Consider the following 57,671-nt stretch of genomic DNA (forward strand, 5'->3'; position numbering starts at 1 on the left):
AAAGCCATTCACCCAGAGCGCGATTACCCAACTGTTGCAATTCTGAATGGGCAGCTAATAAAGTGTTAGGTATCAGAGTTCTAGCAAAAATCAGTGGCTGTGTATCACTATTTAATAAAACTTCGCGACACCAAAATTGCTTATGGGTTCGAACAAAAAAATCCTGTTCATTTTGACTAACGCTATTAACCCAATATTCAGTGAGAACTTGTATATTAATAGTAGGGAAGGAGGATCTCAATTGTGCAGTGAGTGATGTAGATAAACTCAACCAGTTTTCAATATGTAGTGGGACATTCATATCCTCAGGTGATAACCAATTCGCTTGCTGAATAAATTGAGAATAATCACACATTCGTATAAATCTCCCGTTGGTTGAGCCAACGTTGAGTAAGTTTTGCTGCAATATCAGGTTGTTCAACAATTAAACGACGAGCATAATATTGCACTGTTGGTATCATTTTTCGATCACGTAGCAAATTTGCCACTTTAAACTCTGCAATCCCTGTTTGCTTTGTGCCTAACACTTCACCCGGTCCCCGAATTTCCAAATCTTTTTCTGAAATAACAAAACCATCTTGTGTTTCTCTTAGCACTTGTAAGCGTTTTTGTGAAATTTTACCCAATGGTGGCTTATACATTAATACACAAAATGATGCAGTTGTTCCCCGTCCTACACGCCCACGTAACTGGTGTAATTGCGACAAACCAAGACGCTCCGCATTTTCAATAATCATTAAACTCGCATTCGGAACATCAACGCCAACCTCAATTACGGTTGTTGCGACTAATAAATCAATTTCTGCGCTCTTAAATGCAGTCATAATTTCTTGTTTTTCTGCTGGCTTCATTCTTCCATGTACTAAGCCTATACGTAAGTGCGGTAAAATTTTTCGAAGATCTTCCGCAATTGCTGCTGCAGCTTGTGCTTCCAACACTTCTGACTCATCAATCAAAGTACATACCCAATAGGCTTGACGTTTCTCATTTACGCAAGCATTATTGACTCGAGCGATCACCTCTGCTCTTCTATCCTCTGAAATTGCCACTGTCGTAATTGGTGTTCGGCCAGGAGGTAATTCATCAATAATCGAAGTATCTAAATCAGCATAAACTGTCATCGCTAGAGTTCTCGGGATTGGTGTTGCTGTCATAATTAATTGATGTGGATACATATCAGCTTTTTTACCCTTTTCCCTAAGCATTAAACGTTGGTGTACACCAAAGCGATGCTGTTCGTCCACAATTACTAACGCAAGATCAGAAAACTCTACATTTTCTTGGAACAGGGCATGTGTTCCCACCACCATTTGGACTTTCCCTGTACGAATGTCTTCTAATTCAGTCTGACGAGCTTTACCTTTGACTTTTCCTGCTAACCAGCCAACCTCAATACCCAATGGTTCTAACCAACGACGAAAACTTGCAGTATGTTGCTCTGCTAGAATCTCAGTTGGTGCCATCAAAGCTACCTGCTTACCATTATCAATCGCTAAAATTGCGGCAAGTGCAGCAACTAAAGTTTTACCAGAACCAACATCGCCTTGCACTAATCGCATCATAGGGAAAGGATTAGCTAGATCTCGCTCAATATCTTGTGTTACACGAGCTTGTGCATTTGTTGGCTTAAATGGTAACTGAGCCAAAAAACGCTGCTTTAAATCACTACGATAATGCAATGGATAAGCAGAAAATTGCTGCGTCCCTAACCGCACTTTTTGCATCGCTAAATTATGCGCTAACAACTCTTCAAAAATCAGGCGTTGTTGTGCGGGATGCTTACCGTTTTCCAATGCTTCAAGGGATGTATCTGGCGGAGGACGATGTAAAAAACGAATAGCCTCTTTTAAGCTAAACGGATGAGGATTAAATTCATTAGGCAGAATTTCTGCAATTTGAATTTTATCTAATACAGCTAAGGCTTGATCAGTCAGCTTACGTAATGAATTTTGTTTTAGACCTTCTGTTGTAGAATAAATAGGCGTTAGTGTTTCTTCTAAAACCGACGGTACATTATCACGAAGAATCTGATAGTCAGGATGATGAATCTCTGCCATAAAACGACCACGTTTAATTTCACCAAAAGCCTTAACTCTCGCACCAGGTTGCAAACTTGATTTCATACCTGCATTAAAATTAAAAAAGCGTAACGAGATTTTTGATGTGCCATCAGATAAAGAAACACTTAAAATCGGGCGTTTGCCAAACTGCACTTCACAAGTTTGTACAATTCCTTCAATGGTAGCGTAAGATTCTGGACGAAGATCTTTAATTGGGGTTATTCTTGTACGATCTTCATAACGGATAGGTAGATGGAATAACAAATCTTGGAGATTATGGATGCCAATCCGACTAAGTTTTTCTGAAACGGCTGGTCCAACACCTGAAAGCGTGGTTATCGGGACAGCATCAAGAAATTGGATGCTCATTGATTGATATTACGTTCAATATTCACAAAACCTGGTATTGTTTTAATTTTACGAATGATATTCGCAAGATGTTTTGTATCAGTTACTGTTAATAATACGATAATCTGATACATACGCCCTTCTTGTTCTTCAGTCCAAATACTTTGAATGTTGCTACCTAAAGAAGAAATCGCTGTTGTGAGGTTTGGTAAAGCACCATGCTGATTAATCATCTCGATTCGTAGTTCAGCCTCAAAATCAATTATATTATCGCTTTGTTCCCATTCAACAGGTATATAATGTTCTGGACTATCTTTATGGTTTTTTAAGTTAGCACAAAATTCATGGTGAATTACCAATCCTTTACCAGAGCTAGTATACGCCACAATTGGATCGCCCGGGATAGGATGACAACATTGTGCAAATGTAGTGAGTAAACCACCTGTATTTTTAATTTCAAGTGGGTGTTTATTATTACTCGTATCGCCATCTGTATCAATTTCTATCAACTCACCTAAAAGGCGATATGCAATTACTGCACTCATTTGATTGCCAAGACCAATTTCGATTAATAAATTATCAAAACTTTCTAATTTAAGTTCTGTTAATAATGTTTGAACCTTTTCTGGAGCAAGATCTTCAACTTTTGTTGGCGCCAATGCTCGGCTCAATTGACGCTTTCCAAGTGCCAATGCCTCACCACCACGAAGATTTTTTAGGAAGTTACGAATATTAGTGCGAGCTTTAGCAGTTACCACGAAATTCAACCAACCTGCACTAGGTTGTGAATTTGGCAAGGTAATAATATCGACAGTTTGCCCTGATGTTAATGCTTGTGATAGCGGATAAGATTTACGATCCACATTCGCTGCGATACAACTATGTCCAATATCAGTATGCACTGCGTAAGCGAAATCCACAGGAGTAGCCCCCACTGGCAGTTCAACAATGCGACCTTTGGGCGTAAAAACATAAATTTCTTTCGGGAAAAATTCTGATTTAACGCTTTCAATAAACTCAAACGAGTTACCCACACTTTGTTGTAATTCAATTAAGCTTTGTAGCCAGCGTTGTGCGCGAATTTGCACCGTCGTACTGTCATTTTTACCACCTTCTTTATACGCCCAATGCGCAGCAACACCCATCTCTGCCATTTGATCCATTTCTTCAGTACGTATCTGCACTTCTACTGGTACACCATGTGGACCAATCATCGAGGTGTGTAATGACTGATAGCCATTGGCTTTGGGTACAGCAATATAATCTTTTACACGACCTGGACGCGGTTTATATAAACCGTGCATTTGACCTAACACACGGTAGCAAGTGTCAATATCTTTCACCACTGCTCGGAAGGCATAAATGTCCATAATCGAATGAAACTGCTGATCTTTAAGTTTCATTTTTTGATAAATTGCGTACAGGTGCTTCTCACGACCAAATACACGAGCATTAATCCCCACATCTTCCAATCTACCTTTAATTTCATTTGTGATACGTTGGATCATATCTTTACGGTTACCACGAGCTACTTGTACCACTTTTTGCAATACAGCATAGCGTTGCGGATGCATCGCCTCAAAGCCAAGATCTTCAAGCTCATTTTTAATATGCTCAATCCCTAATCGATGAGCAAGTGGACTGTAAATTTCAAGAGTTTCTTTGGCAATACGGCGGCGTTTATCAGGACGTAAAGCACCCAGCGTGCGCATATTGTGAGTTCTATCGGCGAGTTTAATCAAAACGACTCGAATGTCTCGTGTCATTGCTAAAATCATTTTTCGGAAGTTTTCTGCAGCCGCTTCTTTGCGAGTGCGGAACTTCAATTTATCAAGTTTTGATACGCCTTCCACAATTTCTGCCACACTTTTACCAAATTCAGTTTCAAGCTGTTCTTCGGTATAGGGAGTGTCTTCAATTACATCATGCAACAACGCTGCCATCACTGCTTCGTGATCTAAACGCATTTCAGCAATAATTGATGCGACGGCAACTGGGTGTGTAATATAAGGTTCACCGCTAGAACGCGACTGTCCCTCGTGTGCATCACGAGCAATAACGTACGCACGTTTTACTAGTTCAATCTGTTCTGCCGGCAAATATGCCTCAATAATTCGATTTAAACTTTCAAAAAGATACAAGGGACACCTGACTTATTTCAATGTTAATAAAGGAAAACTTGGCAAAAAATGACCGCACTTTTATTGATTGTTAGATAACAAAGAAACAGCGTGTAATTCAGAGTTTTCTTTTTCTAACGCATCATAACGCTCTTGTGCATTCATAATGTCGTTATTGATCAAACCTTTTTCAATTTCACGTAATGCTATAACGGTTGGTTTGTCATTATCTTCTGGCACTAAAGGTTCACGAATATGTAACTGTAATTGTCTTGCACGACGCGCTGCGGTCAAAATTAAATCAAAACGGTTACCAATTTTCTCTACCGCATCTTGTACTGTTACACGAGCCATATATTACTCCATCTCTTATTAGTCAAAAAATGTTAAAAAAGGGTTCCTATGATACTAAAGTGCAGCCTATTTTGCTAGTAATTGTTCAATTAAAGCCTGATTTTGTTTGTCTTGATGTACTAAAGTTAAACGCTCTGCGCGTAAAATTGCTTGTAAATCTGCTAATGCTTGTTCAAACACATCATTAACAATCACATAATCATATTCATTGTAATGTGAAATTTCTTCAATCGCTTTAGACATACGATTTGCGATCACTTCTTCACTATCTTGCCCACGACCAATCAAACGACGCTCTAGCTCAACTAACGATGGTGGTAAAATAAAAATGCTTTTTACGTTAGGCACTTTTTGGCGTATTTGCTGCGCACCTTGCCAATCAATATCTAAAAATACATCGATCCCTTTCGCAAGATTTTCCTCAATCGCCGGCAATGAGGTACCGTAATAATTACCACCAAAGACTCTTGCATACTCGAGGAATAAATCCTGCTCGATCAATGCTTCAAATTCCTCAACTGACACAAAATAATAATGTACACCGTGGCTCTCACCAGGGCGTGGTAGTCTTGTAGTATGCGAAACAGATACCATCATTTTATTATTATCTTGCTGATTTAATAATGCCGAAATTAATGAAGATTTACCTGCTCCACTGGGTGCAGAAAGAATATATAAATTACCTTGAGCCATAATACGTTCCTTTATAATAAATTATGTGCCTTATTATGCCGAGAATTCCAAGCAAAATCAGCTAAAAATCCGAAAGTGCGGTGGATTTTTTGGAAACTTATCCTTCGATAATCTCTCCTGTTTCTAAATCTTCAAATGCCATAGAAACTGAATTCACACAGTAACGTAAACCTGTTGGTTCAGGACCATCTTCAAACACGTGTCCCAAATGTGAATCACATTTACCACAACGAATTTCCACTCGAGGACGTGATAACTTATAATCATCCAAATAACGAATAGCTTCTGGTGATATAGCTTCAAAAAAGCTTGGCCAACCACAACCCGCATCAAATTTTGTATCAGAAACAAAAAGTGGCGAATGGCACACGACACAGCGATATAGTCCTTTTTTATGTTGATTTAATAATTTTCCAGTAAATGGATGTTCTGTGCCCTGATTTAAACAGATATGTACTTGCATATCCGTCATTTCTTCCCTTTTTTTCATTTTCTTCCTCAATAAAAATTATCTAATAATTTGTTTTAAAAAATAGAATAAAGTTCTACAAGTTACTTTTTTTATTATTTTGACATAGATCACAAAAAGTTTATCTGTTATGGTTTTCCCCATGGTCTAGTTTCACAACTAAAAAAAAACCATGCTATAATCCACAGTGACAAAAAACAAAAGTGAAACATTCCATTTTTGTTCTATGTAACAGTTTTGTTTAACTTTAAATATAGGTGAAAATCTTATGGCAATTAAAATTGGTATCAACGGCTTTGGCCGTATCGGTCGTATCGTATTCCGTGCTGCACAACATCGTGATGACATCGAAGTTGTAGGTATCAACGACTTAATCGATGTTGAATATATGGCTTATATGCTTAAATACGATTCAACTCACGGTCGTTTCGATGGTACTGTTGAAGTAAAAGATGGCAACTTAGTTGTTAACGGTAAATCAATCCGTGTAACTGCTGAGCGTGATCCAGCGAACTTAAAATGGGACGAAATCGGTGTAGATATCGCAGTTGAAGCAACTGGTTTATTCTTAGATGATGCAACAGCACGTAAACACATCACTGCGGGTGCGAAAAAAGTTGTTTTAACTGGTCCATCTAAAGATGCAACTCCAATGTTCGTAAGAGGTGTAAACTTCGATAAATATGAAGGTCAAGATATCGTTTCTAACGCATCTTGTACAACTAACTGCTTAGCACCATTAGCAAAAGTAATTCACGAGAAATTTGGTATTAAAGATGGTTTAATGACAACTGTTCACGCAACAACAGCAACACAAAAAACAGTTGACGGTCCATCAGCAAAAGACTGGCGTGGTGGTCGTGGTGCTTCACAAAATATTATTCCTTCATCAACTGGTGCAGCTAAAGCAGTAGGTAAAGTATTACCAGCATTAAACGGAAAATTAACAGGTATGGCTTTCCGTGTTCCTACTACAAACGTATCTGTTGTTGATTTAACCGTTAACTTAGAAAAACCAGCAACTTACGCTGAAATCTGTGCAGAAATCAAACGTGCTTCTGAAAACGAAATGAAAGGCGTTTTAGGTTATACTGAAGATGCTGTAGTTTCTACAGACTTCAACGGCTGTACATTAACCTCTGTATTTGATGCAGCAGCAGGTATCGCATTAACAGATACATTCGTGAAATTAGTTTCTTGGTATGACAACGAAGCAGGTTATTCTAACAAAGTGTTAGACTTAGTGGCATTAGTTCACAACTATAAAGCTTAATCTTAAGATTTTATTCACCAAGCCTCTTGCATAAACAAGGGGCTTTTTTATCACCTATAAAAATAAAAGCCGAATTTACAGATTATCTATTCGGCTTTTGATTAAATATTATATTCGGGTAAAAGCAAATTACTTACTTGCTGCGTTCTCGATTTTAGAACCCACTTTTTGAATATCTTTCCCCATACCTTTAGTAGTTTCACAAGCAGTTAAACTTAATGCAAATGTTGCAGATAATAAAACAGCAATTAATTTTTTCATCACAAGCTCCCGTGTATTTTTTGACAATAAAATTAAGTTCTAAGATAAGAACTTGATTTCATCCTATACTATTTTTTAGCAAAAAACAAAATATTCAGTATGAATACTTCATGTTTAAGATTTAGATGAGTTCTCGTAAAAAATCGTGATTCTACTCAAAATTCCGTATGCTTTCTGTAAAAATAACTAGTGTATTTTAGCGAACAAGTGTAAGCTAATATGGTTAAATCATACTAAAATAGACAAAGGACACAATGAGTAATTTGAATTTACATTTTGTTAACCGTATTCGTGAACAATCTAAGCGTTTATCAAATGATACTGCCCTACGCTATCACGCTGAAGACAGCTGGAAAGACATTAGTTGGCAACAATTCCAACAAGAAATAGATGCGTTTTCTTACGCTTTATTAGCAAATAATATTGATATTCAAGATAAGATTGCGATCTTTGCACACAATATGCCACGTTGGACAATTGCTGATATTGGTTCATTACAAACTCGTGCCATTGTCGTGCCTATTTATGCAACAAGTGCAGCCAAACAAGTTGAATACATTCTCAATAATGCAGATGTAAAAATTTTATTCGTCGGCGATCAAGAAGAGTACAACTGTGCGCTAGATATTTTTGAAAACTGCCCACAGTTACAAAAAATTGTCGCAATGAAAGAAGATATTAATTTACAAGAACACCCTAAAGCAGTGAGTTGGCAATCCTTCATTGCTGAAGGTTCTGTTCAACAACAAACCTTACTACAAGAACGTTTAGATAGCAAATCATTAAGTGATTTATTCACTTTAATTTATACCTCTGGCACCACCGGCGAACCCAAAGGGGTTATGTTAGATTATGCCAACCTTGCACACCAATTGGAAGCACACGATACCGCATTTACCACATTAAATGTGAATCAGTACGATGTATCACTGTCATTTTTACCGTTCTCACATATTTTTGAACGTGCTTGGGTGGCATATGTACTTCACCGTGGTGCTGTAAACTGTTACCTTGAAGATAGCAATAAAGTGCGTGAAGCCCTTTCTGAACTTCGTCCAACATTAATGTGTGCAGTACCTCGTTTTTATGAAAAAATTTATACTGCTGTATGGGATAAAGTACAAAAAGCATCATTTATACGTCGCACAATTTTTAACTGGGCAATTTCGATTGGACAAAAACGCTTTGAATTAGCACGCCAAACAAAACCAATTCCGTTTATCTTACGTAAGAAATATGCTCTTGCGGATAAATTGGTTCTCTCTAAATTACGCAAATTGCTCGGTGGGCGTATTAAAATGATGCCTTGTGGTGGTGCAAAACTTGAACCCACTATCGGGCTATTCTTCCACAGTATTGGTATCAACATCAAACTAGGCTATGGTATGACAGAAACTACAGCTACAGTTTCTTGTTGGAAAGATAATAGCTTTGATCCAAATTCAATTGGCACATTAATGCCTGGTACTGAAGTAAAAATCGGTGAAAACAACGAAATTCTAGTGCGTGGTGGAATGGTAATGCGTGGTTACTATAAAAAACCACAAGAAACCAAAGAAACTTTCACTGAAGATGGCTTCTTGAAAACAGGTGATGCCGGTGAATTTGATGCTAATGGAAACCTTTATATTACTGACCGAATTAAAGAATTGATGAAAACCTCGAACGGTAAATATATTGCACCACAATACATTGAAACAAAAGTGGGTAAAGACAAATTCATTGAGCAAATTGCCGTCATTGCAGATGCAAAAAAATATGTGTCTGCATTGATTGTACCTTGCTTTACGAGCCTAGAAGAACACGCCAAGCAGCTCAATATTAAGTATCAAGATCGAATGGAGCTGATTAAACATTCTGAAATTATAAAAATGTTTGAGCAACGCATTAATGAGCTACAAAAAGAACTACCGAGCTTCGAGCAAATCAAAAAATTTACTTTGTTACCACAAGCGTTTACTACAAAGATGGAAGAGATTACACCAACTTTAAAACTCCGTCGTAAAGTGATTTTGGAACGCTACAAAGCTCAAATCGAAGCAATGTATAAAGAATACACTCACAAGAAAGACTAATAACAAAAAGGGCCTCTTAGTAAGAAGCCCTTATTTTTGCGAAAAACCACAATTTATTTACTTAAACAAGAGAAATAACTATCTGCAGTGTATTGTAAGAAATTCGCATAAGAATTCACACCAAGTTTCACAGGATCGCCCATAGGGTCTAAACGACCAATATGAACACCAGTTCCTTTGCTTAAGCTTTCAATCACTTTTGGTGTAAATTGCGGCTCTGCAAATAAGCAATTTACTTTATGCTCTTTAATTTCTTCTTTAATTTTCGCTAATGTTTTCGCACCAGGTGCGACTAATGGATTAATAGTAAAATAACCTGTTTGGTTAAGACCATAAGCGTTATTGAAATAGCTATACGCATCGTGGAATACATAGAAACCTTTTTCTTTCAACGGAGCTAATTGCTGTTTAATTTTTTCACTTTGCGCAGCTAAAGTGCGGTTAAATTCCGCTAAGTTTTGTGCTATTTTCTCTTTTTTCTCTGGATAGAGTTCATTTAAACGAGAGGCTAAACGCTCAGCAACAATTTTACTGATCTCTGGTGAATACCAAACATGCCAGTTAGTACTGTGATCGTGGTCATGTCCATGGTCATGATGATGCGCATTAGTATGCTCATGTTTATGATCGTGATTATGTTTATGGTCGTGATCATGTTTATGGTCGTGATCATGTTTATGGTCGTGATCATGTTTATGGTCATGGTCATGTTTATGCTCATGATCATGTTTATGGTCGTGATCATGTTTATGCTCTTGGCTATGCTTATGCTCATGAGCTTCACCTTCTAATAAATCACCAATTTCAGAAAAATCTGAAATACTTAACACTTTCTTAAATGGCATTGGTCGTAAGGCTTTATCAAGAAATGCATCTACATCCTCCCCTACCCAAACAATCAACTCCGCTGCTTGCAATTTTTGTACATCCGTTGGCTTTAAGCTATAGTCGTGTGGAGAGGCACCCGCTGGAACTAAAACTTCAGTTTCTGTCACGCCGTCTGCAATAGAAGAGGCAATAAAGCCCAAAGGCTTAATTGAAGTGACGATATTTGCATTTGCAAAACTCGCCAAAGAAGCAATACTTACTGCTAATACTGTTTTTTTCAAAGTGTTCATTGAAAGCGCCATTTTTCTATTCCTTATCTAAGAATAATGATCAAAATTTCGCTCTAGCCTACTCTTTTTTAACTCAAATTGCCATCTTTTTTTTAGACAAAAAATAAGTTTAATTGAAAAAAGCGGATAACAATTCTCCTTATTTCTTTCTAGATATTAAACCTTAACGGAGCAACTTATCAATTACACGTGACACAGCAAAGAACCCGAAAGTCGCTGTAATCATCACAGCAGCACCAAAACCATTTGCACAATTCATTGTTGCTGAAACTTTGCAAGTTCCGTCCATTTTCGGAAAAATAAGCGGCTGTGTTGAAAATACACAATCTATGCCAAATTTACGTTTTGGATTTTGGCTAAAATGATATTCTTTTCGTAAAAGCGACCGCACTTTTGAAGCAAGAGGATCTTGAATTGTCTTACTCAAATCAGCAATTTGGATTTGACTAGGATCAGTTTGACCACCCGCTCCTCCCACAGTGATCAATCTAATTTTATTGCGCTTACAAAATGCTATCAGCGCAGCTTTAGTTTTAACGCTATCAATAGCATCAATTACATAATCATAATTTCGTAGCAAGTATTTTGGAAGATTTTCCACCGAAATAAAGTCATCAATAATGTTCACTTGGCATTCAGGGTTAATTAGCTCAATCCGTGCTTTCATTGCCTCTGTTTTAAGCAGACCTATATTGCCTGAAAGAGCATGAATTTGACGATTAATATTGGTTACACAAATATCATCCATATCAATTAGTGTCAATTGTCCAACGCCTGATCGTGCTAATGCCTCTGCGCACCAAGACCCCACTCCACCAATACCAATTACACATACATGAGATTGTCTTAATCGCTCAAGAGCATCCATACCGTATAAGCGTCCAATCCCACCAAATCGCTGCTCGTAATTATCCACTCGTGCCATTATTGTAATACCCACACTCGACCATAATGTTTTGATAATCCAGCAATATGTCCTGCATCATCACCAATACCACGATATAAATCAAAATGATGACCTTTCACGGCACCACCGACATCCAATGCAACCATTAAATGCAGTTGATGTTCACCCGTCCAATTACCATCTTTATCCATTTGTGGTACCTCTACTAAAAGCAAGCTGCCCAATGGCACAACACTCCTATCTGCTGCAACTGAAGCCATAGGCACTAAAGGTACGCCAGCAGCACCTTTCACTTTTCCATAAGGATCATTTTTAAAGAAAACATAAGATTCATTACGTTCTAATAGTGTACGTAAACGTGACGGATTGGCTTTTGCCCAATCACGAATCGCTTGAATTGACATTTTTTCTTTCGCAATCTCACCATCTTCCACAAGTAAACGACCAACGCTAGTATAAGGGAAACCATTTTGTCCAGCATAAGCAAAATAAGTTAAGTTACCCTCACCAAAATCCACATAACCGCTACCTTGTACACCTAATAAAAAATTATCGAGCATTGAATCGCTATAAGCTAATTCCAATCCTTTTTTCTCTAATGCTCCTGCATACACTTGTGCACGGCTAAAGCGTTTTTGTTTTGGCATTGCATAAATCGGCTGATTATATTTACCTTGTAATGTACGTCTTGCATGAATAACTGGGGAATAATATCCTGTCATCAACACGTTTTGATAACCATCAAAGCCTTTCATCAGCTGTGGTTCAATACCAAATTCCGCTAAATTATTAATATCACCGCCCGACAATACCCAGTTTGTCACTTTTGCATAATTCTGATGAAACTGGTTACTTAATTTATTTGAGTAATTACGAACATTTGACAATTGTGTCAAGAAATCGCCTTGATTAATGACTGCACTTTGATTTTCAACTCGCGATACTGGTGTGAGAATCGCCTGCTGATAAGTTCTTCCTGAATATTTTGCTCCAAATTTTTGCGGATCTGCTTTGTCATCTTTAACCAAAACTTTTGGATTAGAAGAACAAGCTGCTAGAAAAGTAACCGCAAAAAGTGCGGTCAATTTTAGAATGTTTTTTGGCTGGAATAACATTTTCTGTCCTAAATAATGAAAGCGAATAGAAGGGCATACGCTATCAGAAAAGACACAAAAAATATAGACTAAATTAGGGCTTTTTATTTAACTCGTATTTAACGGCCATGCGAGTTCTACAGTTCTATTTAAGAATAAAAAATACACACATCGTTTATTTTTATAACAAACAGCAATAGATATTTAATGTTTTTGTTGCAATAAATTCTCAAGCGAGTATATTACAGCAACACAGACGCGGGGTGGAGCAGCTTGGTAGCTCGTCGGGCTCATAACCCGAAGGTCGTCGGTTCAAATCCGGCCCCCGCAACCAGATTAATAAAAGTCGTTAGTTTTCAGCTAACGACTTTCTTTTTGTTAAAATTCCCTTAACATCAATCGAGATAAAAAGGACAAAGCAAATGCCTTGTCCTTTCATCTTATATCTTCAGCATAGCTCTCACACTTTCACTGCTAATTTGTCTAATAATTTTTGATGTATTCCACCAAAGCTTCCGTTTGACATCACAAGGATATGATCTTTTGGCTTCGCCTCTGAGACAATCAAATCTACTAGCTTATCTAAATTCATATTCCATACAGCAGGTTGAACACAATCACTAACAATATCTACCACATCCCAGCCAATATTTTCAGGTTGAAAAATAAACACATGATCTGCACGCCCTAATGCTGGCGCGATTTCATCTTTATGTATTCCCATTTTCATGGTATTTGAACGAGGCTCTAACACAGCTAAAATACGTGCTCCTCCACCAACTTTATCACGAAGTGCGGTCAATGTTGCTAAAATTTCTGCTGGATGATGTGCAAAATCATCATAAACAGTTACCCCATTCACCTCCCCTTTCACTTCTAAACGGCGTTTTGGACTCACAAAAGTGGACAATGCTTCACAAGCATCTTGAATTGAAACACCCACATGATGGGCAGCTGCAATCGCCATTAAGGCATTGTGCATGTTATGTTGCCCCACCACATTCCAATGTACTTCTGCCACTTTCTCTCCATTATGGAATACGGCAAATACCGTACTATCATTACGTAAACGCTCGGCATGCCATTCTTTATCACTACCTAAAAATTGTTTTTCTGACCAACACCCCATTTCTAAAGTAGCTTTTACATTGGCTTCATCTGCCACAGATAGGATACGACCATTTGCAGGAATAGTACGAATCATATGATGGAATTGGCGTTGAATTGCTTTTAAATCATCAAAAATATCTGCGTGATCAAAACCAATATTATTAATAATTAATGTTTTTGGATTGTAATGAACGAATTTTGAACGTTTATCAAAAAATGCTGTATCATATTCATCAGCCTCAATGACAAAATAATCACTGTCACCTAAACGTGCTGAAGTGCCAAAATTGCCCGAAATACCACCGATTAAAAAACCAGGTCTTAAACCACACTTATCTAAAATCCAACTTAACATCCCAGTTGTTGTCGTTTTACCATGTGTGCCTGATACAGCAAGAACCCAGCGATCACGCAATAAATTATCGTGTAACCACTGTGGACCAGACGTATAAGGCAACCTATTTTCCAACACATATTCAACACAAGGATTACCACGTTTCATTGCGTTCCCCACAATCACCATATCTGGAATAGGTTGCAATTGTGAAACGTCAAAATTTGGAATAATTTTAATGCCATTTTCTTCAAGAAAAGTACTCATTGGCGGATAAACATTTGTATCAGAACCCGTTACTTTATATCCAAGCTGTTTTGCAATAATTGCAACGCCGCCCATAAACGTGCCACAAATTCCTAAAATATGGATGTGTTTTTTTGTCATTTTTTCATCTCTATCAAACAATAATCATAAAAAGTGTGTCGAAGATCACATTGTTCACATTCCACTTTTCTATGAGAAAACTAAGGTTGCTATAATAAATCAACTCATTAAATGAGTAAAATTTATTAATAGTAAGGATGAGAATTATGAAAACGTTGGGTCAATTTATTGTTGAAAAACAAGCCGAATATCCGAATGCAAAAGGGGAACTGAGTGGGATATTATCCTCCATTCGATTAGTCGCAAAAGTCATTCATCGTGACATAAATAAAGCAGGATTAACAAACAACATTATTGGCACGTCTGGTGCAGAAAATGTACAAGGCGAAACTCAAATGAAGTTGGACCTATTCGCCCACAACACGATGAAGCAAGCATTAATGAGCCGTGAAGAAGTTGCAGGCTTTGCTTCTGAAGAAGAAGAAAATTTCGTGGCATTTGATACTGAACGTGGCCGTAATGCAAAATATGTGATTTTAACAGATCCACTCGATGGCTCATCCAATATTGATGTTAACGTTGCTGTTGGTACAATTTTCTCAATTTATCGCAGAATCTCACCAATCGGTACCCCTGTTACTTTAGAAGACTTTATGCAGCCGGGAAATCGCCAAGTAGCAGCAGGATATATTGTTTACGGGTCATCCACAATGCTAGTGTATACCACCGGTAATGGTGTGAATGGCTTTACTTACGATCCATCACTTGGTGTATTCTGTTTATCTCATGAGAATCTTCAAATGCCAACAAACGGTAAAATCTATTCAATTAATGAAGGACAGTACTTAAAATTTCCACAAGGTGTAAAAAAATATATTAAATATTGCCAAGAAGAGGATAAAGCAACTAATCGCCCTTATGCTTCTCGCTATATTGGTTCGCTAGTTTCTGATTTCCATCGTAATATGCTAAAAGGCGGTATTTATATTTATCCAAAAGCTACTAATTATCCAAACGGTAAGCTTCGCTTATTATATGAAGGAAATCCAATGGCATTTTTAGCAGAACAAGCCGGTGGTAAAGCCAGTGATGGATATAATCGTATTTTAGATATCCAACCAACTGAACTACATCAACGTGTCCCACTCTTTATCGGTTCAAAAGAAATGGTCACAAAAGCCGAAGGTTTTATGAAAGAAAATAATTAAAATGTAAAGAAATTTAAAGAGCCAGCGATCCATTTGACTGGCTCTTTTTGTTTTTTTATTATTTAAAAACTAAAGACTTTTTAAATTATAATTTTAATGCTTAGGAAAGCATACATGAAAATCAACAAGTTACTTATCATAATGTCGTTACTGACAGTAACTGGAGTTTTCTTCGGTCATTATCCTACCCCCAAAACAGATATGTCATCTAGCTATGCTGTAAATAAAAAACATCTTCCTACATTAGAGCAATTTAACAAATCTATCAAAATAACTCCAACTGAAAGATATATAGAGAAAGATCAATATAATAACGAAATTGCAAATATGACTTATCAAATAGATAATTTGAGTGAGAAGGCGATTAGGAAAGTACACTGGAATAGTATCTATATTTGGAATTCCAGCTATCTCTATAGTCATGATTTACCAATATTGTTTGAAACGACCTTAAAGCCGCATAAAAAACAAATGATATCGGAAACAATTTTATTAAAGAGACTTAAAAGCAATCAACAAAAGCTTTTAAAGGATCCAGATAAAAATATTAAAGTAGAAATCATTGCTAGATCCATCGAATTTGAAGATGGCAGCTCAATCATCGTACCTAACTACTAAAAATCAAATATGCTTTTTAATAATCCACTGACAGCTTATGTCAGTGGTGATCAGCATAAATCTCTATTCATTTCTGAGTCATGCATCATTAACAAATTAATGATGCACTAAACCGCCAATAAAATCTGAAGTATATAAATAAAGAAGGTAAATTGCAGGTATAAAAAAAGCCGCATTTTGCGACTTAAACATTTGTTTTATTTTAAATGGTGCCCGAGGCCAGACTTGAACTGGCACGCTTCGAAAAGCGAGGGATTTTAAATCCCTTGTGTCTACCGATTTCACCACTCGGGCGCACAATGTAATTAAAACTAACTGCTGGGGTTATGGAGGCGTGTCCCGGAGTCGAACCGAGCTACATGGATTTGCAATCCAGTGCATAACCGCTTTGCTAACACGCCGTTAGCTTGGAGCGGGAAACGAGGCTCGAACTCGCGACCCCAACCTTGGCAAGGTTGTGCTCTACCAACTGAGCTATTCCCGCATTCGCTGTTAGTGCGGTGCATTCTACTGATTTATAAATTTCTGTCAACGGTTAGTGAAAAAAAATTTATTCATTCGATGAAAAAAAGCTCAAATTGTTCAAAAAGAAGAATCAAAGTCCAAAAATACGCCATTTTTCTTCCATTATATTTATGAATAACACTATTATCTTTTATGAAAAAAATCTGTTTTTATCGTTATTTAGTTTATGTAACAATGTAGAAATTCTTTTTTCTAAAAAATCGCACTAACGACATCAAAATAAAAAAGTGCGGTGGAATCTGTAGTAATTTTTTATAAGGCTATAACAATGACACAACAATATTTAATCGATACACTTTTAGCCCAAGCAGGCAATAAAACAGATGAACGAACTGGTGCAGTTTCAACACCGATTTTTCTTTCTACAGCTTACGGTCACCACGGTATTGGGGAAAGCACGGGCTATGACTACACTCGTACTAAAAATCCAACCCGTACTGTATTAGAAGAAACTATTGCTAAATTAGAAGGTGGTGATCGTGGTTTTGCTTGTGCTTCAGGTATGGCAGCAATTCAATTATTAATGTCGTTATTCACCAATCCGGATGAGTGGATTGTATCAAATGATGTTTATGGTGGTACTTACCGCTTACTAGATTTTGCTTATAAAAATACGAATGGTGTAAAACCTGTTTATGTAAACACAGCGTCTTTAGAAGCGATTGAAGCTGCAATCACACAAAATACTAAAGCAATTTTTGTTGAAACGCCTTCTAACCCATTAATGGAAGAATGTGATGTAGCGGCAATTTCCCAAATTGCTAAAAAACATAATTTACTGTTAATTGTTGATAATACCTTCTTAACGCCTGTGCTATTTAGACCAATGGAACACGGTGCTGATATTGTGATTCACAGTGGCACAAAATATATTGCTGGGCATAATGATGCGTTAGTTGGATTAATTGTAGCAAAAGGCACCGCACTTTGTGATCGTCTATTCTATATTCAAAATGGAGCTGGTGCTGTTCTCTCGCCATTTGATTCTTGGTTAACTATTCGTGGAATGAAAACATTAGCATTACGTATGGAGCGCCACGAAAGCAATGCTAAAGCATTAGCTGAATTTTTACGAGAGCAACCACAAGTAAAAGATGTACTCTATCCAAATAAAGGAGGAATGCTTTCTTTTCGATTAAAAGAGGAAAAATGGGTAAATCCATTTTTAAAAGCGATCAAATTAATTACATTTGCAGAAAGTTTAGGGGGGGCTGAGAGTTTTATTACTTACCCTGCGACACAAACTCATATGGATATTCCAGAACAAGAACGCATTTCTCGAGGCATTTGTAACCGCCTTTTACGTTTTTCTGTGGGGTTAGAAAATGTAAAAGATATTAAAGCTGATTTATTACAAGCTTTCGCTCAGCTAAAATAGTTTTTCATAGTTGAACCGATTGATTTGCATTATGCTTGTGATATGATCATCAACACTTGAAATTATAAAAATCGTTCTTATCATAGAGAACATAATTAACAGAAAAAGGAAAAGATAATGGAAGTATTACATTCTACTGACGCAACATTCGCAGCTGATGTGGTAAATTCAGATGTGCCAGTATTATTAGATTTTTGGGCGCCTTGGTGTGGTCCTTGCCGTATGATTTCACCAATTTTAGATGAAATTGCAACGGAATTTTCGGGTAAAGTAAAAGTAGTAAAAATCAATATCGATGAAAACCAGGCAACACCAGCGCAATTGGGTGTACGTAGTATCCCAACTTTAGTGTTATTTAAAGATGGTAAACCAGTTGCAACACAAGTGGGCGCATTGCCAAAAAACCAATTAGCAAATTTTATTAATCAAAATATCTAATTGTACTCAAAAAATGCCCAAATAAGGGATTGAGATAATATTAAAAACCGCTAATGAATTCATCAAAAGCGGTTTTTCTATATCTGCTACTTCAAGAATTAAGTACGAGAAAAAAAGCGTACTCAATTCCACGCCTATTCTGAGTTAAGCAATATAAGCAAAACTACTCCAAACTGGCAATGAGGCTGAAATCAACAATAAAATGCTTAACGATATATAAGACAACGTCCAGCGTTTAAAAATATGTACGGCCAAAATAAATGCCATAAATAAGTGCAGTATAAAATACAAGATAAAAGCAAATTCATTAGCAAATTTGACCGAACTTGATTCACTAAATAGTACAAATAGTGCCGCTAATGAGTTACAAAATAGCATTATTAACATTCCTAATGGCAACAATGCAATAAAGCCCTGTAAACGATTTCTGGCAATTACTAAGGCTAAATTAGCTAAAATAATACCTGTCAAACTCTGACCAAAAACACTGAACTGAATAAAATATAAAGCTGAGATATCAATAAATATTAATAGATAACCAACGATGCCTAATCCACCAATCATTGCAGCCATTATCAATACTGAACGTCTAAATTGTGGATCTTGCGGTTGAATCCAAGTAGCAATCACCATACTTAAGCCAGCAATGCAGACAAAATCTGTTAACACAAAATGATAATTTGAAAAGACACTCAAGAAAAACCAAACTAACCAGAAAATCGCAAAATATAAATTTACTTTGCTCAAACGCCAGCGTTGTCCTGAACAAATTTGCCCTTTTGAAAAGACGATCAAACAAAGTAATTGTGCGGTAAGAAATGCAAAAGCCAGATGCGATATTGCTTTAGGTTGAGATTGTAAAAACAAGGTAAAAATATCCACACCGAGTAATAAAAGAATCGGAAACGCCGAAATAAAGACAGTAAAAAGCACCGGTTGTTTTTCTTCAGACATAATTTTTCCTGAGTAAAAAGAGAAAATAGGTGGCTAATTATGCAAGAATTCAAAAGTGCGGTCAAAATTTCCTATCATTTTGATTGATTCCTCTCTAAAATAATCGAAAAATTAACCGCACTTTTTGAGATGGAATTTTATGCTACTAAGTGTTTTATATATTATTGGCATTACCGCTGAAGCGATCACTGGTGCGCTTGCTGCTGGGCGGGAAAAAATGGATATTTTTGGTGTGATAATCATCGCTTCGATGACAGCGATTGGTGGAGGCTCCGTACGAGATGTATTACTTGGTCACTACCCTCTCGGCTGGGTTAAAAACCCACAATATTTCTTAATTGTTGCCACTGCCGCCGTTCTCACAGTCGTTATTGCCCCTCTTATTCGCCAATTTATACGTTATTTTCATACCATTTTTCTAGTGCTTGATGCGCTAGGTTTAATTGTCTTTTCAATTATCGGTGCACAAATCGCATTAGATATGGGACACGGCTTTACAATTGCGATTATCGCCGCCATTATTACAGGAGCATTTGGTGGTGTACTGCGTGATCTACTTTGTAATCGGATTCCATTAGTTTTCCAAAAAGAACTTTATGCAAGTATTGCGTTTATTGCGACTGCAATTTATATCGGGCTGCAACAACTACATTTAGAGCAAAATCTGGTGATTATCATTACTTTAGTAAGCGGATTTATTGCTCGTCTATTAGCAATTTATTTCGAATGGGGATTACCGGTCTTTGACTACCAAGAGCAAGAAATTCCAAAAAACAAAGCAAACGACAAACTACCAACAAAAACAAAATAGGCAGGATTATGAGTATTAATTTGCAAGCAATGGGAAAACAAGCTAAGCAAGCAGCTTTTGTCTTATCACAACTTTCACAGCAACAAAAAAATCAAGCATTACAACTGATTGCTGAAGAATTAAAAAAACAATCTGATGTTATTTTGGCTGCAAATGCTAAAGATATCGAAACTGCAAAACAAAATGGTTTATCTGATGCCATTATCGATCGTTTATTACTGACAGAAGATCGCTTGAATGCTATTGCTAATGATGTGCTGCACGTTATCTCTTTAGCGGATCCCATTGGCAAATTAATTGACGGTGGAATCTTAGATAGCGGATTAAAAATTGAACGTGTACGAGTTCCTCTCGGTGTAGTAGGTACCATTTACGAAGCTCGCCCAAACGTGACAATTGATGTAGCAACCCTTTGTTTAAAGACAGGCAATGCAGTGATTCTACGTGGTGGCAAAGAAACACAGCACTCCAACAAAGTTTTAGTCGAAGTGGTACAGCATGCCCTAGAAAAAGCAGGATTGCCAAGACACGCAGTGCAAGCAGTTAATAACCCTGACCGAGCATTAGTAATGGAACTGCTCAAACTAGATCGTTATGTAGATATGATTATTCCACGAGGCGGAGCAGGACTACACGAGCTATGCAAACAACATTCAACTATTCCAGTAATTGTTGGTGGGATTGGTGTATGTCATTTATTCGTAGAAGAAAGTGCTGATTTTGATAAATCATTACTACTGATTGAAAATGCGAAAACACAGCGACCAAGTACCTGTAATACGCTAGAAACCTTGCTAGTACAACGCAGTATTGCCGAGCAATTTCTACCAAAATTAGCGAAACAACTTGGAGCGAAAAAAGTAAAATTTCATGCAGATTCGACCGCACTTTCTATCCTGCAAGCTTGCCACGCTGAAGTTAGCCCTGTGCAAGAACAAGAATTACGCCAAGAATGGCTATCTTATGATTTGAATGTAGTCGTTGTAGAAGATTTAGCACAAGCGATTGAACATATTCGTAAATACGGTAGCCAACACTCTGACGGCATCTTAACTAGCTCACAACAACTTGCTCAGCAGTTTGTAGCCCAAGTGGATTCTGCTGCCGTTTATATAAATGCAAGTACAAGATTTACTGATGGTGGACAATTTGGTTTAGGTGCTGAAGTAGCAGTAAGCACACAAAAACTCCACGCTCGTGGTCCAATGGGACTAGAAGCATTAACCACATATAAATGGGTTTGTATAGGTGATTACGCATCTCGCATATAAATAACCTCTAATAAAAAGTGATTTTTATTATTTTTAAATGATATTAATTTAAAATTTATTAAAATATATTTAAAAAATTACAATTTGTTATACATTAAATAGTTATCATAAAAAGTAAAAAGGAATGTTTTCTATGTCTCATCTTTCCGTTGCTAAATTTGGGGGCACTAGCGTAGCAAATCATTGTGCCATGAAATCTTGTGCACATATTGTGATTAATGACCCAAATACTCGTGTTGTGGTCCTTTCTGCCTCTGCTGGAGTAACGAATTTACTAGTTACATTAGCCAATGGTTGTGAAGCAGCTGAACGAGCAAAACTAATTAATGAAGTTCGCCAAATTCAGGAAAATATTCTGAAAGAATTACAAGATGACAGCTTAGTTAGAAATCAAATCGAAGCTATTTTAACAAATATCGAATCTTTAGCTGAAACAGCGAAAATTGAAAACTCAGCAGCACTCACTGATGAGCTGATTAGCCAAGGCGAAATGATGTCATCATTGATTTTTGTTGAAGTATTACGTGAGCTTAATATATCAGCAACTTGGGTTGATGTACGTGAGATCATTGCAACCAATAGCCATTTTAGTCAAGCGATACCGAATGATGAGAAAACGCAAGAAAATAGTGATAAATTTCTTAAACCACTTATTGAACGTGGCGAGCTAGTCATTACACAAGGGTTTATCGGACGTGACCCGAATGGGCAAACGACAACACTAGGCCGTGGAGGCAGTGACTATTCAGCCGCATTACTTGCCGAAGTATTACACGCGCAAGATGTCTTAATTTGGACTGATGTTGCTGGCATTTATACAACGGATCCTCGAATTGTGCCAAATGCAAAGCGCATTGATACAATGAGTTTTTCTGAAGCAGCTGAAATGGCAACTTTCGGTGCGAAAGTGCTACATCCTTCTACATTATTGCCAGCAGTACGCAGTAACATTCCTGTTTATGTTGGTTCAAGCAAAGCACCTGAAAATGGTGGTTCCTGGGTGACTCTTGATCCGCAACCTCGCCCATTATTTAGAGCCATTGCATTACGTCGCGATCAAGTATTAATCACATTATCAAACTTAAATATGCGACACACAAAAGGTTTTTTAGCAACGGTATTTACCATCTTAGCAAAACATAAAATGTCTGTGGATATCGTCACAACATCTGAAGTAAGTATCGCACTTACGTTAGATAAAACGAATATAGACACCTCTGCTGTAGATGTACTTTCACCAACATTACTTAATGAATTAAGCGAATTGTGTACGGTGAAAATCGATACAGATTTATCACTGGTCACATTAATTGGTAATAACTTGCATACGTCTGCCGGCGTTGCAAAACAAATTTTCAATACATTAGAAAATTATAATATTCGTACCATCAATTACGGTGCAAGTACCAACAATGTTTGTATGCTTGTACAAAGCCAACAAGCCGATGAAGTTGTCTCCCAGCTACATAAAGCATTGTTTGAATAAATCTCATACCAGTTAAATGCACAATATAAAGCCAGAGAGAAAATCCCTCTTTGGCTTTTTAAACTTACCCTTCTATTAAAATATCAAATAAAATCATAAATCGTTTCAATCTCTCTACCTCATTCTAGTTTCCATTGATAAAAATAGGGAGTTATCACTCTCATTTTAACTTCTACAATCCTTGTCAATTATCAAATAAAAACATAAATGGATTGAGATTAAAGCCAGAAAATAGTACATTAATCCGCTGTTCATTTTATTTATACATCAAGCGTAAGGCGGATAATACTATGGGAAAAAGTGTTGTTATCTTAGGAGCTCAATGGGGCGATGAAGGTAAAGGTAAAATTGTTGACTTATTAACTGATCGCGTAAAATACGTTGTTCGTTATCAAGGTGGTCACAACGCTGGTCATACTCTCATCATTAATGGTGAAAAAACAGTACTTCGTTTAATTCCATCAGGCATTTTACGTGAAAATGTCACTTGCTTAATTGGTAATGGTGTTGTTCTTTCGCCTGCTGCGTTAATGCAAGAAATGGGCGAATTAGAAAGTCGTGGTATCAATGTTCGTGAACGTTTATTAATTTCTGAAGCTTGTCCATTAATCCTTCCATATCACGTTGCAATGGACCACGCACGTGAAGCCTCATTAGGCAAAAACAAAATCGGTACAACTGGTCGTGGAATTGGTCCAGCTTATGAAGATAAAGTTGCTCGTCGTGGCTTACGTGTTGGTGACTTATTCAATCGTGACGCATTTGCAGAAAAATTAAAAAATATCTTAGAATACTACAACTTTCAATTAGTTAATTATTACAAAGCTGAACCTATTGACTACCAAAAAACGTTAGATGATGTGATGAGTGTTGCAGACATCATTACAGGGATGGTAGCTGATATAACGACAATTTTAGATAAAGCACGTAAAAATGGTGACAATATCTTATTCGAAGGTGCACAAGGCACAATGTTAGATATTGACCACGGAACCTATCCATTCGTAACCAGTTCAAATACAACTGCGGGTGGTGTTGCAACTGGTGCAGGTTTTGGCCCTCGTAATTTAGATTACGTATTAGGTATTATCAAAGCTTATTGTACTCGTGTTGGTGGCGGTCCATTCACCACTGAATTATTTAATGACATTGGGGCAGAAATCGCACACAAAGGCAATGAATTTGGTGCTGTAACTGGCAGACCACGTCGTTGTGGTTGGTTTGATGCTGTGGCAATTCGTCGTGCAATTCAGCTTAACTCAATTTCAGGTTTCTGTATGACAAAACTTGACGTATTAGATGGCTTCGATGAAGTGAAAATCTGTGTTGCATATAAAATGCCGAACGGTGAAATTGTCGAATACGCACCACTTGCTGCAAAAGATTGGGAAGGTGTTGAACCAATTTATGAAACCATGCCAGGTTGGAAGGAAAATACTTTCGGTGTAACGCAAGTTAATCAATTACCCGAAGCTTGCCGCAACTACGTAAAACGTATTGAAGAAGTTACAGGCGTACCCGTTGATATTCTGTCAACAGGTCCAGATCGTGTTGAAACAATGATTTTACGTGATCCTTTCGCAGCATAAAATATTTGCTCATTTCGACCGCACTTTTAAGATGGAAAGCTAAATCTAGCTTTCCATTTTTTACTTAAATAGCTTAGAAATAGGAAATACAAATTGATTTTATAGATATTTTAAATTAAATTTTTTAACTTAGATCAAATTTCCCTATTTTTTGTAATGTTAATATATAACCATATCATTAATTAGGGAGCTATTTATGAAAATCAAAAAACTGCTTTTATCCACAATTGCTATCGTAACCGCAGGCATTTTAGGCACTGTTGGCTATGTTCACATTTTTGATAAAGAGCAATCTGCCAAGCTACTAAACCAACACTCTTTCGATGATAAAACTCGCCAAGTTGCCAAAATCCTCTACGATAATGGTTGTCAATATTGTCATACTTCTAACACAGAATTGCCTTTCTACGCTAAATTCCCTATTGTTGACAAAATAATGGAAGAAGATATTCAAAAAGGTATGCGTGTATTTTTATTGAATGACATTATTGAAGGTTTAAAAGATCCAAGTAAGATCTCTGAGGTAAGTCTTGCGAAGTTAGAACAAGTACTTGTTAACGATGAAATGCCAATTGCTAAGTTTATTCACATTCATTGGGGTTCTCGCCCTGATGCAACAGAGAAAGCACATCTATTAGATTGGATCCGTGAACAACGTAAAATACATTTCTTACCTGAAAATACAGAAGGAACAAATCCTTTACGATTAGTTCAGCCAATTCCAGATCAAATCAAAACAGATCCACTCAAAGTTGAATTAGGAAATCTACTCTATCACGATGGTCGCTTATCTGCTGATGGTAGTATTCAATGCCATACCTGTCACCAATTACAAGTAGGTGGAACTGATGGTTTAGATGTTTCAGTGGGTATTGATGGCTTAAAAGGTGGAATTAATGCTCCAACCGTTTATAACGCTGCATTTAACACTGCACAATTCTGGGATGGTCGAGCCAAAGATCTAGCAGCACAAGCAGGGGGACCACCGCTTAATCCTATTGAAATGGGCTCAAAAACTTGGGATGAAATCGTTGCAAAATTTGAGCAAGATGAAACATTCAAAGAAAAATTCTTAGCTGTTTATCCTGAAATTAGCGAGGCAACAATCACGAATGCAATTGCTGAATTTGAAAAAACGTTAATTACGCCAAATAGTGCCTTTGACCGTTATCTCAAAGGCGATAAAAAAGCCTTAACAGCTTCACAAATTCGAGGTTATGAGCTATTTGAACAACATAAATGTGACACTTGCCACGTTGGTGTTGCAATGGGAGGACAGTCTTACGAATATATGGGCTTATTTGATGATTATTTTGCAGCCAGAGGTACGCCTTTAACTGATGCAGATCAAGGTCGTTTTGCACATACACAAGACCCTGCAGATATGCACAAATTTAAAGTGCCAACTTTACGTAATATTGCATTAACAGCCCCTTATATGCACGATGCACGCACAAGTGATTTGAAAGAAGCGGTACGTATTATGTTACATTATCAAAGTGGTAAAACATTGCCAGATCAAGATGTAGCAGATATTACTTCATTCTTAGAAAGTTTAACTGGTGAATATCAAGGAAAATTATTAACAAGAGAAACAAAATAATATTGTTCATAATAAAAAAATTACTCCCTATTGTGACCTAGCATTAGCTAGGTCTTTTTTGTAAAAAACAAACACACTGTCTTCCTAATTTATTTGATCTAGATCACAATTCCCAAAAAAACATTTGAGAATAATTCTCATAAATCAATGACATTTTTCTTAATAAAAGCAATTAGTAATCCTCACTAATGTTAGTTTTATACACATCTGACATCAATAAAACACTATATATTGTGGTTGAAAATATAATTTTAACTATATATAGTACTCAGCGAGTCATCTAGTCATACATAAATATAGGGTAAAAAATATGGCAACTTTCTTTGTAATCAAACGCGACGGTTCACGTGCCAGTTTCGAAGTACAACGTATCATTAATGCAGTAAAAAAAGCAGCTGAAGCGGTAAATATCGACAATGAACATTATTGTCATACTATCGGACAACGTGTTAGTGATGAAATATTCACCGGTTATCAAAATGAAATTGATATTAGCCATATTCAAAAGATTGTTGAAAATCAGCTAATGTCTGGACAGTATCCTGAAATTGCACGTGCTTATATTGAATATCGCCACGACAGAGATCTTGCTCGTGAAAAGCGTAGCCAACTGACCAAAGAAATTGAAGGATTAATTGAACAAAGCAATGTTGAACTACTCAATGAAAATGCGAATAAGGATGCGAAAGTTATTCCTACACAACGTGATTTACTCGCTGGTATTGTTGCTAAGCACTATGCCAAACGTTATATTCTCCCAAGAGATGTAGTAGAAGCTCACGAAAAAGGTGAAATACATTATCACGACCTTGATTATGCACCGTTCTTCCCAATGTTTAACTGTATGTTAGTTGATCTTAAAGGAATGCTCAGTAACGGTTTTAAAATGGGAAATGCTGAAATTGAGCCACCTAAATCAATTACCACAGCAACTGCCGTCAGCGCACAAATTATTGCTCAAGTAGCTAGTCATATTTATGGTGGTACGACAATCAACCGCATTGATGAAGTGCTTGCCCCCTATGTTCAACTAAGCTACGAAAAACACCTTAAAACTGCAGAACAGTGGCAAGTGCCGGAAGCTGAAAAATATGCTGCTGCGTTAATTGAAAAAGAGTGTTTTGATGCATTCCAGTCTTTGGAATATGAAGTCAACACATTACATACCTCTAATGGTCAAACACCTTTTGTGACTTTTGGCTTCGGTTTAGGAACAAGCTGGCAAGAGCGTCTCATTCAACGCTCAATTTTACGTAATCGCATTCGTGGATTAGGGAAAAACCATAAAACGCCTGTTTTTCCTAAACTCGTATTTACCTTGAAAAAAGGGATTAACCAAAGCAAAGATGATCCAAATTATGATATCAAACAACTTGCGCTTGAATGTGCCTCTAAACGTATGTATCCAGACATTTTAAATTATGATCAAGTAGTTAAAGTAACGGGGTCATTCAAGGCACCGATGGGCTGTCGAAGCTTTTTAGGTGCATATAGTGAAAACGCTGAAGAAATTCACGATGGCCGAAATAATTTAGGAGTTGTCAGCCTTAACCTTCCTCGAATTGCAATCGAAGCAAAAAGGGATGAAAAACAATTCTATCAACTACTTGATAAACGTCTGGCTATTGCTAAAAAAGCCCTGATGACCCGTATTGCACGTTTAGAAAATACCAAAGCCAGAGTAGCTCCTATTTTGTATATGGAGGGCGCTTGTGGAGTACGTTTGAAAGCTGATGATAATGTTGCACAAATTTTTAAAAATGGAAGAGCTTCTATTTCTCTCGGCTATATTGGCATTCACGAAACTATTAATGCTCTTTATGGTCACTCACATATTTATGATGATGAGATATTACGTAAGAAAGGTATTGCTATCGTTGAATACCTTAGCAAAGCCGTCCAAGCTTGGAAACAGGAAACAGGTTATGCTTTCAGCCTTTATTCCACACCAAGTGAAAACCTTTGCGACCGTTTCTGTCGCTTAGATACCAAACAATTTGGCATCATCGAAAATGTCACTGATAAAGGTTACTACACCAATAGCTACCATTTAGATGTAGAGAAAAAGGTCAATCCATACGACAAAATTGATTTCGAAATGCCATACCCATCTTTTGCTAGTGGTGGATTTATTTGCTACGGAGAATATCCCAATATTCAGCATAACCTAAAAGCCTTGGAAGACGTCTGGGATTACAGCTATGAACGAGTACCTTACTACGGCACAAATACACCTATTGATGAGTGCTATGAATGTGGTTTCAGTGGTGAATTTGAGTGTACAAGCAAAGGATTCACTTGCCCGAAATGTGGTAATCACGATAGCGAAAAAGTCTCTGTTACTCGACGGGTATGCGGTTATTTAGGCAGTCCAGATGCTCGACCATTTAACGCAGGAAAACAAGAAGAAGTGAAACGTCGCATAAAACACTTATAAACGTTTTCTACTTTCTTTTGCTTTGCCAGAAGAAAGTAGATACTTTCGTTGAAATGGATGGCTGATGAAATGAATTATATACAATACTACCCCACTGATATTGTTAATGGTGAGGGTACAAGATGTACTCTTTTTGTAAGTGGTTGCACGCACGCTTGTCGAGGTTGTTATAATAAAAAAAGTTGGTCATTTAGTGCAGGGATGCCTTTTGATGAAGCTATGGAACAGCAAATTATCAATGATCTAACGGATAATCGTATTAAACGTCAAGGCTTAACACTAACCGGAGGCGATCCTTTACACCCCAGAAATCTTGCTGTACTACTTCCTTTTGTGCAACGTATTAAAGCACTTTGCCCAGATAAAGATATTTGGGTTTGGACCGGATATAAATTAGATGAGTTAGATGAATTCCAACGACAAATTTTGCCTTATGTGGATGTGTTAATTGATGGGAAATTTGAGCAAGAAAAAGCCGACCCTGGCCTTGCTTGGCGAGGTTCGGCTAATCAAGTTATTCATCGATTTAAACTTTGATGAAACCAGTATAATTTTGATACGTTAATACAATAATGCGATAACTGCGACAATATTTCCTAACAGAATTAACAAACCACCATAAATTAAATTTTGTTTGGTTTTCTTAGACAAAGAAATATTTACCCAATTTAGCTTTTTTCTTTGTAGTTTTATATTCCCACGTACAAGCTCAAAAAATTGTGTATAAGAAAAACTTTTAGAAAGCCAAGTTGAGCACTCAATGAGTGACCCGCAAAAACGCAATATCATTAACATCCTTGCTTTTAACATAAGCATTTTCCTTAACTTAGAATTATGTTAAATGGCAAATAACAACTCACTATTTTGCCAAATAATTTGTTTGATTTTTTCAGGCGATTCATTTCTCAGTTCACAAAGGTGCTGAAAAACATTGGCTATACGTTCAGGACGATTAGGCTGCCCTTGAAAACCAAATACCGGCATATCTGGTGCATCCGTTTCTAACACAAGACAATTTAATGGCAAACGGCGAATTGTTTCACGTGTTTTATTTGCTCGCAGATAGGTAATTGTACCACCGACTCCAATCTTATAACCAAGCTCCACGAAACGTTTAGCTTGCTCATAGCTGCCAGAAAAGCCGTGAATAATACCACATTTTTTTAAAGATACACGCTTTAGAAATGTAAAGATTTGGTCGTGCGCCTTTCGGGAGTGCAAACTCACTGGTAAATCATACTGTTGCGCAAAAAACAATTGAGTTTCAAGAAATTCACATTGTTTCTTCCAGAGTTCATCTGTCAATAACTCTGGGATTGCTCGCTCTAAGCCAATTTCAGCTACAGCACGACAGTTTGCTGTTCTAGAGATTAATCGCTGCTCTAGTTTGTCTAAATCTGCATAGCTATGTTGACGAATATAAAGTGGATGCAAACCCAAGCCATAATACAAGTTATTAGGATAAAGTGCGGTGATTTTTTCGAGATTTTCAAAATATTTTTCTAATACACCAACAATCAAGATTTTTTCTACTCCAGCTTTGCTGGCGTTTGCCACTAAATCCCCAAGCGGTTCGCCTGTATCTGCTTGTAAATAATCTAAATGGGTGTGAGTATCGAAAAATGGCATCGTACTTCCGTCAAATCAATGAAAAATTATTTTAACTTAATATCCGTTTCATACAATCTTAAAATTGCAGGCTCTGATACTAAACCATAAGCACGGAACTTAAGTGTATATTTAATTGCTGCACTTTTTGGCACAGTAATATCATTTTCCATATAGTTTGCATACGTCACAAAACTATCTGCATCAAGTAGCTGTAAGTTTTTCTTTTCGTTTAAATTGACTAGACGAATAATTTTGTCTGTTTTGTTTTTGAAACCAAGGTCAATTTCATAAAGACCAACATTAGTTTTCTGAATTGAAAAGATCACAATATCCACATATTCTTGATATTTTTTATCACGTACAATGATAGCATCGTCAATACTCGTTCCTTCTGTACGGCCTGTGTCAATCCCTTCTTTTACTCCTTTGATGACATCTTTGCCATCTTGAACCACTTCGGAGATAACGGTGGAAACACGATCAACAATTGAAGATTTTTCTTCCGCATAGCTATTTATAGACGTGAGTGCCAACAATACACAAGCTAATAAAGTTCCTTTTTTCATAAAATACACCTATTCAACAGTTACGGACTTAATCATAATATCTTCTTTTGGTACATCACGATGAAAACCTGAACGTTGTGTTGCCACTTGGCTAATACGATCGACCACATCCATTCCAGCAATGACTTTACCAAACACTGCATAACCCCAACCTTTTTGAGTTTCTGAACTAAAATCTAAAAAGCCATTATCTACTGTATTAATAAAAAATTGCGATGTCGCTGAATGTGGATCAGAAGTACGTGCCATTGCCACAGTACCTCGTAAATTTTTTAAGCCGTTATTTGCTTCATTTTTAATTGAGGCATTAGTTTTCTTCTGACTCATACCTGATTCAAATCCACCACCTTGAATCATAAATCCAGGAATAACTCGGTGAAATATTGTGCCATTATAAAAACCACTTTGGCTATACTCAAGAAAGTTCTTCACAGAAACAGGGGCTTTTTCTTCCTCTAACGCAATTTTTATATCACCATAATTAGTATGCAAAATCACATTTTTTGCATTAGCCATTAATGCAAAGCCCATCATCACAAGTGCGGTCAAAAATTTTACGATTTTCATTCTTTTTTCCTAAAAAATTCCCCTCACAGGCGAGGGGCAATAATCTTATTCAACAGTCACAGAAGTAATCACAATTTCTTCTTTTGGGACATCTTGGTGGAAACCTTTATTACCTGTTTTCACCACTTTGATTTTATCTACAACGTCCATACCTTCAACAACTTCACCGAATACACAGTATCCCCATTCTTGAACAACTTCACGGCCATACATCTCTTTTGCACGGTAATCTAAGAACGTATTATCAGCCACATTAATGAAAAATTGTGCAGTTGCAGAATGTGGATCAGAAGTACGAGCCATTGCAATTGTGCCACGTTTATTACTTAAACCGTTGTTTGCTTCATTCTGGATTGGGGCATTGGTATTTTTCTCACGCATATTTACGTCCATCCCCCCCCCTTGAATCATAAATCCATCAATCACTCTGTGGAAAATTGTGTTATCATAGAACCCACTTTTACAGTAATTTACAAAGTTTTCCGCAGTGTTTGGTGCTTTATCAAAATTAAGTTGAATTTTGATATCACCCAAATTTGTATGCAATGTGATCATATTCGTTTTTCCTCTCGCTTTTTTAAAGGTTTAATTATTTCATAAAAGCATAATAAATGCTATAAAGAGCCTTCGGTTTATAATTCTGCAAACAGCTGTAAAAGTGCGGACTGTTTTACAACATTTCAATAAACATATTAGAGAACGAACCAAATGTTAAAAATTTACAATACACTGACAAGAGAAAAAGAGATTTTTAAACCTATACACGCCAATAAAGTAGGTATGTATGTTTGTGGCATTACTGTTTATGATTTATGTCACGTTGGGCACGGTCGTACGTTTGTTTGTTTTGATGTTATTGCTCGTTACCTACGCTATTTAGGGTATGACCTCACTTATGTGCGTAATATTACAGATGTAGACGATAAAATTATCAAACGTGCATTAAAAAATAGGGAATCTTGCGATCAGTTAGTTGATCGAATGGTTGCTGAAATGTACAAAGACTTTGATATGTTAAATGTATTACGTCCAGATGTTGAGCCTCGTGCAACACACCACATTGCCGAAATCATCACACTAGTTGAAAAACTCATTCAACGTGGTCACGCTTATGTTTCGAGTAATGGTGATGTAATGTTTAACGTAGAAAGCTTTAAAGAATATGGCAAGTTGTCTCGCCAAAACTTAGAGCAACTGCAAGCAGGTGCTCGTGTTGAAATCGTTCATATTAAGAAAAATCCAATGGATTTTGTATTATGGAAAATGTCAAAACCAGAAGAACCAAGCTGGGATTCACCTTGGGGACCGGGTCGACCAGGTTGGCATATTGAGTGTTCCGCAATGAATTACAAGGTATTAGGTGAACATTTCGATATCCATGGTGGAGGTTCTGATTTAATGTTCCCACACCACGAGAACGAAATTGCGCAATCTTGCTGTGCTCACGGTAATCAGTATGTCAATTATTGGATGCATTCTGGAATGATTATGGTGGATAGAGAAAAAATGTCAAAATCCCTTGGCAACTTCTTTACTCTGCGTGATGTGTTAAATATTTATGATGCAGAAAGCGTACGTTACTTCTTATTGAATGCACATTACCGTAGTCCACTCAATTATAGTGAAGAAAACCTTAATTTAGCACATACTGCACTAGAACGTTTATACACTGCATTACGTGGTACAGACAAAAGTGCGATAGCTTGTGGTGGAGAAAATTACATTAATGCATTCAAAGAAGCGATGAATGATGACTTCAATACCCCAAATGCTGTTTCAGTACTCTTTGAAATTGCACGCGAAGTTAATAAATTAAAAAATGAAGATATGGAAAAAGCCAATAGTCTTGCTGCACGTTTACGTGAATTAGCAGATATTTTAGGCTTACTCTATCAAGATCCTGAAGAGTTTTTACAATCAGGTTTAGATGATGAAGAAGTGAAACTCATTGAATCATTGATTAAACAGCGTAATGAAGCACGTGCAGCAAAAGACTGGGCAACTGCCGATGCAGCACGGGAGCAACTCAGCAAAATGAAGGTAGTACTAGAAGACGGTGCAAACGGCACTACTTGGCGTAAAGATATTCAAACAGAGTCTGAAGCTGAATAAAATAAAGGTCTAGTAGAAATACTAGACCTTTTTTCTTTCTGGTATTTACTAGGCCATAAAGGTCCACAGTAATATCGCAAGTAACTGCGGTGAAATAATCCTTAAGAACATCACTAATGGATATACTGTTGCATAAGATAATGCTGCAGCACCACTGTCTTCTTTAATTGCATTTGCAAATGCAAGAGCTGGAGGATCTGTCATTGAACCAGCTAACAAACCACATAATGTTAAGTAGTTCATTTTTGCATATATGCGCGCAATGATACTTGTCACAATTAATGGAATAAATGTAATCAATATACCGAATCCCATCCATTCTAAGCCATTACCTTCAGTAAGAGTATGTACGAAATTTCCACCAGACTTTAACCCTACAACTGCAAGGAACAATACAATACCTATTTCACGCAATGCAAGGTTCGCACTTGGTGGCATAAACCAATAAAGTTTACCGATACTACCGATACGCGCCAAAATTAACGCAACCACTAATGGTCCGCCAGCTAAGCCTAATTTCAAGGCGACAGGGAAACCAGGAATATGGAAAGGAATTGAACCCAATAAAACCCCTAAACCAATCCCTATAAAAACAGGTAACATTTGAACTTGCTGTAATTTTTGTTGTGCATTACCAATGATAGATACCGCTTGGTTTAACACTTCACTGCGGCCAACAACGTGTAAAACGTCCCCAAACTGTAATGTGGTGTTAGCAGTTGGAACAAGTTCCACACCTGCACGGTTTAAACGTGAAATCACAACGCCATATTTTTGGTGAATGCCTAAAGAACGAATACGTTTACCCAATACTTTTTCATTAGTCACAACAATACGCTCCGAACGTAAGTCACCAGTAAAGCTTGCTAACGGGACATCAACTTCTTCACCAAGCACTAATTTCATTTTGCGTAACGCTGGAATATCACCCACTAAATGCAATAAGTCGCCAAACTTAATCACAGTATCCGCTTGTGGCACACTAATATTTTCTTCACGTTTTAAGCGAGTACAAACCACATCTTTCTTCGCATCAAACCCCGGAATATCCACTAAACGCAAGCCATCTAAATTTTTGTTAGTTACTTTAATATTCATTGAAGTAAGGCTTTCTTTGTCTTGTCCACTTTCTTTATTAAAGTTTTGAGCTTCTTCATCAATTTTGACTTTGAAGAATAAACGCACTAACCACATTGTTAATAAAATGCCACAAATACCAAATGGATAAGCCATCGCATACGCCATCCCCATATTAGACGTAGTATGTGATAAACCTAACTCAGCGAGAATTTGCTGACCTGCACCAAGAGAAGGCGTGTTGGTAACAGCACCAGAATAGATACCTAAAATAATATCAAGTGGTACATCAACCAACATATAGATGCCTACTACAGTCAAAGAACCTAATATGACAATAAGAGCGGCCAATCCATTGAGTTTTAAACCGGATTCTCTAAGAGAAGCAAAAAAGCCCGGACCAACCTGAATACCAATAGTATAAACAAATAAAATGAGACCAAATTCCTGAATAAAGTGCAGTGTATGTTGGTCTAGTTCAAGGCTGGTATATTGCTTGATAAAGTGGGCAACAATAATACCACCAAATAGCACCCCACCGATGCCTAACCCCACGCCTCTAATCTTCCAATGTCCTATCCACAATCCAATGACAGCAACAAGTGCAAGGAGGCTAATCGTGATCGCAATGTCACTCATAATTTACCTCTACATCAATTTAAAATTTAATAAAATTAACTAAAATGGATTATAACAATCTAAAAAATGAAAAACTTGAAGAAATACTAAAATTTTAATCTCAATCACATTTTTCTTGCCTCAGTTGTAAAAATCTTTAAGAATATTGGCTTATTTTTTAACAATTTTTTACGGAATAAATATGAACTGGCTACAGGAATTATCGGATTCATTTTTTTGGATATTTAAAACGCTGGCGATTACCTCAGTGGTCTTCCCATTAACACTTTATCTGCTATCAAAAACAACTCGATGGGCACATCAATTTTATTTATTAGCCAAAGATTATTTAAATCCGAAACGTAGCCTTTCCCCTCTTATTAATTTTACCATTATTGTCTTCTTTAACTTACTTTCAGTGCGAATGGGTATTCTGTTTTCAAACTGGTACAACGCTATGTATAAAGCATTACAAGATATGAATATCGACGCATTCTGGCAACAAATGGCTGTATTTTCTGCTATTGCGACAATCAGTGTGAGTAATGCCTTATTAAGCTATTATCTAAGCAAACGTTTTGTCATTCACTGGCGCACTTGGTTAAATGAAGAAATGCTCACAAAATGGACGGACAAGCAAGCCTATTATAAGACACAATATCTTAGCTACCAATTAGATAACCCAGATCAACGTATTCAACAAGATATTAATGCTTTTATTTCAACTTCTTTAGACTTTGCAACAGGGCTAATTTCTTCCGTGGTATCTATCTTCGCCTTCACCATGATCTTATGGAATTTATCTGGACCAATGACTATTGCTAATGTAGAAATTCCACACGCAATGGTATTTTTAGTCTTTATTTATGTACTGATTACCAGTATTTTTGCCTTCAAATTAGGACGCCCACTTATCAAATTAAACTTTGATAACGAACGCTTAAATGCGAATTATCGTTATTCGCTAATTCGTCTTAAAGAATATGCCGAAAGTATTGCGTTTTATCGTGGCGAAAAAATGGAAAAAAATCTATTGTTAAAACAATTTAGTAAGGTAATTGATAACTTATGGGGAATTGTATTCCGCACGTTAAAACTCTCAGGCTTTAACTTAATTGTCTCTCAAGTATCAGTAGTGTTTCCATTTATCATTCAATCAGTGCGTTATTTTAATAACCAAATCAGCTTGGGGGATTTAATTCAAACCAGTGATGCTTTCGGGCGAGTACAATCTGCTCTTTCGTTTTTCCGTAATTCCTATGATGAATTTACAGCATATCGTGCTGTTTTAAACCGCTTGACCGGCTTCCATACTGCAGTACAAGAAGCTAATAAGCTATCAAATTTGCAAATTGAAGACAGTCAAACAGATATTCGTTTTAACAAATTAACTGTCAATACACCAGATGGTAAAACTTTAATCAAAGATTTAGATTTACATCTGCCAGCGGGTAGCTCATTACTCATTCAAGGTAATTCAGGCGCAGGAAAGACGACTTTATTGCGTGCAATAGCTGGATTGTGGACATATGCAAACGGTAAAATTATTTGCCCACAAAGAAATACACTATTCTTATCACAAAGACCTTATTTACCACAAGGCCGCTTGATTGATGCGCTCTACTACCCTGATCTTGCACCAAACAACATTGACAGCCAAAGTGCGGCAGAAATTTTACAAAAAGTGCAGTTAGGTCACCTCTCAGATAAACTAGAGCAAGAAAATGATTGGACACGTGTGCTGTCATTAGGCGAACAACAGCGTCTGTCTTTCGCACGCATTTTAATTCATAAACCCATTGTAGCTTATTTAGATGAAGCTACAGCCAGTATGGACGAAGGTTTAGAAGACGCAATGTATCGCCTACTGAAACAAGAGTTACCACAAATGACAATGATTAGTGTTGGTCACCGTTCAACGTTAATTTCCCATCACCAACAATGTTTAAAAATTGAATAAAACGAATACGGGCTTTAACCAACCTTAAAGCCTAACTTTCAATTCAAAACTTTGCAAAAAATGACCGCACTTTTGTGTTTTTAAACGAGGATACGCTTTCTAAAAGTTCTCATTATTGTTAGAATCCGAGCCGATTTTTTTATAATTTAAACAAGGTTTGTTATGTTAAAGAAATTCTTTGTTACCGCCATCTTTCTTTTTTTGAGTGGCTGTTTATCAACGGAAAAACCAAACACATTTCCGGCAGAATTTGCCAATTTAGACTATGAATTGCTAGACAAAGATGCTCAACGTTGGGCTGTGGCGAGTGTGCAAGTAGAGCAATGTATTTATCCAAATCTCACTCGTATTCAACGTGAACATTTTTCAAAAGAAGATGCCTACATTCATTCACAATATGTGTTCTTTTATCCTTTAGAAGAGATTATTGGTGATGAATATGTCAAAATGATCCAATCTGATGAAAAATCAATGGGTTATGCTACGCATCAATATAAACGCTTTAAAACAAAAGAGGTTTCACCATTAAAAGAAGAGCAGTGTGAGATTTTACGTAAGCAAGCACGTGACGATCTTGCAGTTGTCAAAGGGCAATATAAAAGCGGAATGGCGGAAGAAAATCAGAACAAAGACAAATCAAATCCTGACGGTGTAGCAACAGGTCAAAATAAGTTTTTCTTCGACATCATAAAATGGGGAGCTGCACTGATTTTATAATCAGATAAAACCATTCAATCCTTTCATATTCAAAACAAATCTTAAAAGCAATCGTTTACAAAGTGACTAAGCTCAAATAATTTGAGTTTAGTCATTTTCATTCTTCCATTTTTGAGCTAGTCTAACAGTATTACACGCGGCATAATTTTATTAAAAATTAAGGAGAATTTATGACTATTTTCACTCTCGCTCAAAACTGGCTAGCACAAGACCCTGATGCTGAAACTCGTGCAGAATTAGAGCAACTAATTTCAGCAGCTCAGTCTGGTGATGAAAAAGCACAAGCAGAATTAACTGGTCGTTTTGATGGTCGTTTACAGTTTGGTACCGCCGGTTTACGCGGTCGTTTACAAGCAGGATCTATGGGGATGAATCGAGTGCTTGTTGCTCAAGCAGCTGGTGGTTTAGCAGAGTATTTAAAAGGCTACGACAAAGAACCTTCTATCGTAATTGGTTATGACGGTCGTAAAAATTCAGATGTATTTGCACGTGATACTGCAGAAATTATGGCTGGTGCAGGTATCAAAGCTTATTTATTACCACGTAAATTGCCGACTCCAGTACTTGCATACGCAATTAAATATTTTGATACTACCGCTGGTGTAATGGTTACTGCAAGCCATAACCCACCGGAAGACAATGGTTATAAAGTTTATTTAGGTAAAGCAAATGGCGGTGGTCAAATTGTTTCACCAGCAGACCAAGATATTGCGAAACTAATTGATAAAGTTGCTGCTGGTTCAATTAAAAATTTACCACGTAGTCAAGATTTTGTTGTATTAAATGACGAAGTGGTTGATGCATACATTGCAAAAACAGCATCACTTGCGAAAGAACCACAAACAGATATTAACTACGTATATACTGCAATGCACGGTGTGGGCTACGAAGTATTAAGTAAAACTTTAGCAAAAGCAGGTTTACCGCAACCAAGCGTAGTAGCAGAACAAGTATGGCCTGACGGCACATTCCCAACGGTAAATTTCCCTAACCCTGAAGAAAAAGGTGCATTAGACTTAGCAATTAAATTAGCAAAAGAGAAAAATGCAGAATTTATCATTGCAAATGACCCAGATGCTGACCGTTTAGCCGTTGCAGTGCCAGACACAGAAGGCAATTGGAAAGGCTTGCACGGTAATGTGGTTGGTTGCTTCTTAGGTTGGTACCTAGCAAAACAATACCACGCACAAGGTCAAAAAGGTGTGTTAGCTTGCTCGCTAGTATCTTCACCGGCACTGGCTGAAATTGCAAAAAAATATGGTTTTGAATCAGAAGAAACATTAACAGGATTCAAATATATTGGTAAAGTTGATGGTTTATTATTCGGTTTTGAAGAGGCATTAGGCTACTTAGTTGACCCAGACAAAGTGCGTGATAAAGATGGTATCTCTGCTGCAATAGTGTTCTTAGATTTGGTACGTAACTTGAAAAAACAAGGTAAAACATTAGCAGATTACGCAGATGAATTTACTAAAGAATTCGGTGCATATGTGAGTGGACAAATCTCAATTCGCGTTGATGATTTATCTGAAATCGGTAAATTAATGACCGCACTTCGCAACAATCCACCAAGCGAAATTGGTGGTTTTAAAGTAGCTCAATTCTTAGATCACACTAAAACGGATCGCCAAAGTGATATTTTAGTTTTCGTACTTGAAAATGGCAGCCGCTTAATCGCTCGTCCATCAGGTACAGAGCCGAAAATCAAATTCTACTTAGATGCGAAAGGTAAAGATCCACAAGATGCAGATAAAGTATTAGCACAATTTGATGAAAGCGTTCGCCAAATCTTACGCAAAGATGAATTCGGTAAACAAGCTTGCTAATCCGTAATTAAAAATACAAAAATGGCACAGATAAATATCCGTGCCATTTTATTTATCTTGTTCTTCTTATAGTACTTTGAGATTTTTATCCAATAAACGGTACAATAAGGCAGTACCATTTTTGAATCGATATTCTGCATATTCTGCTTGCGCAAAATACTCCCCTTTGCCTTCTGCAAAGAAATAATCTTGGCTTGGTAAACCAGGCCACCAATGCGAAACCTTAATTGGCAAATAAATATTTGGCGTGCAACCATCAAAATTCGTTGGTTTATCTATTTCTAAACGGCATAAAGTGGATACCCCCAATTCATCACGTTTAAGTAATGCATAGATAAAATATTTTTTCTCATCTAATATTCCTGATATTTCACTATCTTCCGTATTTTCTGTTTGAAATAACTCTATCTCATTGGAAACATCACCCAAAATTTCATAATTCAAGGTCATATAATCACCTTGCATTAATGAACGAGGATCAAGTGGTGCAGTTTTTAAAATAATTGGCTCACCAGTGTTTAATACATCTTCATAAGTGTGCACTTTATTTTGTGCAGCGAAGCTGATTGCAAGTGCTACGATGGAGGTTAAGGTAATTTTCACAAGGAAAACTTTTCTATTTTGTACCGCACTTTCAACGGTATTCAGCTCATTATCTTGACGTTGACGTAACAAAATAAAGATAAACACTCCCCAAATAACACCAAGGAGCATTAATAAAAAAGCTTTATGTAACAATGGCACACCGAGCCAATAATAATATGCAGCTAGATTGACAATGATGCCCAAAGTCGCCACCGCAAACAAAATACGACTGGCACTCAAATAAGCTAATAACAATAAGGCAAAGCAGCTTAATGTAGCATTTGCTGAAATAAAACCTAAACACAATAAGCCAATCACTACAAATAACAACACTTGAGTGGTTTTATTGAGTTCAAAACGCTGACTTAACAAAATAAAGAAAATTATTGGCAGAATTGAAAGGAGCAATGTCAGGATTTTCAATAACCAATTTTCCTGATTAAACTCCGTAAAAAATTGCATAGTAATCACATTAAACCAATCCCCCAAACCATCGATTTTCGGCAATTCTGGAACAGGTTCAAACATCATCGTTGAACGGAATATTTCAATGATAGGTAGCGATAGCCCTACTAATAACATTGCCCAAACAGCAGGTAACAACAAATGGCTTAGCACATTTTCCGTACGTACTACACAGTAATAATATAAACCTAAGCCAAATAACATCATCCAAAGTGGTGTAGAAAATAGAAGCTGAGTTGGGAGATATTGTTCTTCGATATATACAATCCCTTCAAAATATCGAATGTAAAACAACATCCCGATAAGGAATAAAACACTAATTAAAAAACGTAGCCAAACTGATGGTCGTAAGAAATAAAAAATAGCATAAAGCACTAACATCAGTAGGAAATAAGTGGTTAAATAAAATTCAAATAAAAAGAAAACAAAATAAATGATAATCCCAACTGCACTTAGAATATCAATAGCAATTTCAAATAAATCATTTCTGTCTTTTGAGCTGAAATGCATTATCGCCGCAATGGCTAGTATAAATAAACTGAGGTAAATGAAATCGTGTTTGTTGTCGAGTATTTCAAATGCAAATACAACCATTGCTAAAAATAGCACAGTACAGAACAACATTAAAAAAATAAAGAGTGGGTAAATATGCCATGTTATTTTTTTGGCTGACGGATTATGCTTTTTAAACCACTTAGTTAAAATCATTATCCCACCAATCGTTGATGCAAAGGCGCTTACTGTTACTAAGAAAAGTCCCGAAACATCTCCTAATTCCCATAAAAATCTAGTATTGATACTAATGACGAGGTAAGTAAATAGAATAACCAAATTAAGAAAATCAAATCGACGTTCTTTATAATAGTAAATTAAGCCTGCACAAATAAACCAAGAGAGAATAGCATAATCCAACACGAGCCAAATAAACACAGACACTAAACTGATTAAAAGCAGCTTTGGTAGTACTCGCCAGCTAAGATCTTTTAAATTTGCACCAAAAAACTCATATAGCACTAATAAAATGAGATTTAATCCAATTAACAATAGGTCTAGTATTTCCCCATTCATATGTTCACTCAACACTAATGTTGTATTGGCTGTGGTGGCAAATAGTAATGCGCTACCGATATTCGGGAATAAAATCAAAAATGGAATTTGACAAGCTGACCAAATAGCAAACAGCTCCCAAACATCAGCCCCCGTTTGGTACGTTTGCCCAATTAGTGCAAATAATCCACCAAGAAAAACCAGTGACAAGAAAGAAAAAATCAAAGATAGAAATGAAGTATCATTGTGGAACTTAGATTCTCGGTAATAAAAAAACAAATTTAAGACAATAGTAATTAAAAATAGTGAGTGTACACCATAAAGTTTTTGAAATTTAGAAAAATAATCCCAATTCGCTGCGATCCAAGTAATAACACCACTTGCAAAAAAACCAGCGCTTAGCAATGCAACTAACAGTGTCAAATACCCCTGCCAAGATAAATTAAACAATGTATTTTTTTGCATATGTTTTCCTTCCTCTTGATAAATTGATGATTTTTCGCATTGATTATGGCATAATCTCAATCGATTCTGACAAATACTTTACATATATTTTAACTCATTCACTGTAACCCTAGGAGTCACTTATGCGAATTCTACATACTATGTTACGTGTCACTGATTTAACTCGCTCAATAAAGTTCTATCAAGACGTGTTAGGTATGCGTTTATTACGTACAAGCGAAAATGAAGAATATAAATATACACTTGCTTTCTTAGGTTACGATGATGAAGACAAAGCCTCTGTATTAGAATTAACCTATAATTGGGGCATCACCGAATATGAATTAGGTACCGCATATGGCCATATCGCCATTGGTGTAGATGATATTTATACTACCTGTGAAACAGTTCGCAAAGCGGGTGGCAAAATAACACGTGAGCCAGGTCCAGTAAAAGGCGGTAAAACGGTTATTGCATTTGTTGAAGACCCTGATGGCTATAAAATTGAATTTATTGAAAATAAACACGCACAATCAGGACTTGGCAATTAAAAAGTGCGGTCAATTTTCAAAAAATTTTAAATAGCGTGGCGTTGTCCACGCTATTTGTTTCGAAATAGGATAAAAATGTGACAGAACTTCAAACAAGCAGCCCAAACGACTCAAACAATCCTAATTTATTAAAAAATCGCTTTCGTGGTTATTTTCCTGTAATTATTGATGTTGAAACGGCGGGATTTAATGCAAAGACTGATGCATTATTAGAACTAGCTGCGATCACCGTAAAAATGGACGACAACGGCCTCCTCCAGCCTGATCAAAAATGCCACTTTCATATTGAACCCTTTGAAGGCGCTAATATCAATCCCGAATCATTGCAATTTAACGGTATTGATATTCATAATCCATTGCGGGGGGCGGTAAGTGAAACTCACGCCATCACTGAATTATTTAGAATGGTTCGCAAAGGTCAAAAAGATGCAGATTGCCAACGCTCAATTATCGTGGCGCATAATGCCGTATTCGATCAAAGTTTTATTATGGCTGCTGCTGAACGCACTGGGGTAAAACGCAATCCATTCCACCCTTTTGGAATGTTTGATACAGCAACTTTAAGTGGATTTATGCTTGGGCAAACAGTGTTAGTGAAAGCTTGCCAAGTCGCCAAAATCCCATTTGATGGCAAACAAGCGCATTCCGCACTTTATGATACCGAACGCACCACAGAATTATTCTGTTATATGGTCAATCACTTAAAATCACTTGGTGGCTTTCCTCACCAAAGAAGTGAATAAGATCAAGCTAGAATCGACTTAACATTGCATAAGAAAAAGCAAATTTGCGATTTTTTATGCAAATGTTATAGACAAATTATTTTTTTTTAGTACATTTAGAAATTCTTTCTAAAAATAACCTAGGGATAAACACAATGTTATTATCAAATCCAGTTGTGATTTCCATTGTTGTTTTACTTGCTTTAAGCCTATTACGTATTAATGTGGTCATTGCACTTGTAATTTCGGCTTTAGTTGCAGGTTTAACGGGCGATCTTGGAATCAGCGAAACAATTAAAACCTTTACCAATGGCCTAGGCGGTGGTGCTGAAGTTGCAATGAACTATGCAATTTTAGGTGCATTCGCTGTGGCAATTTCAAAATCAGGTATTACTGATTTATTAGCTTATAAAGTGATTAAACGCTTAGGAAACACGCCAACGACACGTTCAATGGCTGGTTTTAAATATTTTATCCTAGGAATTTTGACTTTATTTGCGATTTCCTCACAAAACTTATTACCAGTACATATCGCATTTATTCCAATCGTAATTCCACCACTTTTAGCGATCTTCAACAAATTAAAGCTTGACCGCCGTGCAGTAGCTTGTGTGTTAACTTTTGGTTTAACTGCTACATATATGCTATTACCAGTAGGCTTCGGTAAAATTTTTATTGAAAGTGTACTTGTGAAAAACATCAACCAAGCTGGTGCAACTTTAGGCTTACAAACCTCTGTAGCGGAAGTATCACTCGCAATGGCTGTACCAGTTATTGGGATGATTTTAGGTTTATTAACTGCTGTATTTATCAGTTATCGTAAACCAAGAGAATATGCCGTTACTCACGCAGAAATTAGCACTGCTGATATCGAAGCGCATATTGCAAATATCAGACCATTCCACATTGGTGCAAGTTTAGTTGCAATCGTCGTCACGTTTGCATTGCAATTATTCACTAGCTCAACCATTATTGGCGGTTTAGCTGGTCTAGTTATATTCGCAGTTTGTGGTATTTTCAAATTAAAAGAAAGCAACGATATTTTCCAACAAGGTTTACGTTTAATGGCGATGATTGGCTTTGTGATGATTGCGGCATCAGGTTTTGCGAATGTAATTAATACAACAGGTGGTGTAACTGTATTAGTAGAAACATTCAGTCAAGGCTTAGGTGCTGATAGCAAAGGTATCGCAGCGTTCCTGATGCTATTAGTGGGCTTATTTATCACAATGGGTATCGGGTCATCATTCTCAACTGTACCAATCATTACTTCAATTTATGTGCCACTTTGCTTGTCATTAGGTTTCTCACCACTTGCAACTGTATCAATTATCGGTGTATCTGCAGCATTAGGTGATGCTGGTTCACCAGCTTCAGACTCAACATTAGGACCAACATCGGGTCTCAATGCTGATGGTAAACACGATCACATTTGGGATTCAGTAGTACCAACCTTTATTCACTACAACATTCCGCTCATCATCTTCGGCTGGTTAGCTGCAATGTATCTCTAATAAAAAATCCTCCCGTTCGGGAGGATTCTTTTTCTCAAGGTAAGGCGATGACAAAGACAGAACTAATTGCACAACTCTCTCAAAAAGTGGATCAACTTTACCAACAAGTTGGTGCTAAAAAAGATCAACGCCTTACCTACAAACTTGAAGCGCATTTATTTAGTGAGCACTATCAAACCTATACTTTTTATTTTAATGAAATAAAACAGACTTTAACGCAATTAGACAAGATCGATGAACAAGATCTGGAGCTTTGCCGTTTTCTTGTAGAAAAATTTCTGTCTCAGTGTACAGCGATTTCTGATAGCCTACTTCTTAAGAAAAACCAACAAACCACCACATTTACACCACAAAACAAACAAGACATTCACCGTCTTCCACCGCGTGAGCGTTTAGCAAAATATTACGAAGCATTAAACGCACTCAATCAGAAAATCACTGATTATCAAGACCGGCAGTTAAAGTGTACTGACCCTAATCAGCAATACCAGTTAGCGCAACGCATTGCCTTTAACCAACTTCGCCGCGATAAATGTTTGAATGCGATTGAAACTTTAGAAGAATATTTAGTCTTTAAACATAAGCGCAAACAGCGGACTTAATAATACATAAAAAGTGCGGTTAAAATTGTGTGATTTTCTCTAAAACATTAGCAATTTTAACCGCACTTTTACTTAAGCCTTTCTCAACTTAATCTTTGATCTGATTTATTAAATTCTCAACAAAATCCAACCGCTCTTTATGGCTCGTGAAGGCTTTATTAAATCTAAATTTAGTCGGGCCATCGAAACGGTAAACTGTTGGCTCTGTTTGGATTAGTTGTAAGAATTTCATTGGGTCTAATTCAGCATTTGGTGAAAATTCAATGAAACCGCCTTGCGCATTGCCATCGATTTTCTGAATCTGAACAGTTTTTGCCATTTGGCGCAGTTCAGCAATTTGGAATAAATTACGAGTTGCTTCAGGCAACGAACCAAAACGGTCGATTAATTCCACTTTTAACTCATCTAACGCATTTTTATTTTCAGCCCCTGCAATACGTTTATAGAAAGACAAACGCATATTCACATCGCCTAAATAATCTTCTGGTAGCAAGGCTGGCAGACGTAAATCAATTTCCACTTGCTGTTGCGTTAACTCATCTAAAGATGGCTCACGCCCTGCTTTTAAGGCATTCACTGCACTTTCTAATAAATCCATATACAGCGAGAAACCCACCGACTCAATTTGTCCGCTTTGTTCTGAACCCAATAATTCACCTGCACCACGAATTTCCAAATCATGAGTCGCAAGAATAAAGCCAGCACCTAAATTATCTAAGCTTTCCAACGCCTCAAGGCGTTTTTGTGCATCTTTTGTCATGGTTTTTGGCGGTGGCGTTAACAAATAGGCGTATGCTTGGTGATGTGAACGGCCAACACGTCCACGCAACTGATGCAACTGTGCCAAACCAAAGTTATCCGCACGCTCGATAATGATCGTATTCGCGGTTGGTACATCGATCCCTGTTTCAATGATAGTTGAACAGACTAATACATTAAAACGCTGGTGATAAAAATCTGACATTACACGTTCGAGTTCACGCTCACGCATTTGCCCATGCCCCACTGTAATGCGTGCTTCTGGTACAAGTGCGGTCAGTTTTTCTGCACAATTTTCAATACTTGCCACATCATTATGCAAATAGTAAACCTGTCCTCCACGCAAGATTTCACGCAAGATCGCCTCACGAATCACTAAATCATCCGCTTGTTTCACAAAGGTTTTAATGGTTAAACGACGCGCTGGTGGGGTAGAAATGATCGAAAGATCACGAATGCCGTGCATTGCCATATTCAAGGTTCGAGGAATTGGCGTTGCTGTTAAAGTCAGAATATCAATATTGGCACGTAGCTGTTTAATACGTTCTTTTTGGCGCACGCCAAAGCGGTGTTCCTCATCAATAATCAATAAACCCAGATCGTGAAACTGCACATCAGATTGGATTAATTTATGCGTACCAATCAGAATATCCACTTTGCCTTCCTCCAAGTTTTGTATCACTTGTTTTTGCTCTTTGGTGGTTTTAAATCGTGAGAGCACTTCCACGTTTACTGGCAAATTCGCAAAACGATCTTTAAAGTTTTCATAATGCTGTTGCGCAAGCAAGGTTGTTGGCACTAACACAGCGACTTGTTTATGATTCATTACCGCTAAAAATGCTGCACGCATCGCCACTTCTGTTTTTCCAAAGCCCACATCACCACACACCAAACGATCCATTGCTTTTGGCTGGCACATATCCGAAATCACTGCATTAATTGCCATTTCCTGATCGATAGTTTCTTCAAATGGGAAAGTGGCGGCAAATTGCTGAAACTCTTCACGATCATAATTAAAGGCAAAACCTTTTTGTGCCTCACGTTGTGCATAGACATCTAACAATTCTGCTGCGACATCGCGAATTTTTTCTGCCGCTTTATGACGTGCTTTTACCCATGCATCACTACCCAATTTGTGCAATGGCGCAGTTTCATCTGAACCGCCCACATAACGGCTGATCAAATGCAAAGAGGACACTGGCACATAAAGTTTGGATTCATTAGCATAATTTAACAGCAAATATTCTGCGGTAATGCCACCGTTTTCGAGCGTGACTAATCCCGCATAACGTCCCACACCGTGTTCTAAATGCACTACAGGTTGACCTATTTTTAATTCTGCAAGGTTACGAATTAAAGTGTCAGGATTAACAGATTTTCGCTTATCTCGGCTACGTTGCTGAACACGTTCGCCCAATAATTCTGTTTCAGTAATGAGGGCTACGGGCTGATCTTGTTCGACAATAAAGCCGTTCTCTAAGCCACTAATCAACAAGCTAAATTTATCTTTTACCTGTGAAAGTGCGGTGATTTTTGTCGCCATTATTTTCAATGGTGAAAGTAAGTCACGTAAGGTTTCACGACGTCCTTCACTCTCCACAGAGAAAACAACATTGCCTTTAAATTGTTCAGTAAATTGACGTAATAATTTTAACGGTTCTTTTTGTTGTGATTGAATCGTCAGCTCAGGTAATGCTTGTACGGCTAAATTTTTCTGACGCACTGAAGAACGCACTTTTTCTGCGTTAAAGCTGATTCTCGGGTAACGTTTTAATTCACGATTAATTTCATCAATACGTAACCATAAACGTTCTGGTGCTAACAAAGGTCGCATCGGATCGACTTTACGGCTTTCGTAGCGTTGCTGTGCATCTTGGTAAAAACGTTCGCCTTGTGCTTGAATATCGCCTATATCAATCCATAAACTATTTTTCGGTAAATACGCAAACAGCGTTGCCATTTGCTCGAAGAAGAGTGGCTGCCAATATTCAATACCGGAAATTAATGTGCCTTTGCTAACTTGTTGGTAAATATGTTCAGGATCACGACGAATCTCGCCAAAGGTTTCTCGGAATTGGGAACGGAAAAATTCAATGCCTTTTTCATCGGTCGGAAACTCGTGAGCCGGCAATAAATTAATTTCTTTGATTTCTTCTAATGTGCGCTGTGTATCCACATCAAATGTGCGAATGGTATCAATTTCATCATCAAAAAAATCTAAGCGAAAAGGCACCGCACTTCCCATCGGGAAAAGATCCAACAACGCACCACGCACTGCGTATTCGCCGTGTTCAAGCACTTGCTCCACAGCACGATAGCCAGCACTTTCCAGTTGTAAACGTATTTTATTAATTTGTAATCGATCACCTTTTTTAATTAACAGCACATTATGTTGTAAAAATTCCGGTGGACATAAACGTTGCATTAAGGTGCTAATTGGTAAAATCAAAATTCCTTTTTGACGATGCTGTAATTGAAATAACGCACTTAAACGATAGGAAATAATTTCTTGATGAGGAGAAAAGGCATCATAAGGTAAAGTTTCCCAATCGGGGAAAAATGTAATTGGATGTTGGCTGAATTGCGATAAAACTTTTTCTAAACGCACCGCACTTCGTGTATCTGCAGTTAAGACCACCGTCAGCCCTGAATATTGGCTGGCAATTTCGTTAATCGCTAACGCATCTGCGCCGGCTAATACATTGCCTAAAATTTTATGATCATTGGCTTCTGTCGGAATGGCTAAATCGAAATATTTGGTTGTCATAACTGCGGTGTGTTGTTAGATAAAAATAAAAGATGAGCGATAGTTTAGCCTAAATCTTCCTGTATTTCCAATGAAAGTCTGTATAAAAATCCAGTAAAAAAGCCAAGTTATTTACTTGGCTTTTCATTTATTATTTTTGTGGCTTTCCTGCTTTCTCTTTTTGAGCTTTCATCGCTGCTTTCTCTTCTTCAGTCCAGTTCTCATCAAATTTCACGACTGGTACACAGCAACAACCTCTACCACCACCCTTTTCTACCCCTATATCTTTACAAAATTGGCTATAGCCATCCCACACTTTGCGTAAGAATCCTTTTTTTTTCTCTGTCATATTGGTTTTCTCCTCTTCACGCTAATTTGATTATCATAAAACGATCGTATGATTTTGCAACATTTTCTTGACCTCTTTACGACAGATTTTTAACCAATTTTTCTTTCCCCCTAGATCTGCCATCACTTTTGTTTGTTTATTCAAAAAAGCTGTTAATGTTGGGCAATCCTGACTATCTGAGACTTTCATTAAACGTTGAATTGATGCTATTGTTCCTGCTAACGAACCATGAAAGTTAGCAAAAAACTCTAATAATTGAAGATCTTGTTCTACTAATGTCCAGTCGACGATTGCAGAAAACTGATTTGCCAGTGAATGTAGTGAAAAAGAGAGGTTTCTCTCAAATTGCTTTTTGGCTTCCTGACAGAGTAGTTGTCCTTGTTCAGTCAATGGTTTTATCGCAATGACTGAATAACAACCACTACTCGCTTCTTTGTGTTCGCCTAAATGGACTACATCAAAACCACATTTTTGCCAAAATTGAGCCAGTTGCTTAGTGTAACCAAAACTGACGGAAAGAAAATCCACATCGGCTTCCTGACTGATTTTTTCAATAAGCTGTTGCCCTATACCCAACTTTTGCCAAGCGGGATAAAGCGCAATGCGAGAAATCCTCAACGAAGATAAACGACAAGCCTGCTGTAAATTACCTTGATAACAAAGGGCTTGTGCAACCAAATTCCCTCTTGGACGACGAACACCACGTGCAATATCCAAAATGAGAGAGTCGGACTGCATATTTCCTTCTTCCACCAGCCATACGCCCCCCACTAAATCAGATTCTGTTTCGGCGAGATAAAATTGTTGTTTCGGTGCATCAAATAAACGGCGTAAATCAAGAGGCGAAGTTCGATAATGTGCTAAGGTGAGTAAGCCATAAAATTCGGTGACGTTGTGTTTCTCTACAAGCTCACTCTGTAAATAAGATTGAATTTGGATAGCACCTAGCAGATCATTTTGCTGTAAAAAAGCGTCTTCTGCATCGAGCATTAAAAGCTCGTCAATAAAGGCTTCTAACTTATCGTTAGCTTGCCAACGAAGTGGCTGATGAAGCTCAAAATGCACAAAAGTGCGGTGCAAATTTGCTAAAAATTTGAGTAAAAAACCACGCCCGGTGCCTTCATAGCTTTGAATGGTTGTGGTGCAAAGAATACGCTTGAAAGCGGAAGTGAGCTGTTCTAACAACGTGAGCGGGATCATCGCCGCTTCATCAATCAGCAACCATGTATCTGCAAACTGATTAGGATCTTGTGCAATTTGTTCGCAAAGTAAATCAGGCGACATAAAATCCAGTTCAACCTCTGCAAAATCTTGCAAAATATTGACCGCACTTTTATTCGGTGCAGTGAGAATCAAGGATTCATTGTGCTGCGTTAACTGCTTTGCCCAAAAGCCAGCTAATGCGGATTTTCCACGTCCACGTTTAGCCGTCACAATCAACACATCTGCGGTCGCATCATTGAGCTTTTCGAGCAACTGGCTTTGTTCGGTTGTAGGTTTCTGCTGAAAATCTAGCGCACTTTCTATGTAAGTTGGCTGCATAATTTGTGGAAAATCAGTATGGCAAATCGGGAAACCGTATTCTTGTACTTTTTGTTGAAAATAATGAATAAAGTGCGGTGTTAAAATCGGTTGATTTTCTCCCGACCAACGCAAAGAATCAGGATCTTTCCATTGTGTTAATTCACTCCACTGATTCAACAACACAATAAGCGTTCCGCCTTGTTGTAATGCGCCACTGGCAATGGCTAACACATCAAGGTTTAACCCTTCTCGGGTATCATAAATAATGAGAACAAACTCTTGTCCTAAAAGATTTTTGGCTTTATTAAAAGGGAAAAAAGGAAAAGACAAAAAAGGCGGTAAATTGTTACCAATCCATACCGCACTTTTTGTTTGGGGTAATGTCGCGAGTTGGTGCGATAATTTACTATCGTCACCTACCCAAAATTGTAGATTTCGCTGTTTATTATCTTGCTTCATTATATCAGTTATTGAAATTTACCAACGGTCCAACGGGTGTTCCCAATCAATACTTACCCCTTTTTTCTGCCTATAAATAGGCTCTTGCTGACCACTAATTTTACGTTCGATAGCCTCTTGTTGATCTCTTATCTTTCTTTCTATCGATTCTTGCTGATGACGAATTTGTTCTTCAATAGACTGCTGTTGTTGAATATGGCGTTCAATTGGATTTCTAGATTGTTCATCTAAACCATATTGATGTTTACTTTCTTTAAAGCGCTTGTTATAGCTTTCTTTCAAATTACGACATTCTGATTCACGAATATTAGTAATGTCGTGTTTTAACTGATCATATTTGAACTGAAAATAACGATAAGCTTTAGGATCACCATAAATAGTTCTCGCTAATGATTTACCGACGATTTTTTCTAATTGTTCGTGGATCATTTCTTTCATCAATTGCTTTTCTAACGCTGTTAAACGTTCATCAGGTTGCTGACCTAATTCTGGCAATAAGCAATATTCCACATTATTTTTTGCAAAAATAAAACGGTTCATTTGATCCGTTGAGATTTTATAATAACGGCTAGTGCCGAATGGATATTCTTGCTGATGTTTGCGATCTAATTTTGGCTCAAAAGGTGGGTCGTAACTTGGCCGATAAACAGGTTCATCTTTTTCATATCGAGTATGAGGGTAATAAGCCACACAAGCACTTAGGCTCATAATAGATAACATCACAATTAATTTTTTAAACATTATTTCTTCCTATTTTTCTGCTGTAATAAATATGCACCTACTGGACTCCAGTTCTCTCTTTCGAAAAAATGAGACTTCTTAGACCACAACCAAAAAAATAGTTTAAAAAGTGCGGTTGTTTTTCCTTCAATTAAGCACATTTTTCGCTTAAATAAGGATCTTCAAAACCTAATGACTGCATAATTTCTGTTTCTAGGTTTTCCATTTCTTCTGCTTCATCATCTTCAATATGATCGTAGCCAAGCAAATGCAAACTACCGTGTACGACCATATGCGCCCAATGTGCCATCAACGGTTTACCTTGTTCTTCTGCTTCTTTTTCTACCACTTGTCGACAAATAACTAAATCGCCTAGCAAACCAAGCTCCACTTCATCAGGACACTCAAAAGGGAATGACAACACATTAGTTGGTTTATCTTTACCACGATAAGTGAAATTTAAGTCGTGGCTTTCTGCTTCATCGACGATACGCACTGTCATTTCAACGTCCGATAATTCAGGTTGCACCGCACGATTTGCCCATTCTTGGATTTGAGCTTCTGTTGGAAGATTTTCTGTATTTTCAGTAGCAATTTGTAAATCAATAATCACTTGCTTCATTTATTCATTCTCATTTTGTAAATTTTCTGACCGCTCTTTTTCGATACGTTCTTGACGACGTTGTTCAGCTATAGCGGCACGACGAACCTCATCTTGAGCTTCCCACGCATCGTAAGCCTGTACTACTTTTGCCACCACCGGATGGCGTACGATGTCTTTGCTTTCAAAATAATTAAAGCTCAGTTCAGGCACGTTTTCTAATACTTCAATAGCGTGGCGTAAGCCTGATTTTTGGCTGCGTGGCAAATCAATTTGGGTAATATCACCTGTAATCACTGCTTTCGAGTTAAAACCAATACGCGTTAGGAACATTTTCATTTGCTCAACAGTAGTATTTTGGCTTTCATCTAGAATAATAAAACTGTCATTCAATGTACGGCCACGCATATAGGCTAAAGGTGCAATTTCAATAACATTACGTTCCATTAACTTTTGCACACGCTCAAAACCTAACATTTCAAATAGTGCATCATAAAGCGGTCGTAAATATGGCTCGATTTTCTGCCCTAAATCACCCGGCAAGAAACCCAATTTTTCACCAGCCTCAACAGCTGGGCGAGTAAGTAAAATACGACGAACTTCTTGCTTTTCTAGAGCTTCAACTGCTGCTGCAACTGCCAAAAAAGTTTTCCCCGTTCCAGCAGGACCAATCCCAAAACTAATATCGTGACGGAAAATATTGTGTAAATATTGGACTTGATTTGGCCCGCGAGGTTTAATCAATCCACGTTTGGTTTTAATTGAAGATTCGTACACTTTGCTTTCTTCACGCTCGTCATCATTTTCTTGTACTAAAATGCGACTTTCTTGAATCGCAATATGTACATCTTCCAAATCTAATTCCTTAATTTGTCCACGCACTGGTGCAGTCTCTAAATACAAAACTTGGATTAATTTGACCGCACTTTTCAGCAATTTTGCGTGATAAGGTTTGTTTTCTTCCTCATTTGACTGAATAGTAAAGGTGAAATTACGACGAGAAATAGTCAGATTTAATGATTTCTCAATCAGTTGTAAATTCCCTTCATACGCGCCACACAATGCTTGTAAACGAGCATTATCTTGTGGTTCAAGAGTAAGTGTTTCGGTGAGTAAATCGCTCAAAGCTAAACCTCAAAAGTTAAAATAAAAGTGTTTGTATTGTAAAAATATTGATGAAAATTTGCTAGGTGAATACCCTTCATAATATTTAGCATAAATAAAGCAACAAAGGCGAACTCAACGCTCGCCTTATTCTCATTATATTAATTCAGGAAATAACATCTTAATCACGTTTTGGGTCAGACGGCGAGATTTTCCCGCATAAGGGAAAATGTGCATCATCATCATTGGATTGAAGTTAGCCTCAATCACACCCCACGATGCTAAATTTGGCTCAGCTGGCTTTTTCAGATCTGGGATAATTAAATCCACACCACATACTGCTGCGCCCATTGCTTTCGTAATGCCGACTGCAAGTTGTTTATAGCTTTCGTGCATTTCATCCGTCATATCAATGGAATCACCGCCCGTACTGATATTCGAATTTGCACGCAGTTGCACAAGCTGATCTTTGGCTGGCACAGAATCTACGGTTAAACCTTGTTCTTTCAGTTGTAACTGCTCGATTTCACCTAAAGCAATTTTCTTCAATGGGGTGCGGCTGCCGTCACCACGTAATGGATGATTATTTTTCATTGTAACAAGCTCAGCCACAGTATGTACGCCATCACCAATGACATTAGCTGGCACACGCAACAATACGGCAAGGGTTTCATCACCTAGTACGAAGAAACGATATTCCGTTCCCACTAAATAATCTTCCACCATCACTTCTTTGTCTTCACGGAAAGCAATTTCAACTGCTTTCGCAAAGTCATCACGATTTTGTACGCCTTGTTGGAAGATCGTGATACCTAAACCATAATTCGTTGATTTTGGCTTAATCACCACGGCTCTGTTTTCAAATAACGCATAGCTTGCCACTGCTTTCTCAAGGGAAGTAAATTCCACACTTTGTGGCACGTTGAAGCCTGCTTTGTGTAAGACTTTTTTGGTGACAACTTTGTTTTCCATAATTAATGGCGAAATATAGCTGTCGTGCGAAGTCATATTGCCATTTTTCACATATTCAATGTGATCACCGTGTTTTAAGCAAAGAAATTGATCGTTTTCATCTAAGATTTCAGTGTGAATCCCTTTTTTGATCAAATCGAACAACAAGGCTTGAGTCGAAAGCTCCATATTGTCGAATGCTGATAGAGCATAAAAACGCTCAAATGCTTTTGCTTTATATTGTTGTGCTAATTGTGCACCTAATTGTTGATAGCTGCCCGCTTGCTCAATTGCTTGAACTAAACGACCTCCAATCGTTTTACTTGGGTCTGCGAATTGGCTTAATTTATCTTTCACAATCTCAACTAATTCAGCCTCTGCGCCAATTTGCTCAAGCATTGAAAGCAATTCTAATAAAACTAATTCACCCTCTACGGCGTATTCTGTTTTATCTAACGGATGCTCAAATGCAACTTCTGCTAAACGCGCTTTGCCTAACTCAAGGTCTTCTTGAGTTGCCGTTTGCTCAATCCAAATCATTAATAAAGCGAATGCGTGAATAAATTTCGCATCATTTAAGCTGATACCGTAAATTTCAAATGGGTTTAAATCAAATAAACGGAATTCGAGGTATTTAATACCATTTTGTAATAGCTCACGTGCTTTTTTCGCACCACGTAAACGCACATTTGAATAAAATTCTTTCTCAGCAATCAATTTGCCATTTGCAACCCAATGTTCTAGAGTTTCAACGTATTTTTCTACGCTATCAAAGGACACTTTAATTTCAGGATCATTTACATAGCCGTATTGACTTGAACGTAAGCTACGCACGAATTGCCCCGCTTTTAATGGTGAACCATCTTTGAAATACACAGATTCCACCGTTGGCGTTGCAGAAAGCAAATACAGAAGAATCCATTGATAACGTAAAAAGTTTTTCGCCATTTTCAGATATAAATCATTCTGAAAATCCACCGCACTTTTGTACTCATTTTGTAAGCTAAATAAGCGTTGAACTAATTCTGGTGAAAGCTGGAAATTATAATGAATACCACTCACCATTTGCTTATTTTTGCCATAAGCTCTGACTAAATATTCACGATATGCGACATCTTCGGGATTATCGAGTTGCGCTACTTTAATTTTATCTTCTGTCGGCAATCCTGCTGGCATACTTAATGGAAAAATGTATTCATTTTCAGGTAAAGTACGTTGAACCACTTCGTGAATTGCAGAAAGCCAACGATAAGTATCTTCAAGTTTAGTATTTGGTGGAGTAATTAATTCTAATTGGCTTTCAGCAAAGTCAGTTTGAATATAAGGGTGATAACTACGATTTCCAAAGGCTTTAGGGTGTTCTGTAGTCACAACTGAGCCATCAGCATAAACTCGCTGGCTTTCTTTTTCCAAGCCAAATGAACCTTGTTGGAATAATAAACCGAGCTGATTTTCTTTGATAAGTTGTTGAATGTTCATTAACTTTCCTTGAATGAAATAGGGATTTTCCCTAATTTATTAAAATTAACTGGATGAAAGTAAATTACTAAATGAATTTATGTTCTCTTTTCCACCAGAAAATTAGACGTTTCCTACGATTAAATATTACTTAAGATCACTTAAGTACTGCCTAAAATAATTCACTAATTTCCCGAATTAAATAACACTTTCACCAAATACAAGTTATCCCACTGCTGTTATAAAACAGAAAAGCAAAATAAAGGAAAAATCCACCCTCAAGAAGGTGGATTTACTTTAAGAATAAAAAATCATATTAATTCACCGCACTTTTACGTGAACTTGTACGGCTTTTTCTTGCTGTTTTCACTGCATTTACAGGAGTAAGTTTGACAAACTCAACACCTGTTGGTGGATTTTCTAATGCGATAGCTAACACTTCATCAATAGTTTCAACAGCGTGAATCACTAAGTTATTTTTCGCATTATCTGGAATTTCTTCTAAATCCTTCACATTTTCTTTTGGAATAATCACTGTTTTAATTCCACCACGATGTGCTGCTAAAAGTTTCTCTTTCAAGCCACCAATCGGCAACACTTTACCACGTAATGTAATCTCACCAGTCATTGCCACATCGGCTTTCACAGGGTTACCCGTCAAGCAAGACACTAATGCAGTGCACATAGCAATACCTGCACTTGGACCATCTTTCGGTGTCGCACCTTCAGGTACATGAATGTGAATATCACGTTTTTCGTGGAAGTCAGAAGCAATACCTAATTTTTCCGATCTTGCACGCACGACTGTCATTGCTGCTTGAATAGATTCTTTCATTACATCGCCCAATGAGCCGGTATAAGTAAGTTTCCCTTTACCTAATACAGATGCAGTTTCGATAGTGAGTAAATCACCACCCACTTCTGTCCACGCAAGACCTGTGACTTCACCCACACGATTTTGCGTATCAGCACGCCCAAACTCAAAACGTTTCACGCCTAAAAACTCCTGTAAATTAGCCGCGCTTACTTTGATTGATTTTAATTTCTTATCAAGTAATAAGTTTTTCACTGCTTTACGGCAAATTTTTGAAATTTCACGTTCAAGACTACGTACACCTGCTTCACGCGTGTAGTAACGAATAATGTCTAAAATGG

At 37.3% G+C, this 57,671-nt stretch carries 48 protein-coding genes and 4 tRNA genes (2 of these 52 cut by a window edge); 22 read left to right on the forward strand and 30 right to left on the reverse strand.

Annotated elements, in window-relative coordinates:
* The 6 genes from CKV78_RS06160 to msrB form a co-directional block, all read right to left on the reverse strand.
* Positions 1–355, reverse strand: the 5' portion of a protein-coding gene (locus CKV78_RS06160; protein ID WP_005763000.1) for a chorismate lyase. Its footprint begins 158 nt before the window's first position; 355 of the gene's 513 nt are visible here — the first part of the coding sequence; its start codon is at positions 353–355; its stop codon lies off the left edge, out of view.
* Complete coding sequence (gene recG / locus CKV78_RS06165; RefSeq protein WP_005763002.1) at positions 348–2,429, reverse strand: ATP-dependent DNA helicase RecG; 2,082 nt, start codon at positions 2,427–2,429, stop codon at positions 348–350. Before recG ends, CKV78_RS06160 begins: the two co-directional genes overlap by 8 nt.
* Positions 2,426–4,549: a bifunctional GTP diphosphokinase/guanosine-3',5'-bis pyrophosphate 3'-pyrophosphohydrolase gene (gene spoT / locus CKV78_RS06170; protein ID WP_005763004.1), complete on the reverse strand. Its 2,124-nt coding sequence runs from the start codon at positions 4,547–4,549 to the stop codon at positions 2,426–2,428. Before spoT ends, recG begins: the two co-directional genes overlap by 4 nt.
* Positions 4,550–4,609: 60 nt before the next feature.
* Entirely contained in the window at positions 4,610–4,882 is a 273-nt protein-coding gene (gene rpoZ, locus CKV78_RS06175) for a DNA-directed RNA polymerase subunit omega (protein ID WP_005763006.1), read from the reverse strand.
* 66 nt (positions 4,883–4,948) lie between these two features.
* Positions 4,949–5,575, reverse strand: a complete 627-nt coding sequence (gene gmk / locus CKV78_RS06180; protein WP_005763008.1) for a guanylate kinase — start codon at positions 5,573–5,575, stop codon at positions 4,949–4,951.
* 97 nt (positions 5,576–5,672) lie between these two features.
* Positions 5,673–6,065 (reverse strand): peptide-methionine (R)-S-oxide reductase MsrB, encoded by a 393-nt coding sequence (gene msrB, locus CKV78_RS06185; RefSeq protein WP_005763009.1) that lies wholly within the window; start codon positions 6,063–6,065, stop codon positions 5,673–5,675.
* Positions 6,066–6,312: 247 nt separating this feature from the next.
* Here msrB and gap point away from each other — a divergent pair, with 247 nt between their 5' ends.
* A complete protein-coding gene (gene gap / locus CKV78_RS06190) occupies positions 6,313–7,317 on the forward strand; it encodes a type I glyceraldehyde-3-phosphate dehydrogenase (protein WP_005763011.1) in 1,005 nt (334 codons plus the stop codon).
* A 129-nt stretch (positions 7,318–7,446) separates the two neighbouring features.
* Here the strand turns inward: gap and CKV78_RS06195 are convergent, their stop codons facing one another.
* Positions 7,447–7,578, reverse strand: coding sequence for an entericidin A/B family lipoprotein (locus CKV78_RS06195; RefSeq protein WP_005763013.1), 132 nt, complete (start codon positions 7,576–7,578; stop codon positions 7,447–7,449).
* A gap of 254 nt (positions 7,579–7,832) precedes the next feature.
* Between CKV78_RS06195 and CKV78_RS06200 the strand changes: the two genes are divergently transcribed.
* On the forward strand, positions 7,833–9,653 hold the full coding sequence (locus CKV78_RS06200; protein WP_005763014.1) for an AMP-dependent synthetase/ligase: 1,821 nt from the start codon (positions 7,833–7,835) through the stop codon (positions 9,651–9,653).
* A 53-nt stretch (positions 9,654–9,706) separates the two neighbouring features.
* Here CKV78_RS06200 and znuA read toward each other — a convergent pair whose 3' ends face one another.
* The 3 genes from znuA to mltA form a co-directional block, all read right to left on the reverse strand.
* A complete protein-coding gene (gene znuA / locus CKV78_RS06205; RefSeq protein WP_005763016.1) occupies positions 9,707–10,783 on the reverse strand; it encodes a zinc ABC transporter substrate-binding protein ZnuA in 1,077 nt (358 codons plus the stop codon).
* Between the two features lie 151 nt (positions 10,784–10,934).
* Positions 10,935–11,696, reverse strand: coding sequence for a tRNA cyclic N6-threonylcarbamoyladenosine(37) synthase TcdA (tcdA, locus tag CKV78_RS06210; RefSeq protein ID WP_005763018.1), 762 nt, complete (start codon positions 11,694–11,696; stop codon positions 10,935–10,937).
* The gene (gene mltA / locus CKV78_RS06215; RefSeq protein WP_005763020.1) at positions 11,696–12,793 is read right to left on the reverse strand and encodes a murein transglycosylase A; all 1,098 of its coding nucleotides are present in this window, start codon (positions 12,791–12,793) and stop codon (positions 11,696–11,698) included. Before mltA ends, tcdA begins: the two co-directional genes overlap by 1 nt.
* A 236-nt stretch (positions 12,794–13,029) precedes the next feature.
* On the opposite strand from mltA, the gene CKV78_RS06220 reads away from it, so the two are divergent.
* Positions 13,030–13,106, forward strand: a tRNA-Met gene (locus CKV78_RS06220).
* 126 nt (positions 13,107–13,232) lie between these two features.
* On the opposite strand, the gene mpl is transcribed toward CKV78_RS06220, so the two are convergent.
* Positions 13,233–14,603 carry a UDP-N-acetylmuramate:L-alanyl-gamma-D-glutamyl-meso-diaminopimelate ligase gene (mpl, locus tag CKV78_RS06225; protein WP_005763021.1) on the reverse strand — a complete coding sequence of 457 codons (1,371 nt, stop codon included), beginning with the start codon at positions 14,601–14,603 and terminating at the stop codon, positions 13,233–13,235.
* A gap of 146 nt (positions 14,604–14,749) precedes the next feature.
* On the opposite strand from mpl, the gene fbp reads away from it, so the two are divergent.
* Positions 14,750–15,751 (forward strand): class 1 fructose-bisphosphatase, encoded by a 1,002-nt coding sequence (gene fbp / locus CKV78_RS06230; RefSeq protein WP_032855319.1) that lies wholly within the window; start codon positions 14,750–14,752, stop codon positions 15,749–15,751.
* Between the two features lie 114 nt (positions 15,752–15,865).
* Complete coding sequence (locus tag CKV78_RS06235) at positions 15,866–16,369, forward strand: hypothetical protein (RefSeq protein WP_155811613.1); 504 nt, start codon at positions 15,866–15,868, stop codon at positions 16,367–16,369.
* Positions 16,370–16,576: 207 nt separating this feature from the next.
* On the opposite strand, the gene CKV78_RS06240 is transcribed toward CKV78_RS06235, so the two are convergent.
* From CKV78_RS06240 to CKV78_RS06250, 3 genes are all read right to left on the reverse strand, one after another.
* Positions 16,577–16,663, reverse strand: a tRNA-Leu gene (locus tag CKV78_RS06240).
* 33 nt (positions 16,664–16,696) lie between these two features.
* Positions 16,697–16,770, reverse strand: a tRNA-Cys gene (locus CKV78_RS06245).
* 7 nt (positions 16,771–16,777) lie between these two features.
* Positions 16,778–16,853 (reverse strand) — tRNA-Gly (locus CKV78_RS06250).
* Between the two features lie 309 nt (positions 16,854–17,162).
* Here CKV78_RS06250 and CKV78_RS06255 point away from each other — a divergent pair.
* Positions 17,163–18,272 carry a methionine biosynthesis PLP-dependent protein gene (locus CKV78_RS06255; protein ID WP_005763028.1) on the forward strand — a complete coding sequence of 370 codons (1,110 nt, stop codon included), beginning with the start codon at positions 17,163–17,165 and terminating at the stop codon, positions 18,270–18,272.
* A gap of 114 nt (positions 18,273–18,386) precedes the next feature.
* On the forward strand, positions 18,387–18,710 hold the full coding sequence (gene trxA / locus CKV78_RS06260) for a thioredoxin (RefSeq protein ID WP_032855320.1): 324 nt from the start codon (positions 18,387–18,389) through the stop codon (positions 18,708–18,710).
* 144 nt (positions 18,711–18,854) lie between these two features.
* Here trxA and CKV78_RS06265 read toward each other — a convergent pair whose 3' ends face one another.
* Positions 18,855–19,664 carry a hypothetical protein gene (locus CKV78_RS06265; protein WP_005763032.1) on the reverse strand — a complete coding sequence of 270 codons (810 nt, stop codon included), beginning with the start codon at positions 19,662–19,664 and terminating at the stop codon, positions 18,855–18,857.
* Positions 19,665–19,803: 139 nt separating this feature from the next.
* Here CKV78_RS06265 and CKV78_RS06270 point away from each other — a divergent pair, with 139 nt between their 5' ends.
* The 7 genes from CKV78_RS06270 to nrdG all read left to right on the forward strand — a co-directional run bounded on the left by CKV78_RS06270 (position 19,804) and on the right by nrdG (position 29,398).
* Positions 19,804–20,475 (forward strand): trimeric intracellular cation channel family protein, encoded by a 672-nt coding sequence (locus tag CKV78_RS06270; RefSeq protein WP_005763033.1) that lies wholly within the window; start codon positions 19,804–19,806, stop codon positions 20,473–20,475.
* 8 nt (positions 20,476–20,483) lie between these two features.
* On the forward strand, positions 20,484–21,746 hold the full coding sequence (proA, locus tag CKV78_RS06275) for a glutamate-5-semialdehyde dehydrogenase (RefSeq protein WP_005763034.1): 1,263 nt from the start codon (positions 20,484–20,486) through the stop codon (positions 21,744–21,746).
* 133 nt (positions 21,747–21,879) lie between these two features.
* Positions 21,880–23,232, forward strand: a complete 1,353-nt coding sequence (gene lysC / locus CKV78_RS06280) for a lysine-sensitive aspartokinase 3 (protein WP_005763036.1) — start codon at positions 21,880–21,882, stop codon at positions 23,230–23,232.
* A 290-nt stretch (positions 23,233–23,522) separates the two neighbouring features.
* Positions 23,523–24,821, forward strand: a complete 1,299-nt coding sequence (purA, locus tag CKV78_RS06285; protein ID WP_005763038.1) for an adenylosuccinate synthase — start codon at positions 23,523–23,525, stop codon at positions 24,819–24,821.
* Between the two features lie 196 nt (positions 24,822–25,017).
* A complete protein-coding gene (locus CKV78_RS06290; RefSeq protein WP_005763040.1) occupies positions 25,018–26,424 on the forward strand; it encodes a cytochrome-c peroxidase in 1,407 nt (468 codons plus the stop codon).
* Positions 26,425–26,734: 310 nt separating this feature from the next.
* Positions 26,735–28,861 (forward strand): anaerobic ribonucleoside-triphosphate reductase, encoded by a 2,127-nt coding sequence (gene nrdD / locus CKV78_RS06295; RefSeq protein WP_005763042.1) that lies wholly within the window; start codon positions 26,735–26,737, stop codon positions 28,859–28,861.
* Positions 28,862–28,930: 69 nt separating this feature from the next.
* A complete protein-coding gene (nrdG, locus tag CKV78_RS06300) occupies positions 28,931–29,398 on the forward strand; it encodes an anaerobic ribonucleoside-triphosphate reductase-activating protein (RefSeq protein ID WP_032855463.1) in 468 nt (155 codons plus the stop codon).
* A 24-nt stretch (positions 29,399–29,422) separates the two neighbouring features.
* Here nrdG and CKV78_RS06305 read toward each other — a convergent pair whose 3' ends face one another.
* From CKV78_RS06305 to CKV78_RS06325, 5 genes are all read right to left on the reverse strand, one after another.
* Positions 29,423–29,671 carry a hypothetical protein gene (locus tag CKV78_RS06305; RefSeq protein ID WP_032855322.1) on the reverse strand — a complete coding sequence of 83 codons (249 nt, stop codon included), beginning with the start codon at positions 29,669–29,671 and terminating at the stop codon, positions 29,423–29,425.
* A 27-nt stretch (positions 29,672–29,698) separates the two neighbouring features.
* Positions 29,699–30,490, reverse strand: coding sequence for a TatD family hydrolase (locus tag CKV78_RS06310; RefSeq protein ID WP_005763048.1), 792 nt, complete (start codon positions 30,488–30,490; stop codon positions 29,699–29,701).
* A gap of 26 nt (positions 30,491–30,516) precedes the next feature.
* Entirely contained in the window at positions 30,517–31,038 is a 522-nt protein-coding gene (locus tag CKV78_RS06315; protein WP_032855323.1) for a hypothetical protein, read from the reverse strand.
* Between the two features lie 9 nt (positions 31,039–31,047).
* Positions 31,048–31,554: a peptidylprolyl isomerase gene (locus CKV78_RS06320; RefSeq protein ID WP_032855466.1), complete on the reverse strand. Its 507-nt coding sequence runs from the start codon at positions 31,552–31,554 to the stop codon at positions 31,048–31,050.
* 96 nt (positions 31,555–31,650) lie between these two features.
* Entirely contained in the window at positions 31,651–32,160 is a 510-nt protein-coding gene (locus tag CKV78_RS06325) for a peptidylprolyl isomerase (RefSeq protein ID WP_005763053.1), read from the reverse strand.
* Positions 32,161–32,313: 153 nt separating this feature from the next.
* On the opposite strand from CKV78_RS06325, the gene cysS reads away from it, so the two are divergent.
* The gene (cysS, locus tag CKV78_RS06330) at positions 32,314–33,717 is read left to right on the forward strand and encodes a cysteine--tRNA ligase (RefSeq protein ID WP_005763055.1); all 1,404 of its coding nucleotides are present in this window, start codon (positions 32,314–32,316) and stop codon (positions 33,715–33,717) included.
* Between the two features lie 48 nt (positions 33,718–33,765).
* Here the strand turns inward: cysS and CKV78_RS06335 are convergent, their stop codons facing one another.
* On the reverse strand, positions 33,766–35,433 hold the full coding sequence (locus CKV78_RS06335; protein WP_005763056.1) for a putative transporter: 1,668 nt from the start codon (positions 35,431–35,433) through the stop codon (positions 33,766–33,768).
* 181 nt (positions 35,434–35,614) lie between these two features.
* Between CKV78_RS06335 and CKV78_RS06340 the strand changes: the two genes are divergently transcribed.
* From CKV78_RS06340 to CKV78_RS06350, 3 genes are all read left to right on the forward strand, one after another.
* The gene (locus tag CKV78_RS06340) at positions 35,615–37,372 is read left to right on the forward strand and encodes an ABC transporter ATP-binding protein/permease (protein ID WP_005763058.1); all 1,758 of its coding nucleotides are present in this window, start codon (positions 35,615–35,617) and stop codon (positions 37,370–37,372) included.
* 162 nt (positions 37,373–37,534) lie between these two features.
* Positions 37,535–38,089 (forward strand): DUF5358 domain-containing protein, encoded by a 555-nt coding sequence (locus CKV78_RS06345; RefSeq protein WP_005763060.1) that lies wholly within the window; start codon positions 37,535–37,537, stop codon positions 38,087–38,089.
* Positions 38,090–38,259: 170 nt separating this feature from the next.
* Entirely contained in the window at positions 38,260–39,915 is a 1,656-nt protein-coding gene (locus CKV78_RS06350; protein WP_005763061.1) for a phospho-sugar mutase, read from the forward strand.
* Positions 39,916–39,981: 66 nt separating this feature from the next.
* Here the strand turns inward: CKV78_RS06350 and CKV78_RS06355 are convergent, their stop codons facing one another.
* Positions 39,982–42,477, reverse strand: coding sequence for a GDYXXLXY domain-containing protein (locus tag CKV78_RS06355; RefSeq protein ID WP_005763063.1), 2,496 nt, complete (start codon positions 42,475–42,477; stop codon positions 39,982–39,984).
* Positions 42,478–42,599: 122 nt separating this feature from the next.
* Here CKV78_RS06355 and gloA point away from each other — a divergent pair, with 122 nt between their 5' ends.
* The 4 genes from gloA to priC all read left to right on the forward strand — a co-directional run bounded on the left by gloA (position 42,600) and on the right by priC (position 45,845).
* The gene (gene gloA / locus CKV78_RS06360) at positions 42,600–43,007 is read left to right on the forward strand and encodes a lactoylglutathione lyase (protein WP_032855324.1); all 408 of its coding nucleotides are present in this window, start codon (positions 42,600–42,602) and stop codon (positions 43,005–43,007) included.
* Between the two features lie 77 nt (positions 43,008–43,084).
* Positions 43,085–43,750 carry a ribonuclease T gene (gene rnt / locus CKV78_RS06365; RefSeq protein WP_005763066.1) on the forward strand — a complete coding sequence of 222 codons (666 nt, stop codon included), beginning with the start codon at positions 43,085–43,087 and terminating at the stop codon, positions 43,748–43,750.
* Between the two features lie 134 nt (positions 43,751–43,884).
* Positions 43,885–45,243, forward strand: a complete 1,359-nt coding sequence (locus CKV78_RS06370) for a Na+/H+ antiporter family protein (RefSeq protein ID WP_005763068.1) — start codon at positions 43,885–43,887, stop codon at positions 45,241–45,243.
* A gap of 47 nt (positions 45,244–45,290) precedes the next feature.
* Positions 45,291–45,845, forward strand: coding sequence for a primosomal replication protein PriC (gene priC, locus CKV78_RS06375; protein WP_005763070.1), 555 nt, complete (start codon positions 45,291–45,293; stop codon positions 45,843–45,845).
* Positions 45,846–45,933: 88 nt separating this feature from the next.
* Here priC and mfd read toward each other — a convergent pair whose 3' ends face one another.
* From mfd to lon, 8 genes are all read right to left on the reverse strand, one after another.
* Positions 45,934–49,371: a transcription-repair coupling factor gene (mfd, locus tag CKV78_RS06380; protein ID WP_005763071.1), complete on the reverse strand. Its 3,438-nt coding sequence runs from the start codon at positions 49,369–49,371 to the stop codon at positions 45,934–45,936.
* A 130-nt stretch (positions 49,372–49,501) separates the two neighbouring features.
* The gene (locus tag CKV78_RS06385; protein WP_095075294.1) at positions 49,502–49,699 is read right to left on the reverse strand and encodes a DUF5363 family protein; all 198 of its coding nucleotides are present in this window, start codon (positions 49,697–49,699) and stop codon (positions 49,502–49,504) included.
* A gap of 33 nt (positions 49,700–49,732) precedes the next feature.
* Positions 49,733–51,682: a tRNA(Met) cytidine acetyltransferase TmcA gene (locus CKV78_RS06390; RefSeq protein WP_005763075.1), complete on the reverse strand. Its 1,950-nt coding sequence runs from the start codon at positions 51,680–51,682 to the stop codon at positions 49,733–49,735.
* Positions 51,683–51,700: 18 nt separating this feature from the next.
* On the reverse strand, positions 51,701–52,423 hold the full coding sequence (locus CKV78_RS06395) for a DUF5358 family protein (RefSeq protein ID WP_005763076.1): 723 nt from the start codon (positions 52,421–52,423) through the stop codon (positions 51,701–51,703).
* 130 nt (positions 52,424–52,553) lie between these two features.
* Positions 52,554–53,024 carry an rRNA maturation RNase YbeY gene (ybeY, locus tag CKV78_RS06400; protein WP_005763079.1) on the reverse strand — a complete coding sequence of 157 codons (471 nt, stop codon included), beginning with the start codon at positions 53,022–53,024 and terminating at the stop codon, positions 52,554–52,556.
* Positions 53,025–54,128, reverse strand: a complete 1,104-nt coding sequence (locus tag CKV78_RS06405) for a PhoH family protein (protein ID WP_005763081.1) — start codon at positions 54,126–54,128, stop codon at positions 53,025–53,027.
* A gap of 135 nt (positions 54,129–54,263) precedes the next feature.
* On the reverse strand, positions 54,264–56,537 hold the full coding sequence (gshAB, locus tag CKV78_RS06410; RefSeq protein ID WP_005763083.1) for a bifunctional glutamate--cysteine ligase GshA/glutathione synthetase GshB: 2,274 nt from the start codon (positions 56,535–56,537) through the stop codon (positions 54,264–54,266).
* A 295-nt stretch (positions 56,538–56,832) separates the two neighbouring features.
* Positions 56,833–57,671: the end of an endopeptidase La gene (gene lon / locus CKV78_RS06415; RefSeq protein ID WP_005763085.1), read on the reverse strand. Its footprint extends 1,576 nt past the window's final position; 839 of the gene's 2,415 nt are visible here — the last part of the coding sequence; the start codon falls outside the window, past its right edge; the stop codon is at positions 56,833–56,835.

Origin of the sequence: Pasteurella dagmatis, from assembly GCF_900186835.1 — a bacterium.
Taxonomy (GTDB): Bacteria; Pseudomonadota; Gammaproteobacteria; order Enterobacterales; family Pasteurellaceae; genus Pasteurella; species Pasteurella dagmatis.

Excerpts from the sequence above, each read along its gene's own strand:
- recG (WP_005763002.1), bottom strand. The coding sequence starts at position 2,429 with ATGAGCATCCAATTTCTTGATGCTGTCCCGATAACCACGCTTTCAGGT.
- rpoZ (WP_005763006.1), bottom strand. The coding sequence starts at position 4,882 with ATGGCTCGTGTAACAGTACAAGATGCGGTAGAGAAAATTGGTAACCGT.
- gmk (WP_005763008.1), bottom strand. The coding sequence starts at position 5,575 with ATGGCTCAAGGTAATTTATATATTCTTTCTGCACCCAGTGGAGCAGGT.
- msrB (WP_005763009.1), bottom strand. The coding sequence starts at position 6,065 with ATGAAAAAAAGGGAAGAAATGACGGATATGCAAGTACATATCTGTTTA.
- gap (WP_005763011.1), top strand. The coding sequence starts at position 6,313 with ATGGCAATTAAAATTGGTATCAACGGCTTTGGCCGTATCGGTCGTATC.
- CKV78_RS06195 (WP_005763013.1), bottom strand. The coding sequence starts at position 7,578 with ATGAAAAAATTAATTGCTGTTTTATTATCTGCAACATTTGCATTAAGT.
- CKV78_RS06200 (WP_005763014.1), top strand. The coding sequence starts at position 7,833 with ATGAGTAATTTGAATTTACATTTTGTTAACCGTATTCGTGAACAATCT.
- znuA (WP_005763016.1), bottom strand. The coding sequence starts at position 10,783 with ATGGCGCTTTCAATGAACACTTTGAAAAAAACAGTATTAGCAGTAAGT.
- tcdA (WP_005763018.1), bottom strand. The coding sequence starts at position 11,696 with ATGGCACGAGTGGATAATTACGAGCAGCGATTTGGTGGGATTGGACGC.
- mltA (WP_005763020.1), bottom strand. The coding sequence starts at position 12,793 with ATGTTATTCCAGCCAAAAAACATTCTAAAATTGACCGCACTTTTTGCG.
- mpl (WP_005763021.1), bottom strand. The coding sequence starts at position 14,603 with ATGACAAAAAAACACATCCATATTTTAGGAATTTGTGGCACGTTTATG.
- fbp (WP_032855319.1), top strand. The coding sequence starts at position 14,750 with ATGAAAACGTTGGGTCAATTTATTGTTGAAAAACAAGCCGAATATCCG.
- CKV78_RS06235 (WP_155811613.1), top strand. The coding sequence starts at position 15,866 with ATGAAAATCAACAAGTTACTTATCATAATGTCGTTACTGACAGTAACT.
- CKV78_RS06255 (WP_005763028.1), top strand. The coding sequence starts at position 17,163 with ATGACACAACAATATTTAATCGATACACTTTTAGCCCAAGCAGGCAAT.
- CKV78_RS06265 (WP_005763032.1), bottom strand. The coding sequence starts at position 19,664 with ATGTCTGAAGAAAAACAACCGGTGCTTTTTACTGTCTTTATTTCGGCG.
- CKV78_RS06270 (WP_005763033.1), top strand. The coding sequence starts at position 19,804 with ATGCTACTAAGTGTTTTATATATTATTGGCATTACCGCTGAAGCGATC.
- proA (WP_005763034.1), top strand. The coding sequence starts at position 20,484 with ATGAGTATTAATTTGCAAGCAATGGGAAAACAAGCTAAGCAAGCAGCT.
- lysC (WP_005763036.1), top strand. The coding sequence starts at position 21,880 with ATGTCTCATCTTTCCGTTGCTAAATTTGGGGGCACTAGCGTAGCAAAT.
- purA (WP_005763038.1), top strand. The coding sequence starts at position 23,523 with ATGGGAAAAAGTGTTGTTATCTTAGGAGCTCAATGGGGCGATGAAGGT.
- CKV78_RS06290 (WP_005763040.1), top strand. The coding sequence starts at position 25,018 with ATGAAAATCAAAAAACTGCTTTTATCCACAATTGCTATCGTAACCGCA.
- nrdD (WP_005763042.1), top strand. The coding sequence starts at position 26,735 with ATGGCAACTTTCTTTGTAATCAAACGCGACGGTTCACGTGCCAGTTTC.
- nrdG (WP_032855463.1), top strand. The coding sequence starts at position 28,931 with ATGAATTATATACAATACTACCCCACTGATATTGTTAATGGTGAGGGT.
- CKV78_RS06305 (WP_032855322.1), bottom strand. The coding sequence starts at position 29,671 with ATGTTAAAAGCAAGGATGTTAATGATATTGCGTTTTTGCGGGTCACTC.
- CKV78_RS06310 (WP_005763048.1), bottom strand. The coding sequence starts at position 30,490 with ATGCCATTTTTCGATACTCACACCCATTTAGATTATTTACAAGCAGAT.
- CKV78_RS06315 (WP_032855323.1), bottom strand. The coding sequence starts at position 31,038 with ATGAAAAAAGGAACTTTATTAGCTTGTGTATTGTTGGCACTCACGTCT.
- CKV78_RS06320 (WP_032855466.1), bottom strand. The coding sequence starts at position 31,554 with ATGGCTAATGCAAAAAATGTGATTTTGCATACTAATTATGGTGATATA.
- CKV78_RS06325 (WP_005763053.1), bottom strand. The coding sequence starts at position 32,160 with ATGATCACATTGCATACAAATTTGGGTGATATCAAAATTCAACTTAAT.
- cysS (WP_005763055.1), top strand. The coding sequence starts at position 32,314 with ATGTTAAAAATTTACAATACACTGACAAGAGAAAAAGAGATTTTTAAA.
- CKV78_RS06335 (WP_005763056.1), bottom strand. The coding sequence starts at position 35,433 with ATGAGTGACATTGCGATCACGATTAGCCTCCTTGCACTTGTTGCTGTC.
- CKV78_RS06340 (WP_005763058.1), top strand. The coding sequence starts at position 35,615 with ATGAACTGGCTACAGGAATTATCGGATTCATTTTTTTGGATATTTAAA.
- CKV78_RS06345 (WP_005763060.1), top strand. The coding sequence starts at position 37,535 with ATGTTAAAGAAATTCTTTGTTACCGCCATCTTTCTTTTTTTGAGTGGC.
- CKV78_RS06350 (WP_005763061.1), top strand. The coding sequence starts at position 38,260 with ATGACTATTTTCACTCTCGCTCAAAACTGGCTAGCACAAGACCCTGAT.
- CKV78_RS06355 (WP_005763063.1), bottom strand. The coding sequence starts at position 42,477 with ATGCAAAAAAATACATTGTTTAATTTATCTTGGCAGGGGTATTTGACA.
- gloA (WP_032855324.1), top strand. The coding sequence starts at position 42,600 with ATGCGAATTCTACATACTATGTTACGTGTCACTGATTTAACTCGCTCA.
- CKV78_RS06370 (WP_005763068.1), top strand. The coding sequence starts at position 43,885 with ATGTTATTATCAAATCCAGTTGTGATTTCCATTGTTGTTTTACTTGCT.
- priC (WP_005763070.1), top strand. The coding sequence starts at position 45,291 with ATGACAAAGACAGAACTAATTGCACAACTCTCTCAAAAAGTGGATCAA.
- mfd (WP_005763071.1), bottom strand. The coding sequence starts at position 49,371 with ATGACAACCAAATATTTCGATTTAGCCATTCCGACAGAAGCCAATGAT.
- CKV78_RS06385 (WP_095075294.1), bottom strand. The coding sequence starts at position 49,699 with ATGACAGAGAAAAAAAAAGGATTCTTACGCAAAGTGTGGGATGGCTAT.
- CKV78_RS06390 (WP_005763075.1), bottom strand. The coding sequence starts at position 51,682 with ATGAAGCAAGATAATAAACAGCGAAATCTACAATTTTGGGTAGGTGAC.
- CKV78_RS06395 (WP_005763076.1), bottom strand. The coding sequence starts at position 52,423 with ATGTTTAAAAAATTAATTGTGATGTTATCTATTATGAGCCTAAGTGCT.
- ybeY (WP_005763079.1), bottom strand. The coding sequence starts at position 53,024 with ATGAAGCAAGTGATTATTGATTTACAAATTGCTACTGAAAATACAGAA.
- gshAB (WP_005763083.1), bottom strand. The coding sequence starts at position 56,537 with ATGAACATTCAACAACTTATCAAAGAAAATCAGCTCGGTTTATTATTC.